The sequence below is a fragment of the Pantoea septica genome (assembly GCF_002095575.1).
GTDB lineage: Bacteria > Pseudomonadota > Gammaproteobacteria > Enterobacterales > Enterobacteriaceae > Pantoea > Pantoea septica.
The window spans coordinates 1-57671 of the sequence record NZ_MLJJ01000017.1 but is presented as its reverse complement, the minus strand read 5'-3'; the positions used below and the strand labels follow the sequence as shown (position 1 = coordinate 57671).

At 60.2% G+C, this 57671-nt stretch carries 50 protein-coding genes and 1 riboswitch (1 of these 51 running past the window's edge); of the genes, 23 read left to right on the top strand and 27 right to left on the bottom strand.

Annotation, left to right across the window (positions count from 1 at the left end; genetic code table 11):
* The 7 genes from HA46_RS11200 to HA46_RS11170 all read right to left on the bottom strand — a co-directional run.
* Positions 1-1201 carry the 5' portion of an MFS transporter gene (locus HA46_RS11200; RefSeq protein ID WP_084884291.1) on the bottom strand. 80 nt of this gene lie to the left of the window's left edge, so only the first 1201 of its 1281 coding nucleotides appear in the window; it begins with the start codon at positions 1199-1201; the stop codon falls past the left edge of the window.
* A gap of 35 nt (positions 1202-1236) precedes the next feature.
* Entirely contained in the window at positions 1237-2190 is a 954-nt protein-coding gene (locus HA46_RS11195; protein ID WP_084884289.1) for a sugar kinase, read from the bottom strand.
* Positions 2191-2199: 9 nt separating this feature from the next.
* Positions 2200-2949 (bottom strand): sugar phosphate isomerase/epimerase family protein, encoded by a 750-nt coding sequence (locus HA46_RS11190; protein WP_033793034.1) that lies wholly within the window; start codon positions 2947-2949, stop codon positions 2200-2202.
* A gap of 136 nt (positions 2950-3085) precedes the next feature.
* Positions 3086-4111 (bottom strand): LacI family DNA-binding transcriptional regulator, encoded by a 1026-nt coding sequence (locus HA46_RS11185; RefSeq protein WP_084884287.1) that lies wholly within the window; start codon positions 4109-4111, stop codon positions 3086-3088.
* Between the two features lie 67 nt (positions 4112-4178).
* Positions 4179-5165, bottom strand: coding sequence for a LacI family DNA-binding transcriptional regulator (locus HA46_RS11180; protein ID WP_084884285.1), 987 nt, complete (start codon positions 5163-5165; stop codon positions 4179-4181).
* 163 nt (positions 5166-5328) lie between these two features.
* A complete protein-coding gene (locus HA46_RS11175) occupies positions 5329-5991 on the bottom strand; it encodes an OmpA family lipoprotein (protein WP_033793031.1) in 663 nt (220 codons plus the stop codon).
* Between the two features lie 88 nt (positions 5992-6079).
* Positions 6080-6661, bottom strand: a complete 582-nt coding sequence (locus HA46_RS11170) for a DNA-3-methyladenine glycosylase I (RefSeq protein WP_084884283.1) — start codon at positions 6659-6661, stop codon at positions 6080-6082.
* 140 nt (positions 6662-6801) lie between these two features.
* On the opposite strand from HA46_RS11170, the gene HA46_RS11165 reads away from it, so the two are divergent.
* From HA46_RS11165 to HA46_RS11145, 5 genes are all read left to right on the top strand, one after another.
* Positions 6802-7491 (top strand): hypothetical protein, encoded by a 690-nt coding sequence (locus HA46_RS11165; protein WP_084884280.1) that lies wholly within the window; start codon positions 6802-6804, stop codon positions 7489-7491.
* 76 nt (positions 7492-7567) lie between these two features.
* Positions 7568-8245, top strand: a complete 678-nt coding sequence (locus HA46_RS11160) for a hypothetical protein (RefSeq protein WP_033793026.1) — start codon at positions 7568-7570, stop codon at positions 8243-8245.
* Between the two features lie 103 nt (positions 8246-8348).
* Positions 8349-8885 carry a primosomal protein DnaT gene (gene dnaT / locus HA46_RS11155; protein ID WP_084884278.1) on the top strand — a complete coding sequence of 179 codons (537 nt, stop codon included), beginning with the start codon at positions 8349-8351 and terminating at the stop codon, positions 8883-8885.
* Positions 8885-9625, top strand: a complete 741-nt coding sequence (dnaC, locus tag HA46_RS11150; protein ID WP_033793024.1) for a replicative helicase loader DnaC — start codon at positions 8885-8887, stop codon at positions 9623-9625. Before dnaT ends, dnaC begins: the two co-directional genes overlap by 1 nt.
* Positions 9626-9793: 168 nt before the next feature.
* The gene (locus tag HA46_RS11145; RefSeq protein WP_033793023.1) at positions 9794-10924 is read left to right on the top strand and encodes an ROK family protein; all 1131 of its coding nucleotides are present in this window, start codon (positions 9794-9796) and stop codon (positions 10922-10924) included.
* Between the two features lie 103 nt (positions 10925-11027).
* Here HA46_RS11145 and xylR read toward each other — a convergent pair whose 3' ends face one another.
* The 4 genes from xylR to xylF form a co-directional block, all read right to left on the bottom strand.
* On the bottom strand, positions 11028-12206 hold the full coding sequence (gene xylR / locus HA46_RS11140) for a D-xylose utilization transcriptional activator XylR (protein WP_033793021.1): 1179 nt from the start codon (positions 12204-12206) through the stop codon (positions 11028-11030).
* Positions 12207-12298: 92 nt separating this feature from the next.
* Positions 12299-13474 (bottom strand): xylose ABC transporter permease XylH, encoded by a 1176-nt coding sequence (gene xylH, locus HA46_RS11135; protein ID WP_084884275.1) that lies wholly within the window; start codon positions 13472-13474, stop codon positions 12299-12301.
* Positions 13467-14987, bottom strand: coding sequence for a xylose ABC transporter ATP-binding protein (locus tag HA46_RS11130; RefSeq protein WP_084884272.1), 1521 nt, complete (start codon positions 14985-14987; stop codon positions 13467-13469). Before HA46_RS11130 ends, xylH begins: the two co-directional genes overlap by 8 nt.
* A gap of 29 nt (positions 14988-15016) precedes the next feature.
* Positions 15017-16009 (bottom strand): D-xylose ABC transporter substrate-binding protein, encoded by a 993-nt coding sequence (gene xylF, locus HA46_RS11125; RefSeq protein ID WP_033755515.1) that lies wholly within the window; start codon positions 16007-16009, stop codon positions 15017-15019.
* A 341-nt stretch (positions 16010-16350) separates the two neighbouring features.
* On the opposite strand from xylF, the gene xylA reads away from it, so the two are divergent.
* The 4 genes from xylA to HA46_RS11105 all read left to right on the top strand — a co-directional run bounded on the left by xylA (position 16351) and on the right by HA46_RS11105 (position 20723).
* Positions 16351-17673, top strand: coding sequence for a xylose isomerase (gene xylA / locus HA46_RS11120; RefSeq protein ID WP_084884270.1), 1323 nt, complete (start codon positions 16351-16353; stop codon positions 17671-17673).
* Positions 17674-17691: 18 nt separating this feature from the next.
* Positions 17692-19134 (top strand): xylulokinase, encoded by a 1443-nt coding sequence (gene xylB / locus HA46_RS11115; RefSeq protein ID WP_084884267.1) that lies wholly within the window; start codon positions 17692-17694, stop codon positions 19132-19134.
* A 99-nt stretch (positions 19135-19233) separates the two neighbouring features.
* Positions 19234-19773 (top strand): isochorismatase family protein, encoded by a 540-nt coding sequence (locus HA46_RS11110; RefSeq protein WP_084884265.1) that lies wholly within the window; start codon positions 19234-19236, stop codon positions 19771-19773.
* A gap of 17 nt (positions 19774-19790) precedes the next feature.
* Positions 19791-20723: a GlxA family transcriptional regulator gene (locus HA46_RS11105; protein WP_084884263.1), complete on the top strand. Its 933-nt coding sequence runs from the start codon at positions 19791-19793 to the stop codon at positions 20721-20723.
* On the opposite strand, the gene HA46_RS11100 is transcribed toward HA46_RS11105, so the two are convergent.
* Positions 20708-21703, bottom strand: coding sequence for an acyltransferase (locus HA46_RS11100; RefSeq protein ID WP_033793011.1), 996 nt, complete (start codon positions 21701-21703; stop codon positions 20708-20710). The two genes, HA46_RS11105 and HA46_RS11100, sit on opposite strands and share 16 nt — an antisense overlap.
* 192 nt (positions 21704-21895) lie before the next feature.
* Between HA46_RS11100 and glyQ the strand changes: the two genes are divergently transcribed.
* Together glyQ and glyS are read left to right on the top strand one after the other, a co-directional pair.
* A complete protein-coding gene (gene glyQ, locus HA46_RS11095) occupies positions 21896-22807 on the top strand; it encodes a glycine--tRNA ligase subunit alpha (RefSeq protein WP_033793010.1) in 912 nt (303 codons plus the stop codon).
* A 9-nt stretch (positions 22808-22816) separates the two neighbouring features.
* Positions 22817-24886, top strand: coding sequence for a glycine--tRNA ligase subunit beta (gene glyS / locus HA46_RS11090; RefSeq protein WP_084884261.1), 2070 nt, complete (start codon positions 22817-22819; stop codon positions 24884-24886).
* A gap of 86 nt (positions 24887-24972) precedes the next feature.
* Here the strand turns inward: glyS and HA46_RS11085 are convergent, their stop codons facing one another.
* From HA46_RS11085 to fdnG, 5 genes are read right to left on the bottom strand one after another with little or no spacing between them, the layout of a single operon-like run.
* Entirely contained in the window at positions 24973-25584 is a 612-nt protein-coding gene (locus tag HA46_RS11085) for a glutathione S-transferase (RefSeq protein WP_033793007.1), read from the bottom strand.
* A gap of 28 nt (positions 25585-25612) precedes the next feature.
* Positions 25613-26539: a formate dehydrogenase accessory protein FdhE gene (gene fdhE, locus HA46_RS11080; protein WP_084884259.1), complete on the bottom strand. Its 927-nt coding sequence runs from the start codon at positions 26537-26539 to the stop codon at positions 25613-25615.
* Positions 26539-27180 carry a formate dehydrogenase cytochrome b556 subunit gene (gene fdoI / locus HA46_RS11075; protein ID WP_084884256.1) on the bottom strand — a complete coding sequence of 214 codons (642 nt, stop codon included), beginning with the start codon at positions 27178-27180 and terminating at the stop codon, positions 26539-26541. Before fdoI ends, fdhE begins: the two co-directional genes overlap by 1 nt.
* Positions 27177-28061 (bottom strand): formate dehydrogenase subunit beta, encoded by an 885-nt coding sequence (fdxH, locus tag HA46_RS11070; protein ID WP_084884254.1) that lies wholly within the window; start codon positions 28059-28061, stop codon positions 27177-27179. The genes fdoI and fdxH overlap by 4 nt, the downstream gene beginning before the upstream one ends.
* Before the next feature lie 12 nt (positions 28062-28073).
* A complete protein-coding gene (gene fdnG, locus HA46_RS11065; protein WP_084884252.1) occupies positions 28074-31124 on the bottom strand; it encodes a formate dehydrogenase-N subunit alpha in 3051 nt (1016 codons plus the stop codon).
* A gap of 455 nt (positions 31125-31579) precedes the next feature.
* Here fdnG and fdhD point away from each other — a divergent pair, with 455 nt between their 5' ends.
* The 3 genes from fdhD to HA46_RS11050 all read left to right on the top strand — a co-directional run bounded on the left by fdhD (position 31580) and on the right by HA46_RS11050 (position 34292).
* Complete coding sequence (gene fdhD, locus HA46_RS11060; RefSeq protein WP_143807627.1) at positions 31580-32344, top strand: formate dehydrogenase accessory sulfurtransferase FdhD; 765 nt, start codon at positions 31580-31582, stop codon at positions 32342-32344.
* Positions 32345-32528: 184 nt separating this feature from the next.
* Entirely contained in the window at positions 32529-33146 is a 618-nt protein-coding gene (sodA, locus tag HA46_RS11055) for a superoxide dismutase [Mn] (protein WP_033793002.1), read from the top strand.
* Positions 33147-33329: 183 nt separating this feature from the next.
* Positions 33330-34292 carry a VirK/YbjX family protein gene (locus HA46_RS11050; RefSeq protein WP_084884247.1) on the top strand — a complete coding sequence of 321 codons (963 nt, stop codon included), beginning with the start codon at positions 33330-33332 and terminating at the stop codon, positions 34290-34292.
* Between the two features lie 8 nt (positions 34293-34300).
* On the opposite strand, the gene HA46_RS11045 is transcribed toward HA46_RS11050, so the two are convergent.
* From HA46_RS11045 to argE, 7 genes are all read right to left on the bottom strand, one after another.
* Positions 34301-34663, bottom strand: a complete 363-nt coding sequence (locus tag HA46_RS11045) for a YibL family ribosome-associated protein (protein ID WP_033792999.1) — start codon at positions 34661-34663, stop codon at positions 34301-34303.
* Between the two features lie 87 nt (positions 34664-34750).
* Positions 34751-35284 carry an MltR family transcriptional regulator gene (locus HA46_RS11040; protein ID WP_033755552.1) on the bottom strand — a complete coding sequence of 178 codons (534 nt, stop codon included), beginning with the start codon at positions 35282-35284 and terminating at the stop codon, positions 34751-34753.
* Between the two features lie 82 nt (positions 35285-35366).
* Positions 35367-36515, bottom strand: coding sequence for a mannitol-1-phosphate 5-dehydrogenase (mtlD, locus tag HA46_RS11035; protein WP_084884245.1), 1149 nt, complete (start codon positions 36513-36515; stop codon positions 35367-35369).
* A 94-nt stretch (positions 36516-36609) separates the two neighbouring features.
* The gene (locus HA46_RS11030) at positions 36610-38544 is read right to left on the bottom strand and encodes a PTS mannitol transporter subunit IICBA (RefSeq protein ID WP_033792996.1); all 1935 of its coding nucleotides are present in this window, start codon (positions 38542-38544) and stop codon (positions 36610-36612) included.
* A gap of 446 nt (positions 38545-38990) precedes the next feature.
* Complete coding sequence (locus HA46_RS11025; RefSeq protein WP_033792995.1) at positions 38991-39707, bottom strand: DUF3053 domain-containing protein; 717 nt, start codon at positions 39705-39707, stop codon at positions 38991-38993.
* 152 nt (positions 39708-39859) lie between these two features.
* Positions 39860-42511 (bottom strand): phosphoenolpyruvate carboxylase, encoded by a 2652-nt coding sequence (gene ppc / locus HA46_RS11020; RefSeq protein WP_033792993.1) that lies wholly within the window; start codon positions 42509-42511, stop codon positions 39860-39862.
* Between the two features lie 285 nt (positions 42512-42796).
* Positions 42797-43945, bottom strand: coding sequence for an acetylornithine deacetylase (gene argE / locus HA46_RS11015; RefSeq protein ID WP_084884243.1), 1149 nt, complete (start codon positions 43943-43945; stop codon positions 42797-42799).
* A gap of 168 nt (positions 43946-44113) precedes the next feature.
* On the opposite strand from argE, the gene argC reads away from it, so the two are divergent.
* The 4 genes from argC to argH all read left to right on the top strand — a co-directional run bounded on the left by argC (position 44114) and on the right by argH (position 48615).
* A complete protein-coding gene (gene argC / locus HA46_RS11010) occupies positions 44114-45118 on the top strand; it encodes an N-acetyl-gamma-glutamyl-phosphate reductase (RefSeq protein WP_084884241.1) in 1005 nt (334 codons plus the stop codon).
* 15 nt (positions 45119-45133) lie between these two features.
* The gene (gene argB / locus HA46_RS11005) at positions 45134-45910 is read left to right on the top strand and encodes an acetylglutamate kinase (RefSeq protein WP_033792989.1); all 777 of its coding nucleotides are present in this window, start codon (positions 45134-45136) and stop codon (positions 45908-45910) included.
* Positions 45911-45933: 23 nt separating this feature from the next.
* Complete coding sequence (locus HA46_RS11000; protein ID WP_033792988.1) at positions 45934-47154, top strand: argininosuccinate synthase; 1221 nt, start codon at positions 45934-45936, stop codon at positions 47152-47154.
* 87 nt (positions 47155-47241) lie between these two features.
* The gene (argH, locus tag HA46_RS10995) at positions 47242-48615 is read left to right on the top strand and encodes an argininosuccinate lyase (protein WP_084884238.1); all 1374 of its coding nucleotides are present in this window, start codon (positions 47242-47244) and stop codon (positions 48613-48615) included.
* Between the two features lie 120 nt (positions 48616-48735).
* Here argH and HA46_RS10990 read toward each other — a convergent pair whose 3' ends face one another.
* Entirely contained in the window at positions 48736-49470 is a 735-nt protein-coding gene (locus HA46_RS10990; RefSeq protein WP_033792986.1) for a glutathione peroxidase, read from the bottom strand.
* Positions 49471-49596: 126 nt separating this feature from the next.
* Here HA46_RS10990 and oxyR point away from each other — a divergent pair, with 126 nt between their 5' ends.
* Positions 49597-50514, top strand: coding sequence for a DNA-binding transcriptional regulator OxyR (oxyR, locus tag HA46_RS10985; RefSeq protein ID WP_033792985.1), 918 nt, complete (start codon positions 49597-49599; stop codon positions 50512-50514).
* On the opposite strand, the gene sthA is transcribed toward oxyR, so the two are convergent.
* Positions 50497-51897: a Si-specific NAD(P)(+) transhydrogenase gene (sthA, locus tag HA46_RS10980; RefSeq protein WP_033755573.1), complete on the bottom strand. Its 1401-nt coding sequence runs from the start codon at positions 51895-51897 to the stop codon at positions 50497-50499. The genes oxyR and sthA overlap by 18 nt on opposite strands.
* Before the next feature lie 191 nt (positions 51898-52088).
* Between sthA and fabR the strand changes: the two genes are divergently transcribed.
* Together fabR and HA46_RS10970 are read left to right on the top strand one after the other, a co-directional pair.
* Complete coding sequence (gene fabR, locus HA46_RS10975) at positions 52089-52733, top strand: HTH-type transcriptional repressor FabR (RefSeq protein ID WP_033755575.1); 645 nt, start codon at positions 52089-52091, stop codon at positions 52731-52733.
* A gap of 17 nt (positions 52734-52750) precedes the next feature.
* A complete protein-coding gene (locus HA46_RS10970) occupies positions 52751-53107 on the top strand; it encodes a YijD family membrane protein (RefSeq protein WP_033792983.1) in 357 nt (118 codons plus the stop codon).
* 189 nt (positions 53108-53296) lie between these two features.
* Here HA46_RS10970 and trmA read toward each other — a convergent pair whose 3' ends face one another.
* The gene (gene trmA / locus HA46_RS10965; protein ID WP_033792982.1) at positions 53297-54403 is read right to left on the bottom strand and encodes a tRNA (uridine(54)-C5)-methyltransferase TrmA; all 1107 of its coding nucleotides are present in this window, start codon (positions 54401-54403) and stop codon (positions 53297-53299) included.
* 112 nt (positions 54404-54515) lie between these two features.
* Positions 54516-54695: riboswitch (cobalamin riboswitch) on the top strand.
* Between the two features lie 70 nt (positions 54696-54765).
* Here trmA and btuB point away from each other — a divergent pair.
* Together btuB and murI are read left to right on the top strand one after the other, a co-directional pair.
* Positions 54766-56643, top strand: coding sequence for a TonB-dependent vitamin B12 receptor BtuB (gene btuB / locus HA46_RS10960; protein WP_084884235.1), 1878 nt, complete (start codon positions 54766-54768; stop codon positions 56641-56643).
* Positions 56588-57439, top strand: a complete 852-nt coding sequence (gene murI / locus HA46_RS10955; RefSeq protein ID WP_033792978.1) for a glutamate racemase — start codon at positions 56588-56590, stop codon at positions 57437-57439. Before btuB ends, murI begins: the two co-directional genes overlap by 56 nt.
* Positions 57440-57671 lie beyond the last annotated feature (232 nt).

The window sequence follows — 57671 nt, the reverse complement described above, 5'->3', positions numbered from 1 at the left end:
GCAGCGCTGCGCCCATAAAGATATAGGAGGCCGCCGGACTACCCGTCGCTCCATTAAGATAGCCGACAATCCAGGAACCGACGAACGAACCCAGCGCGCCCATGCTGTTGATCAGCGCCATCGCGCCGCCTGAAACGTTGCGCGGCAGCATTTCCGGAATAATGGCGAAGAAGGGACCGTAAGGCGCATACATGGCGGCGCCCGCAATGACCAGCAGCGCGTAAGAGAGCCAGAAATTGTCGGAGCCGACCAGATAAGAGCCGAGGAACGCCAGTGCGCCGATCAGCAGCAGCGGCCAGACGAAGAGCTTGCGGTTCTGCATTTTGTCCGACGCCCAGGAGACGACGATCATCGCGATGGTCGCCGCCAGATAAGGCACCGCCGACAGCCAGCCCGCTTCCACCATGCCCATCTGCGTGCCGTTGCGCAGAATCGACGGCAGCCACAGCACGAAGCCGTAGACGCCGATGCTCCAGGCGAAATATTGCATGCAGAGCAGAATAACGTTGCGGTTGCGGAACGCTTCGCTGTAGTTGCGCACCGCTTTGATATTCTCCTGCTCTTTTTTCAGCTGGGCGGCCAGCGCGGCTTTCTCTTCTTCGCTCATCCAGCGCGACTGCTCGGGCTTATCCTGCACCATAAACCACCAGGCGACGGCCCAAATCACCGCCGGAATCCCTTCGAAGATAAACATTTCGCGCCAGCCGAACGCGTCGATCAGATAGCCGGAGACTACCGACATCCAGAGCACCGTTACCGGGTTGCCGAGGATCAAAAAGGTATTGGCGCGCGAGCGCTCCGACCTGGTGAACCAGTTGCTGATATAGATCAGCATCGCGGGCATCACCGCCGCTTCCACCACCCCGAGCGCGAAGCGGATCGCCGCCAGCATCGGGATGTTGCTGACCACGCCGGTTAGCGACGCGCAGACGCCCCACAGCACCAGGCACCAGAAAATCAGTTTTTTTACGCTGCGGCGTTCGGCATAGACCGCGCCGGGGATCTGAAAAAAGAAGTAGCCGAGAAAGAAGAGCGCGCCCAGCAGCGAGGACATGCCCTTGGTGATGCCCAGGTCGTCGTTAATGCCGGCGGCAGAGGCGAAGCTAAAGTTTGCGCGATCCAGGTAGGCCAGACTGTAGGTGATAAACACGATGGGCATGATATACCACCAGCGTTTTGGCGCGATTGTCTGCGTTTTCATGCGGTTCTCCTCTGATATTGCGGTTCGGATGCAGGCTAGAAATCGCCTAACTCGCTGCGCGTCGGCAGCCCTTCGCTGTCGCCGATCACCTGAATCGCCAGCGAACCGATTCTGTTGCCGCGCTTAATCGCCTGCGGCAGCGTTTTACCTTCCAGCAGCGCGCTGATCACGCCGACGGCGAAACCGTCGCCCGCGCCAACGGTGTCCACCACGTTCTCGACGCGAATCGCCTCGACCTGGCCCTGCTCGCCCTGGGCGGTTTTATACCAGGCGCCGTCGCAGCCGGTTTTAATCACCACCGCTTTCACCCCTTTATCGAGGTAGAAATCGGCGATCGCTTCCGGCTGGCGGTAGCCGGTCAGGATATAGCCCTCTTTTTCGCCCGGCAGCACCCAGTCGGCGTACTCCGCCAGGTGGTTGAGCTGCTGGCGCATCTCCTCTTCGCTGCGCCACAGCACCGGCCGCAAGTTAGGATCGAAAGAGATGGTTTTGCCGCGCGCGCGCATCTCTTTCGCGCTGTGCTTCAGCAGCGCCAGCGAGCTGGCGGAGAGCGCGGCCGCGACGCCGCTCAAATGGAGATGGCGTGCGGCGCCGAAGTAGTCGCTGTTGAAATCCTCGACGGAGAGATGGCTGGCGGCGGAGCCTTTACGGAAATATTCCACCAGCGGATCGGAGCCGTCGTCGACTTTGGATTTCAACTGAAAACCGGTGGGGTAGCGCGCATCTTTCGTCACCTGGCGGCGATCGACGCCTTCGCTCTCCAGCACCTGGCAGATAAAGCGGCCGAAACTGTCGTCGCCGACGCGGCTTACCCAGCCGACCTTCAGACCGAGACGCGCCAGACCGATGGCGACGTTAAGCTCCGCGCCCGCCGCGCGCTTGATAAAGGTTTCAGCGGCGGCGAGATCGCCGGTTTCACGCGCCACGAACATCGCCATCGCTTCGCCGATGGTGACGACGTCCAGCGCGCCGTTATGCAAAGTAGTCATCTTCTCTCCTTACAGCGTGCGCAGCAGCGACACGTAGCGGCGGGTTACCGCCAGCAGATCCTCGCCTTCCAGCGGGAATTCGATGCCGCGCGGCGCATTGTCCGGCAGCTGGCGCAGCAGATCGCGCCAGTCCGCTTTCGCCTCGTCCAGCGCCACCGCGCGATAGCTGTCGCCGTGCGGTTCGGCCGCCTTGACGTGAATGTAACGCACGAAGCGCCCAAGCTGCGTCGCCGCCGCCTGCGCGTTCTCCTGCGTCCAGAGCCAGTTGCCCATATCGAATGTCATTGTCACCGGCAGGTCCGCCTGCTCCGCCGCCTGGAAAAAACGCAGCGAAGGCGCGAGCTTGCCGTTATCGGTTTGATCGTTTTCTACCGCCAGCTCCACCGGATAGCGCTCCGCAAGCGCGCGCAAATCCGCGCCGTGCAGCTCGCCGTTAAATCCGCCTAGCGCCAGCTTGAGGCGCTGCGCGTTCAGCTGCTGAGCTTCTTTAAGGTAGTTCTCCAGCTGGGGATTTAACGCGCCGTCGTCACAAAACAGCGTGTCGGGTACCGAGTAGCTGGCGCGCAGCTGATGGTGCTGAATGGCCTGAGCCAGCGCGGGCAGAGTGGCGAGCGTAGCGGCGTCGAAGAGTTCGCGGCGGATTTCGACGCCGTCGGCGCCGGCCTGCTGGATTAGCGGCAGCAGCGCCTGCTGACCGCCCAGCGCGGCGACCTGTTGCTGTCCGTAGGCGGCGGTCACCACAATAATTTCAGCGTTCATCGTTACCCCTGGAATGCGCGTTAAGCAAAAGTTACAGAGAAAACGTTAATTGGAACCGGTTCCAAAGCAAAGGAGCAGAGGCTGAAACTATGATCGTGCTCACGAAGCGAGCACGAGAGAGGGGAAAGAAAAGGGATCAGGCGAGGGGCTGGCTGGAGCCGCGTACCACCAGCTCGCCGGAAAAAACCTGTTCGGCGGCGGGCCCGGCGCTGCCGTCGATGCGGACGAGCAGCCGCTCCAGCGCCGCATAGCCGATTTGCCAGGTGGGCTGCCGCAGCGTGGTGATGCCGACGCCGGCCAGCGCGGCCCACTCCAGCTCGTCGAAGCCGAGCAGGCCGATATTTTCGCCCCAGCGCAGGCCGACGCGCTGCATCGCGCGCGCCACCTGCAGCGTCATGGCGCCGTTCGCCACCATGACCGCCGCGCGTTTTCCGCGCTGACGCCGCGTATAGTCCAGCAGCAGCGCATCCAGCTCCGCAGGCTGATGCAGCGGCACCTCGGCGTTCTCATGCGCAATCTGCGGCCAGGCGGCGAGCCGCTGACGGAACGCCTGCAGGCGTTCGCGGCGCGTGTTGACGCTGCCCAGCGGCTCGCTCAAAAACAGCAGCGCTTCATAGCCGTTATCAAGCAGATGCTGCGTAGCGATCTCCGTGGCTTCAGCGTTGTTCAGGCCGACTACATCGCAGGCGAAATCGGGAATTTTTCGGTCGATCAGCACCATCGGCAGCAGCGACTGCTGCAGGCGGCTCAGCGCCTCTTCGCGCATGCCGACGGCATTCACCACCACGCCTTCCACCTGATAGCTGCTTAGCAGCTGGAGATAGTGCTGCTCCAGATCCACCTCATTGTTGGTGTTGCACATCAGCAGCGTAAAGCCGCGCTCGCGGCAGGCGGCTTCGATGCCGCACATCACGTCGACGGAATAGGGATTGGTGATGTCTGCGATAATCAGTCCGATCAGCCGCGTGCGGCCGCGCTTCAGCCCGCGCGCCATCTGGCTGGGACGGTAGTCGAGCTCGGCGATCGCCTGTTCGATGCGGGCTTTTAAATCGGCGGAAAGAAGATGCTGCTCGCCATTGAGATAGCGAGACACGCTGGTTTTACCGGTTCGCGCGCTGCGAGCGACATCGCTAATGGTGGCGCGAGGCGGTCTGTTCTTCATGTCGGTACCTGTAAAAAGAGAAACAGGCAGAGACTAGCACAGGCGCGGTCCGTCGCAAAAAGCACGATTAACGCGGCTTACTATCCAGCCAGGGCTGACGCAACAGCTGAAGCGCTTCCAGCGGCGCGCCGTCAAGCATCTGCACCACCAGATCGGCAAGCTGATCGCCGGTTTCGCGATCCGAGGCCTGACGGATGGCGATCGCCGGCGCCTCGACGATCGCTTCGCGCGGCAAGCCTTCCCAGGCATAGAGGCGGATCGCCTCGCTGCCGTGAAGCCGGTTCGCCTGCTGCACCGCCAGCGCCGCGCCCTCCGCCAGCGCGCTGCTGTCGGCGATGATCGCCTGCAGCGACGCATCCTGCGCCAGCCAGGCGGCGGTTTGCTGATAGCCGACGCGACGCGACGGCGGCACGGCGACGATATCGAACGGCGCGACGGCGCCCATCGCGTCAAGGAAACCCTGACGGCGATCGCGTACGAAGGTGGTGCCTTCGTCGCTGCCCAGCCAGGCGATGCGCGTCAGCCCCTGCTGCAGACAGGCTTCTACCGCCAGGCGCGAGCCGTGGTGGTGATCGACGTCGAGCCAGGCGTAGGGCTGCGGCAGGTCGCTGCGGCCGAGCGTGATAAAGCGAAAGTTTTTTTGCTGCAGGCTCAGCAGGCGCTCATCCTGCGGCAGGGTGTGGGTAACGATCAGCGCATCCAGCACGCGGCTGCGCAGCAGGCGGGTCAGGGTGCGCGGCCCGTCGTGGGGCTTGTCCACCAGCAGCATCAGGTCGATCTCTCTCTGCGCCAGGCGTTGATCGAGCGTCAGCAGCATCTCGCTGAAGCGGCAGTCGCTGATGGGCGAAGTGCTGACGGGGAAAACCAAACCTACCGCATTGGCGCGGCCGGTTTTCAGACGGCGCGCGGCGGCGTTGGGGCGATAGCCGCGACGCTGCGCTTCTGCTTCGACGCGTTTACGGGTCTCCTCCGCCACATCTTCATAGCCGTTTAACGCCCGGCTAACCGTGGTAACGGACAACCCTAATTCGCTGGCAATGGCTTTTAGTGACATGCTGGACGACTCGCTGAACACCTTTTTTTCACGCTAACATAAAGTCTGTTTTGGCACTACAGGTTGCATGCCATCCGCCTTGTTTTGTCGAAAAAAGCGCGTAAAAATGCCAAAAAAAACCACATTATGGCGAAAAACGCCCCGCTCAGGGGGCGTTTTCACATCAGCCGATCGGGCTAAGGGTGATTTCCACGCGGCGGTTTTGCGCCTTGCCTGCTTCGGTGCTGTTGGTGGCGACCGGATTGTCTGGACCCAGGCCCTGGGTGCGCAGACGATCCGCCGCGACGCCCTGGGTAATCAGCGCAGCGGCGACGCTCTCGGCACGCTGCTGCGACAGACGCATATTCAGCGCGCGCGAGCCGGTGCTGTCGGTGTAGCCCACCACGTTTACCGCGGTTTTCGGATACTCTTTCAGCACCATGGCCACGCCGGTCAGGGTATTGGCGCCCGCCGCTTTCAGGCTGCTGCTGCTGGAGTCGAAGGTGACGTTATTCGGCATATTCAGCACGATGTTGTCGCCCTGACGGGTTACGCTGACGCCGGTGCCGCGCATTTTTTCGCGCAGTTTGGCTTCCTGCACATCCATGTAGTAGCCGATGCCGCCGCCAAGCGCCGCGCCGGATGCCGCGCCAATCAGCGCGCCTTTGCCGCGATCTTTCTTCGAGGAGGAGAGTACGCCCACCCCGGCGCCCATCAGTGCGCCAAGACCCGCGCCGATGCCGGATTTTCCGGCCTGGGATTCATTGGTGTATGGGTTAACGGTACAACCCGACAGTACCAGACTGCCGCTCAGTAACAGGCAAAGCGAAAACGATTTTTTATACATGCTCATTCCCTAAATCAAACAAAGACATTACGTCTTTAAAGCGGCGAGATTATGCCGCTTAAAAAGAGAGAAGGAGTGAGGGAAACTCTTATTTTGTCTGGTTTGCGCGTAAAAGGTTGTCAGGATGGCAAAAACAGTCTGTCTGATGATCGCTAATCAGCCCGCAGGCCTGCATAAAGGAGTGGCAAATTGTCGGGCCGACGAATTTAAAACCACGCTGCTTTAAGGCCTTCGACAGCGCGACAGCCTGCTCTGAGGTGGTCGGCGCCTCGCTGTAGTGGGCAAAGCGATGCACAACCGGCTGGTTATCGACAAAACCCCACACGAAGCGCGCAAAATCTTCGCCTTTCGCCTCCATCGACAGGTAAGCGCGCGCGTTGCCGATAATAGCGGCGAGTTTGCCGCGATGGCGTATCAGGCCGCTGTCTTGCATCAGGCGCGCCAGATCCTCTTCATCCATTAAGCCGACCGCCTGAGGGTCGAAGGCGTGGAAGGCGCGCCGGTAATTTTCTCGCTTCTTCAGTACGGTGATCCAGGAGAGCCCCGCCTGCTGACCTTCCAGACAGAGCATCTCAAACAGCGCCTGCTTATCGTTTTGCGCAATGCCCCATTCCCGATCGTGGTAGGCCAGGTAAAGCGGGTCCTGAGTGACCCAGCCGCATCGTTGCATGTTCTTTATCCTGATAAAGAGAAAATTTTGTGACGTCGCTTGATCTTACGTTTAGTCGGTTAATAGTTAAACAGCAGGCGTGATAAAACAGTTTCTTAAATAGCGCCGATCGTTCTCTTCAGCGTCGTCTGGAGTTTTTCATGTTGCAGAAAAGTCAGTGTGCCAGCCAGCGCCTTGCGACGCTGGGGCTGAGTAGTGCGTTGCTTTTTTGTTCTGCGGCGCCCCTGTTTGCCTGGAGCGGCGAGACCCTGTCATCGCCGGCCGATCGCGTGCGCGATCGGCCCGATTACGACACTATCCTTGCGGAAAAGATTTCCCGAAATCATCTGATTGTCGGCAGCGACGCGCGGATGAACTTTCTGGACGCGGCGCTCAATTCGCCCCAGTCCGCCTTCGCGCTGCGCGCCGAGCCGGTACCGACCGGCACTCGCTACAGCGCAGGCTGGGAGCTGCCGCTGGGCGCGTCGCTGACGACCGGGCCGGTGGCGCAGTATGCGCCCGCGACCGCGCCGCTCAGCTGTCCGCAGTGCGATTTCAGCCGCGACGGCGTCGCGACCTTAGGCTGGCGGGTCGATACCCGGCTGGGCGGGATCGCGCCTTACGCGCAGTTTAGCTATAGCTATCAGCCCGGCGATAGCCTGACCGGCGAGTCGCGCGAGCGTTCGTCGGACGATCCGGCCGCGCGGGAAGCGGGCTGGGTCGACGTCAGCGTCGGTGCGCACATTCCCCTGAATCATAACGTTGCGGCATTCGCGGCATTTTCGCAAAACGACGCGCTAAACAGCGGCGAGCAGTTTATTTACAGCCTCGGCGTTAGCGCCAGTTTTTAACATGGGGCATAAAATGAGAAAGGGCGAGTGAGTAACGCCATATAATAAGCGCGCTAATCATAATAGTGGTAATAATATGCGCGAACAAATTTCAATCCTCTGCCGTGAAGGCGCGGCTTTTTTATTTGCAACACTGTTTCTTATGCTGATGATGTCGAGCATCTATATCGACGTAAACTGGATGAACGACGCCATGCATGAAACGTCGATCACGGAGACGCTGCAGGAAGTGATGCTCGCCTCCGTGGCGGCGATGTTCTTCTGGTCGGCGCATCGGCGGCCCGATCAGCGCGGCGCGCTGATCCTGATCGGCGGCTTCTACAGCTGCATGCTGATCCGCGAGCTGGATTTTGTATTCGACGTTGTCGAGCACGGCAGCTGGGTGTGGTTCGCGCTGGCGACCGCCGCGGCCTGTCTGGCGATGGCGCTGCGGTCGCCGCGCAGCACGCTGGATGGGCTGGTCGCCTTCGTGACGGATCGCTGCTGGCTGATGACCGCCAGCGGCATGTTAATCGTGCTGGTGTTCTCCCGTCTGTTCGGCATGCATCAGCTGTGGCAGCACCTGATGCTGGACGGCTACAACCGCGTCGTGAAAAACATCGCCGAAGAGGGCACCGAACTGCTGGGCTACAGCATCTGCTGGCTCGCCTCGACGCGCTATCTGTGGCAAACCCGCCCGGCGCGCGTCAGGGCAGCAGCAGCCGAACCGGTTCAGACGGCTCTTTCCGCGGAGTCCGCTTCCTGGTCCTCCTGACAGGCGCCTTTTTTGGCGATCCAGGACGCTAAAAAAGGTACAATAAAGACTTGTGCGCCGACGCTCTGTCGGCGCAGCGTGCAGGTCAACGTCAGGTTTCATCATGTCAGTCAAAATTCTTACTTCTACGCTTATTGGTCTGGACGCCTTCCGCCAGGATCCGCGTCAGGCGCTGCAGCAGGCGGAAAACGGCACGCTGGCGGTGCTGGATAATTACGCGCCGGCGTTTTACGCCGTAACGCCCGAGCGGCTGGCGCATCTGCTGGCGCTGGAGGCGGCGGCTGCGCATCCCAGCGACGTAACGCTGGACGATAGCTTATATGACGACCTGCCAGCCTCTCTGCCGACGCCGGCGGGCAAGTTCGCGATGTATACCGGCTGGCAGCCCGACGCCGATTTTCAGCGCCAGGCCGCTATCTGGGGCGTGGCGCTGAGCGAGCCGGTAACGCCTGCCGAGCTGGCCGCTTTCGTCGCCTACTGGCAGGCGGAAGGCCGCCTGTTCCACCATGTGCAGTGGCAGCAAAAGCTGGCGCGCAGCGTGCAGATGAACCGCGCCGCCAGCGGCGGCCAGCCCAAACGCGATATCACGCAAATCAGCAATACTGATTACCACATTCCCGATGGGTTTCGAGGTGAGTAATGAAAACGCCGACCGATCTGTTCAGCCGTTTGAAAAAAATGATGCCCGCCAACGTCCAGCCGAAGTTCACCAGCGGCGAAGAGCTGCTGGCCTGGAACCAGGAGCAGGGTCGCCTGCGTTCGGAGTCCATCGTGCGTGAGAACCGCGCCATGAAAATGCAGCGCGTGATGGGACGCTCCGGCATTCGCGAGCTGCATATGAACTGCTCGTTCGATAACTATCGCGTCGAGAATGAAGGGCAGCGCAGAGCGCTGACGATGGCGCGCCAGTATGCGGACGATTTTGAGGGCAGCATCGCCAGCTTCGTCTTTTCCGGCCGTCCCGGCACCGGCAAAAACCATCTGGCGGCGGCTATCGGCAACGATCTGATCCTGCGCGGCAAAAGCGTGCTGATCGTCACCGTCGCGGATCTGATGTCGAGCATGAAAGGCACGTTCAGCGGCGGCAGCGACATCACCGAAGAGCGACTGCTGCAGGATCTCAGCAGCGTCGATCTGCTGGTGATCGACGAGATCGGCATGCAGAGCGAGTCGCGCTACGAAAAGGTGATTATCAACCAGATCGTCGATCGACGCTCCTCTTCGAAGCGTCCGACCGGGATGCTCTCCAACCTCGATCCCGCCGGTATGAATACCCTGCTGGGCGAGCGCGTGATGGACCGCATGCGTCTCGGCAACAGCATGTGGGTGCGCTTCGACTGGGAAAGCTACCGCAGCCGCGTGCGCGGCGACGAATATTAATTTTCTCTTCCCTGCAAGAAACCGGGCGCGACCCGGTTTTTTTACGTCGCTTTCCTCTGCGCTATCCTCTGCTGCGACTTGTGTGAAACAGCGCGCAAAAGTGTCAGATAAGAGGCCGCCTGGCGCTGTTACACTGAAAGATACGTTGCCCGTCACATGAGCGCTGTAATGATTATGGGTAAAGGCCCCGCACTACTCAGACTTAACAACCATAAACGCGTGATGACGCAGCTTCGCCGGTTGCGCGTAACGTCGCGTCAGGATTTAGCCCACATCCTGTCGCTCAGCAAAAATACGGTGTCGCTGATCGTAGACGAACTGCTGGAAAAGTCGCTGCTTCAGGAGCTGGGGCCGATCAGCGTGGCCGCCGCCGGACGCCCGAAAATTGAGATCGCCCTGCGCCCGGAACAGTTGAAAAGCGCGGGCGTGATGGTGGAGCGCAACGCCATTTACTGGCGCGTCTGCGACTACTTTTCGCAGGTGATGGTGGAGCAGACGCGTCGCGTTGATACCGCTAACCCTAAAAAGCTGCTGGATGAGGTGGCGAGCCTGTGCGGCGAACTGGCGGAGAAGCATCCGCAGCTGCTGGGCATCGGGCTGGGTTTTCCCGGCATCGTCGATCCCGAACGCGGCTGGATGCACCTGTCAACCCATCTCGGCTGGCAGGATGTCGATCTGCTGACGCCGATCAGGCAAAAAGTGGATGTGCCGTTGCGCGTGATGAATAACGTCAAGGCCTCGGCGCTGCTGGCGGTACAGCAGCTTGGGCTGAGAGCGGCGGGCAGCCACTTTTACCTGCGAATAGCCGAAGGCATGGGCGGCGCGCTGGTGCAGCAGGGCGAAGTGGTGACCGGCAACAGCTGGACCGCGGGCGAAGCAGGTCACCTTAGCGTGCAGCCGGACGGCCCGCGCTGTCGCTGCGGACGTCAGGGATGCGCCGAAACGCTGCTCAGCAAACCGGCGATAGAGCAGCAGCTGGCCCAGCGCCGCCCCGGTTTAAGCTGGCAGACGCGCGACGAGGCGCCGAAAGTGGTGGATGAGGTGATGCAGCAGGCAGGCGGTTTTCTCGCTAAGGCGATGAGCCAGATTATCCTGCTGCTCAATCCGGCCACGATCATTATCGACGCGCCCTGGAATGCGCACCCGATGTTTTGCGACACGGTGCGCAAAAGGATCGCATCCAGTACGCCAGCCTTCACCTTCCAGAACACCACGCTGCATTTTTTACAGACGCGTCTCGATCCGGCGGTAGGGCTGTCGCTGGCGGTGATTGAGCAGTATGAACAGCGTCTGGGGTGAAGAGAGGAGGAGAGGACGCGGGTGACGGGGAGCGATGGCGAAATCGCTCAGGCATCCTTGCTCGGTCGGCCCGCCGCTTCGCCTTTATCACGCCGCCGCCATTCTACATCAGGCTTTCGCCGTGATGCTGTCGGTACTCTTTTGGCGTGCTGGCATAGCTTTTCTTAAATACTGAATAAAAATATTGCAGCGAAGGGTAGCCGCACATCTGGGAAATTTCGTTGATGTTCAGCGAGGAAGAGGCCAGCAGTTCGCGCGCTTTTTCCAGTTTCTCGCGGTGGATCATGGCGTGGATCGTATCGCCGGTTTCATCGCGAAAGCGTTTCTCCAGATTAGAGCGCGACAGGCCGATCGCATCCAGCACCTGTTCTACTTTGATGCCTTTACAGGCGTTGAAGCGAATATAGTGCATGGCCTGGATCACCGCCGGATCGCGCAGCGAGCGGAAATCGGTCGAGCGGCGGGCGATCACTTTCATCGGCGGCACCAGAATGCGCTGCAGCGGCAGCGGCTGTTTATCCAGCAGGCGATGCAGCAGTTTAGCGGCCTGATACCCCATCTGCCGCGTGCCTTGCGCCACCGACGAGAGCGCGACGCGCGACAGATAGCGCGTCAGCTCTTCGTTGTCGATGCCGATCACGCTCAGCTTTTCCGGCACCGGAATTTTAAGATATTCGCAGGCCTGTAGCAGATGACGCGCGCGGGCGTCGGTGACCGCGATAATGCCGGTCTGCTGCGGCAGGGTTTGCAGCCAGTCGGCCAGCCGGTTCTGCGCGTGCTGCCAGTTTTCCGGCGCGGTATTCATGCCCTGATAGACCACGCCCTGATAGCGTTCGCGCTGCACCAGCTGACGAAAAGCGTGTTCGCGCTCCTGCGCCCAGCGCTTACCGCTGGAGGCGGGCAGCCCGTAAAAGGCGAAGCGGTTAATGCCCTTCTCTTTGAGATGAAGAAAGGCGCTCTCCACCAGCGCCGCGTTGTCGGTGGCGATATAGTGCACCGGCGGATAATCCTGCTGGCGATGGTAAGAACCGCCGACGCCGACAATCGGCACCTCGACGTTCGCCAGCAGCTGCTCGATCGAGCTATCGTCATAGTCGGCGATCACGCCATCGCCCAGCCATTCGCGGATATTGTCGATGCGGCAGCGGAAATCCTCCTCGATAAAAATATCCCAGTCGGTCTGCGACGCTTGTAAATATTCGCCGACGCCCTCTACCACCTGACGGTCGTAGACCTTATTGGCATTGAACAGCAACGTAATGCGATAGCGTTTTTCATGCATAGTGGCGCGCTCTCCTGAATCCCAGCGCAATGCATAGCACGGCCGGATGAACAGCAGAAATTGTTTGCGCCAGGTTGTGATCCCCGACGCGATTAGACCCGGCGGCGCGTGGCGGTATCCATCCACACCGCCAGCAGCAGAATTGCCCCTTTGACGATGTACTGCCAGAAGGTGGGCACGTCCATCATGCTCATGCCGTTATCCAGCGAGGCCATAATAAAAGCGCCCATCACCGCGCCCGCGACCGATCCCACGCCGCCCGCCAGGCTGGTGCCGCCGATGACGCAGGCGGCGATGGCGTCCAGCTCGGCGATATTGCCTGCCGACGGCGAGCCGGCGCCGAGGCGCGAGCTGAGTATCAGCCCGGCGATGGCCACCATCACGCCGTTGATGGCGAATACCGCCAGTTTGGTGCGCGCCACGTTAATGCCCGACAGCCGCGCGGCATCCAGATTGCCGCCGATGGCGTAGATGCGGCGGCCAAAGGCGGTGCGCGTCGCCATAAACATGCCGCCCAGCAGCAGCAACGCCAGCAGCAGCACCGGCGTCGGCACGCCGCGGTAGTCATTCAATAGCCAGATCGCGCCCAGCACCAGCACCGCGGTAAGCGCCTGACGCGCCATAGTGCCGCCGGCGGCGGACTGCGTCAGTCCGAGCTGCTGACGGCGCAGCCGCAGCCGCCACTGCCACAGCATAAACAACGCCAGACCGGCGATGCCGAAACCGAAGCCGACGCCGTCTGAAAGATAGCTCTGCCCGATCTGCGACATGGCAGGGGTGGTCGGCGCGACCGTGGTACCGTTGGTGATCCCCACCAGAATGCCGCGGAACGCCAGCATGCCGGCCAGCGTAACGATAAACGACGGCACTTTGCGGTAGGCGACCCACCAGCCGTTCCAGGTTCCCAGCAGCAGCCCCATCAGCAGCGTCACCGCTATCGTCAGCGGCAGCGGCCAGCCGAGCCAGACGTCGAAAATCGCCGCCGCGCCGCCCAGCAGGCCCATCATCGAGCCTACCGACAGATCGATCTCCGCCGAAATAATGACGAACACCATGCCGACCGCCAGAATGCCGGTGATCGCGGTCTGCCGCAGCAGGTTAGAGACGTTGCGCGGGCTAAGCCAGGCGCCGTCGGTGGTCCAGGTGAAAAACAGGGCGATGACCAGAATGGCGCCCAGCATCACCAGCACCTGCAGGTTGGGCAGCGAGAATTTTCCCGGCGACGGCGCGCCCGGCAGCGCGCCCTGACGACTTTCGGTTTTAAGCATAATGTTCACTCCGCAGGGCCGCTTCCATTACTTGCTCCTGAGTCAGGTTGTTGTTTATCAGATCGGCTTTGATCCGCCCTTCGTGCATCACCAGAACGCGATCGCTCAGGCCCAGCACTTCAGGAAGTTCGGACGAGATAACGATCACGGCGATCCCCTGCTGCACCAGGCTGTTGATCAGCTGATAGATCTCCTGACGCGCGCCGACGTCGATGCCGCGCGTCGGCTCGTCGAGGATCAGGATCTGCGGGTTCAGCAGCAGACATTTGGCGATAATCGCCTTCTGCTGGTTGCCGCCGCTCAGTCGGCCGATCGGCAGCTCCGGCGATGAGGTTTTGACCCGCAGCCGCGCGATAGCGTCATTAATGACGTGCTGCTCGCGCGTCTCGTCGAGCGGCGCGAAGCGGCGGCTGAACTGATCCAGCGCCGCGAGGGTGATGTTTTTGCCGACGCCCATCAGCGGCACGATGCCATCTTTTTTGCGGTCCTCCGGCACCATGGCGATGCCCTGGGCTATCGCCTGCTGACAGTCGCGAATCTGTACTTTCTTATCATTAATCCAGATATCGCCCTGCCAGCGCCCCGGCCAGACGCCGAACAGGCACTGAACCGTTTCGGTGCGGCCGGCGCCGACCAGCCCGGCGATGCCGAGGATCTCGCCGCGCTTCAGGGTGAAGGAAACGTCGTTGACGCGGCGCACGTGCCGGTTAACCGGATGCCAGGCGGTAAGGTGTTCAACGCGCAGCACCGCGTCGCCGATGGCGTGCCGCTGATGCGGATAGAGCGCGGTCAGCTCTCGTCCCACCATCATGGTAATAATGTCATCCTCGCTGAGTCCGGCGGCTGGCCGGGTGGCGATGGGCTTGCCGTCGCGGATGACGCAGATGGTATCGGAGATCGCTTTCACCTCGTTGAGCTTGTGGGAGATGTAGATGCAGGCGATGCCATGATCGCGCAGGTTGTTGATAATGCTCAGCAGCACCTCGGTTTCACGCTCGGTCAGCGACGAGGTCGGCTCATCGAGGATCAGGAGCCGCACCTGCTTATTCAGCGCGCGGGCGATCTCGACCAGCTGCTGCTGTCCCAGGCCCAAATCGCCGACCCGGGCGTCGGGCGAGACGTCGAGCCTGACCCGCGCCAGCAGCTGCTGGCAGCGTAGCGTCATGGTTTCGTCGTCGACGATGCCGAAGCGGCCCAGCTCCGCGCCGAGAAAGATGTTCTCCATGACCGTCAGCTGCCGCACCAGCGCCAGCTCCTGATGGATAATCACAATTCCCCTGCGTTCGGTGTCGCGGATGGTCTGCGCCTGGATTTGGTCTCCGGCGAAAGTGATCTCGCCCTCGAACTCGCCGTGCGGGTAGAGCCCGCACAGGATTTTCATCAGCGTGGATTTGCCCGAGCCGTTTTCGCCGCACAGCGACATCACTTCGCCGCTGTCCAGCCGCAGGCTGACGTTATCCAGCGCCTTCATCGCGCCGAAACGCTTGGTGATATTGTTCATTTCCAGCAGCATCGATCTCTCCTCTTCGCGGCCGTGCGCGCTCAGAGCTCGCTCTTTTTATGGAAACCGTCTTTCACCACGGTGCTGTCGATGTTCTCTTTATTGACCGGGATCGGCGTCAGCAGGCGCGAAGGCACCTCTTTCAGACCGTTATTCAGCTTGCCGTTGCTGGCGGGCGTTTTGTCGTTGCCGAGTTCGATGGCGATGTTGGCGGCTTCGGTCGCGAGCTGGGTAATAGGCTTATACACCGTCATGGTTTGCGTGCCGTTGATGATGCGCTTGATGGCGGCGAGATCGGCGTCCTGGCCGGAGATGGCGACTTTGCCCGCCAGCCCCTGCGCGCTGAGCGCCTGGATTGCGCCGCCCGCGGTGGCGTCGTTGGAGGCGACGACGGCGTCAATGTGATTGCTGTTGGCGGTCAGGGCGTTTTCCATGATTTTCAGCGCATTTTCCGGCAGCCAGGCGTCGACCCACTGGTCGCCGACAACTTTAATGCTGCCGTTGTCGATATAGGGTTTTAACACCTTCATCTGACCGGCGCGGAACAGATGGGCGTTATTATCCACCGGCGATCCGCCCATCAGAAAATAGTTTCCTTTTGGCACCTGCTTAACAATACTTTCCGCCTGCAGCTCGCCGACTTTTTCATTATCGAACGAAATATAAAAATCGATATCCGCGTTATTTATCATACGGTCATAGGCCAGCACTTTAATGCCTTCTCGTTTCGCTTCGGCGACGACGTTGCTTAATACCTGGCCGTTATAGGGAATGATCACCAGCACATCGACGCCGCGATTGATCATATTTTCTATTTGCGACATTTGCGTTTCTTCATTGCCGTTGGCCGACTGCACGAACACTTTCGCGCCCTGCGATTCCGCCTGCTTAACGAAGATGTCGCGATCTTTTTGCCAGCGCTCGAGGCGCAGGTCATCAATCGCCATGCCGATCTTCACTTCTTTCGCTGCGCCGGCGTGGCTGAAAAGCGCCAGCGCGGCGCAGGCGGCTAACAGCGTAAGTTTCATTTTCATGATGTTCATCCTGTCTGTAGGTTGAGGCTGTTGTCGTTATCGCATGAGTCCAGGCGGTTGAATTGTTGACCTGGCTCTCCGGCAACATCAATTACTGATTTTTATCCGGCGATTACGTTTTTTGGTTTATTTCCGTTTTTATGAGCGGGATCGAGATTTAACGCTTTTAAGAGCGGCGGAGGGCGAATATGCGCGGCTTGATTATTAATTTGCGAACGGGCGCACAAATATTAATTATCTCAAGTGTGGTGTGAAATATCGTAATTGAGCCAGCGGAAAAGGCGCAAGCAATATAAAGGCTCACGGCCGACTGTCCGGGTTTTCACGCTGAGGAGCGAAACATGCACGCCTATTTCGACCAGATCGAACGCGTTCGTTTTGAAGGGGTAAAGAGCACTAATCCACTGGCTTTCCGCCATTACAATCCTGACGAGGTCATCCTCGGCAAAACCATGGCCGAACACCTGCGTTTCGCCGCCTGCTACTGGCATACCTTCTGCTGGAACGGCGCGGATATGTTCGGCGTCGGCGCATTCGACCGCCCGTGGCAAAAGCACGGCGACGCGCTGCAGCTGGCGAAGCTGAAAGCGGACGTGGCGTTTGAGTTTTTTCACAAGCTGAACGTGCCTTACTACTGCTTCCACGACGTCGACGTCGCGCCGGAAGGGGATTCGCTGCGCAGCTATCAGGAAAACTTCGCGGTGATGACCGACAAACTGCTGGAAAAACAGCAGGAGAGCGGCGTGAAGCTGCTGTGGGGCACCGCCAACTGCTTTACCCATCCGCGCTACGGCGCCGGCGCGGCGACCAGCCCCGATCCGGAAATCTTCGCCTGGGCGGCGAGCCAGGTGTGCAGCGCCATGCAGGCGACGCAGACGCTGGGCGGCGAAAATTACGTGCTGTGGGGCGGCCGCGAGGGCTATGAAACCCTGCTGAATACCGATCTGCGTCAGGAGCGCGAGCAGATTGGCCGCTTTATGCAGATGGTGGTGGAGCATAAGCATAAAATCGGCTTCCAGGGCATGCTGCTGATCGAGCCGAAGCCTCAGGAACCGACCAAACATCAGTATGATTATGACGTGGCGACGGTGTACGGCTTCCTGAAGCAGTTCGGGCTGGAGAAAGAGATCAAGGTTAACGTCGAGGCGAACCACGCCACGCTGGCGGGCCACTCTTTTCATCATGAGATCGCCACCGCCATCGCGCTGGGCATTTTCGGCTCGGTGGACGCCAACCGCGGCGACGTCCAGTGCGGCTGGGATACCGACCAGTTCCCGATTAGCGTCGAGGAGAACGCGCTGGTGCTCTATGAGATTATCAAAGCGGGTGGCTTCACCACCGGCGGCCTGAACTTCGACGCCAAAGTGCGTCGCCAGAGCACCGACAAATATGACCTCTTTTACGGCCATATTGGCGCGATGGATACCATGGCGCTGGCGCTGAAAGCGGCGGCGCGCATGGTGGAAGCGGGCGAGCTCGATAAGCGCGTGGCGCAGCGCTACAGCGGCTGGAATGGCGAGTTCGGCCAGCAGATTCTGAAAGGGGAGTTTTCCCTCGCCTCGCTGGCGGCGCATGCGCAGCAGCAGCAGTTCAACCCGCAGCATCACAGCGGCCGCCAGGAGCTGCTGGAGAACCTGGTGAACCACTATCTTTATGATTTCTGAGATAACCGGGAGCAAGACATGTATATCGGGATCGATTTAGGCACGTCCGGGGTTAAGGTGGCGCTGCTGAATGCGCAGGGCGAAGTGGCGGCGATCGGCAGCGCGCCGCTGCAGGTGTCGCGTCCGCACGCGCTCTGGAGCGAGCAGGATCCCGAAAGCTGGTGGCTGGCGACCGACCAGGCGATGCAGGCGCTGGCGCAGCAGCATGCGCTTAGCGAGGTGAAGGCCATCGGCCTGAGCGGTCAGATGCACGGCGCGACGCTGCTGGACAGCGCGCATCGCGTGCTGCGTCCGGCCATTTTATGGAACGACGGGCGCAGCGGCGAACAGTGCCGCGAGCTGGAGCAGCGCGTGCCCGCATCGCGCCAGATCACCGGCAACCTGATGATGCCCGGCTTTACCGCGCCCAAACTGCTGTGGGTGCGGCAGCATGAGCCCGACATTTTTCAGCGGGTGGCGAAGGTGCTGCTGCCGAAAGACTACCTGCGCTGGCGGCTGAGCGGCGACTTCGCCAGCGACATGTCCGATGCGGCAGGTACCCTGTGGCTGGACGTGGCGCGCCGCGACTGGAGCGACCTGATGCTCGACGCCTGCGGCCTGACGCGCGACCAGATGCCGCGGCTGTTCGAAGGCAATAGCGTGACCGGTTCGCTGAGCAGCGAGATTGCGGCGCGCTGGGGCATGCCGGCGGTGCCGCTGGTCGCGGGCGGCGGCGACAACGCCGCGGGCGCGGTGGGCGTCGGCATGACCGAGCCGGGGCAGGGCATGCTGTCGCTCGGCACCTCCGGCGTCTATTTCGTGGTCAGCGACGGCTACCTCAGCAATCCGCAGCGTGCGGTACATAGCTTCTGCCATGCGCTGCCTCAGCGCTGGCATCTGATGTCGGTTATTCTCAGCGCCGCCGCCTGCCTTGACTGGGCGGCGGCGCTGACCGGCTGCGCCGACGTGCCGCAGCTGCTGGCCGAAGCGGAACGCGCCGATGAAAACGTGGCGCCGCTGTGGTTTCTGCCCTATCTCTCCGGCGAGCGCACGCCGCATAACAACCCGCAGGCGACTGGCGTCTTTTTCGGCCTGACGCACCAGCACGGTCGGCCGGAGCTGGCGCGCGCGGTGCTGGAAGGCGTCGGCTACGCGCTGGCGCAGGGCATCGACGCGGTGCACGAGTGCGGCGTCGCGCCCTCCAGCATTATGCTGATCGGCGGCGGCGCGCGCAGCGCGCTGTGGCGGCAGATGCTGGCGGATATCAGCGGCCAGACGCTCGATTACTGTCAGGGCGGCGAGGTCGGTCCGGCGCTGGGCGCGGCGCGCCTGGCGCAGCTGGCGCTCGAACCGCAGACGGCGCTGCCCGCGCTGACGCGGGTGCAGCGCCATGAGCCCGATGCGGCGCGCCATCAGCGCTATCAGCCGCTGCGCGACACCTTTGCCCGGCTTTACGCGCAGCTGGGGCCGCTGATGCGGTAAGCTTGTCCCGCACTGTCGCCATCTTGTCCCGATTTGGCCTTCTTCCTGCGCGTCAGGCCCGTCATGATGGGCCTGAATTCATTTCTCAGGAGGCCGAAAATGGCACAGGCAGCGCTGTTGGTAATAGACGTTCAGCACTCTTTTTTACACCGCGAATTCTGGCAGGAAGCCGATGTTCCGGCGTTTCAGCGCAATATCAGCGCGCTGATTGAAGGCTGTCAGGCGAAAGGGATGCCGGTGGTGGACGTGTTTCACGTCGCGCCGCAGGGGCCTTTCTCGCTGGCGTCCGGTTGGGTAAAGCGAATGGACTTTTTACGGCACGAGGCGACGTTCAGCGTGCAGAAGCGGGTACATAACGCCCTGACCGAATCGGGATTGCTGCCCTGGCTGCAGGAACGCTCGATCGATACCCTGATTATTAGCGGTATCCGCACCGAACAGTGCTGCGAAACCACCGCGCGCGTGGCGTCCGATCTCGGATTTAAGGTACTGTTTGTCTCTGAGGCGACGCTGACCTTCCCGATGACGCACAACGGCGTCACCCTCAGCAGCGCCGAACTGATTCACCGTACCGAAACCGTACTGGCTAACCGCTTTGCCGAGGTGGTGAGCGTGGAAGCGTGCCTCGCGCGCGTTTAATCACAAGGAGTAGCGCGATGCCGCAAACCGTCCTGTTTCTTATTTTGCCTGGCGTGATGGCGCTCGATCTGACCGGACCGGCGGAGACGCTGCGGCTGGCGGGAGATCGCTTCGCGCTGCGCTATATCGGTCCGCAGGAGTCGGTTGTAAGCTCCACGCAGATGACCATCGCCGGCATCGAGCCGCTGCCGGAAGCTCTGCCGCCCGACTGCCTGCTGGTGGTGCCGGGCGTCTGCGACTCTGCCATCTGGTTCGCCACGCCGCAGGCGGAAACGGCTCGCCGCTGGCTGCATCGCCAGCAGCCGCTGCTGCGCGCGCGGCAGCTCTCCTTGATCTGCGTCTGTTCCGGCGCGCTGCTGGCGGCGCAGGCCGGGTTGCTCGACGGCGTGCAGTGCACGACCCATCATGAGGTGCTCTCAAGGCTGAAAGCCGCTGCGCCCGCCGCGCTGGTGAAGGAGAACCGCGTTTTCGTCGACGACGACAATATCTGGACCAGCGCCGGCATCACCGCCGGCATCGACCTCTCGCTGCACCTGATTAACCGGCTATGCGGCGCGCAGACTGCGCTGGAGGTCGCGCGCGAAATGGTGGTGTGGTTCCGCCGCTCCGGCGACGATCCGCAGCTGTCGCCCTGGCTGCGCTACCGCAATCATCTGCATCCGGCGATACATCGCGCGCAGGACGCGATGATCGCCCATCCCGAGCACGGCTGGTCGCTGGAGGATCTCGCCGCGCGCGTCCACGTCAGCGGCCGCCATCTGGCGCGGCTGTTTCGTCAGCATCTGGGCATCAGCGTACGCGACTACCACGAGCAGCTGCGGCTGGGCATCGCGCGCCAGCGCCAGCAGCAGGGCGAAGGCGCGGAAAAAGCGGCGCTGGCGGCGGGATTCTCTTCGGCGCGCCAGCTGCGGCGCGCCCGCGATCGCTGGCGCGATCAGCTGACCCAATGACGCCTGTCGAGGCGCTGCAGGCCGATTGCCAGCAGCAGGCTACCTGCCAGCGTGACGCCGAACACCCAGGGCATATCGAGCAGCGGCCGCGACATATCGTCATAGTGGCGGGTACGCAGGAAGTGAATAAAGAGCGCGTGAAAGCCGTAGATCGGCAGCGAGTAGCGTGAAAGCGTGCCGAGCACCGGCAGCGTGCGGGCGTTCAGGGCGTTCTTGAACAGCACCAGCAGGCTGATGGCGGCGATAAACACCAGCGGGCCGCAGTAGAGATACCAGCGGTCGTTGAAGGCACCGTTGGCAATCAGCGCCTGTTTCGTGCCGAAGGTAATGCCGATAACGCAGGCGGCGAATAGCCCCGCCGCCAGCGGCGTCACGCCGCGCTTTGCCGTCTCCATGGTGCCGATGGCGCGCCCCAGCAGGGCATAGAGCAGATAATAGATACTGTCGCCGCTGACGTAGAGATTCACCGGCAGCCAGTGAAACGGCCCCACCGCCTGATCTACCGTATTCGGGTTCGCCAGCACCGCCAGCACAATCACCAGCAGCGCCACATAGCGCGCCTGCACCGTTTTCACCTGAATCAGCGGCGACAGCAGATAGATGCCGATCAGCGCAAAGAAAAACCACAGATGATAAAACACCGGCTTCTGCAGCATCTTCAGCAGCGAGCGCCCTTCGCTAATGGGCGTCAGCCAGGTGATATAGGCCAGCGCGACCGCGCTGTAAAACAGCAGGCAGAGCACCAGCCGGAGCAGATGGCGCGGCTGCGCGCTGCGTTCGCCGAAGAACAGGTAGCCGGAGATCATAAAAAAGAGCGGCACGCAGACGCGCGACGCGGAATTAAGCAGGTTGGCGATATCCCACCAGTGTCCGGTCACCGCCATCGGGCCGGTGATATACCAGGTGGTGGTATGGATCACGATCACCATCAAACAGGCGACCGCGCGTAAATTGTCGATCCAGCAAATCTTGTGCGACATCGGGTCCTCTTGCACATCACGATAGTGCGAAGAAGGGTAGACAGTCGCGATGCGCGCGACAACTTTTCGCGGCAGGATTCGGAGCCGTCTGGCACGCCCGCGCCCGGCAGGATTTCCGGCTGCACATCGCGCGGTCAAAGGGTATACTGGCGCACTCTTTTTTCATCTACCCGAATCGCGTGCGAAATCATCATGCAAAAGTTTGATACCAAAACCTTTCAGGGCCTGATCCTGACATTGCAGGATTACTGGGCGCGTCAGGGCTGCACCATCGTTCAGCCGCTGGACATGGAAGTGGGCGCTGGCACTTCACACCCTATGACCTGCCTGCGCGCACTCGGACCTGAGCCGATTGCCGCAGCCTACGTGCAGCCGTCGCGCCGTCCGACCGACGGGCGCTACGGCGAAAACCCGAACCGCTTACAGCACTACTACCAGTTCCAGGTGATCATCAAGCCGTCGCCGGACAACATTCAGGAGCTGTATCTCGGATCGCTGAAAGAGTTGGGCATCGATCCCACCGTGCATGATATCCGCTTCGTGGAAGATAACTGGGAAAACCCGACGCTCGGCGCGTGGGGCCTCGGCTGGGAAGTGTGGCTCAACGGTATGGAAGTGACGCAGTTCACCTACTTCCAGCAGGTGGGCGGTCTGGAGTGCAAGCCGGTGACCGGCGAGATTACCTACGGCCTTGAGCGCCTGGCGATGTATATCCAGGGCGTCGACAGCGTTTACGATCTGGTCTGGAGCGACGGCCCGCTGGGTAAAACCACCTATGGCGACGTCTTCCATCAGAACGAAGTCGAGCAGTCTACCTACAACTTCGAATACGCCGACGTCGACTTCCTGTTTACCTGCTTCGAGCAGTACGAGAAAGAGGCGCAGCAGCTGCTGGCGCTGGAAAAACCGCTGCCGCTGCCGGCCTATGAGCGCATCCTGAAAGCCGCGCACAGCTTTAACCTGCTGGATGCGCGCAAGGCGATCTCCGTGACCGAGCGCCAGCGCTATATTCTGCGCATTCGCACCCTGACCAAAGCCGTGGCTGAAGCCTACTACGCCTCCCGCGAGGCGCTGGGCTTCCCAATGTGCAATAACAACAAGTAAGAGGCAGCCATGACTGAAAAAACGTTTCTGGTGGAAATCGGCACCGAAGAGCTGCCGCCGAAAGCATTGCGCAGCCTGGCCGAAGCCTTTGCTGCGCAGGTTACCGCCGAGCTGGACAGCGCCGGCCTGGCGCACGGCGAAGTGCGCTGGTACGCCGCGCCGCGCCGTCTGGCGCTGAAAGTCGCAAGCTTAAGCGCCGCGCAGCCCGATCGCGAAGTCGAAAAACGCGGCCCGGCGGTCTCCGCCGCTTTTGACGCCGACGGCAATCCGACCAAAGCGGCGGAAGGCTGGGCGCGCGGCAACGGCATCACCGTCGATCAGGCCGAGCGCCTGAGCACCGACAAAGGCGAATGGCTGGTTTACCGCGCGCAGGTGAAAGGCGAATCCGCCCAGTCGCTGCTGCCCGGCATGATCGCCACCGCGCTCGGCAAGCTGCCGATCCCGAAACTGATGCGCTGGGGCGCGAGCGACGTGCAGTTCGTCCGTCCGGTGCACACCGTGACGCTGCTGCTGGGCGACGAGCTGATCCCGACGACCATCCTCGGCATTGCGTCAGGACGTACGATTCGCGGCCACCGCTTTATGGGCGAGGCTGAGTTCACTATCGACCATGCCGACCAGTATCCGGAGATTCTGGAAACGCGCGGCAAAGTTATCGCCGACTATGCCGTGCGCAAGGCGCAGATCAAAGCTGATGCCGAAGCGGCGGCGCGCCAGCTGGGCGGCAACGCTGACCTGAGCGACAGCCTGCTGGAAGAGGTCACCTCGCTGGTGGAGTGGCCGGTAGTACTGACGGCCACCTTTGAAGAGAAATTCCTCAAGGTGCCGGCGGAAGCGCTGGTCTACACCATGAAGGGCGATCAGAAATATTTCCCGGTCTATGACGACGCGGGCAAGCTGCTGCCGAACTTTATCTTCGTCACCAATATCGCCTCAAGCGATCCGCAGCAGATCATCGCCGGCAATGAGAAGGTGGTGCGTCCGCGTCTGGCGGATGCTGAATTCTTCTTTAATACCGACCGCAAAAAACGCCTGGAAGATCATCTGCCGCGCCTTGAAACCGTGCTGTTCCAGAAAGAGCTCGGCACGCTGCGCGACAAAACCGATCGCATTCAGGCGCTGGCGGGCTGGATCGCCGCGCAGACTGGCGCGGACGTGAATCACGCGACGCGCGCCGGCCTGCTCTCCAAGTGCGACCTGATGACCAATATGGTGTTTGAGTTTACCGACACCCAGGGCGTGATGGGCATGCATTATGCGCGTCACGACGGCGAAGCCGAAGATGTGGCGGTCGCGCTCAACGAGCAGTATCAGCCGCGCTACGCCGGCGACGATCTGCCTTCTAACCCAGTGGCCTGCGCGCTGGCGATCGCCGACAAGATGGACACCCTCGCGGGCATCTTCGGCATCGGTCAGCATCCGAAGGGCGACAAAGATCCGTTTGCGCTGCGCCGTGCGGCGCTGGGCGTGCTGCGCATCATCGTTGAGAAGAACCTGCCGCTCGATCTGCAGACCCTGACGGAAGAAGCGGTGCGCCTGTACGGCAGCAAGCTGAGCAACGACAACGTGGTCGATGACGTTATCGACTTTATGCTGGGCCGCTTCCGCAGCTGGTATCAGGAAGAGGGCCACAGCGTCGATACGCTGCAGGCGGTGCTGGCGCGTCGTCCGACCCGTCCGGCTGATTTCGACGCGCGTATGAAGGCGGTATCGCACTTCCGCACGCTCGACGAAGCGGCGGCGCTGGCGGCAGCGAACAAGCGCGTCTCCAATATCCTGGCGAAATCGACCGAAACGCTGAACGACAGCGTGCAGGCGTCGCTGCTGAAAGAGAACGAAGAGATCCAGCTGGCGACCTTCGTGACCGCGCTCGGCGATAAACTGCAGCCGTACTTCGCAGAAGGCCGCTATCAGGATGCGCTGATCGAACTGGCGCAGCTGCGCGAGGCGGTCGACAACTTCTTCGACAAGGTGATGGTCAACGCCGACGACGCTGAAGTGCGCGTTAACCGCCTGACGCTGCTGGCGAAGCTGCGCGAGCTGTTCCTGCAGGTTGCGGATATTTCGCTGTTGCAGTAATGGTCAAAGATTAAAACGGCAAAGGGCGACGTGATGTCGCCCTTTTTTACAGGCAGGCTGCGCAAACGCGCTAGCCCTGACGTGCGCTACGCAGCCGGCGGCGCGGTGCGCGCAAAGCTTTCGCGTTGAAACAGCTGCTCCGCCAGCTTCACCAGCGCCGGGCGATCCACACACCAGTTCGGCACCACGTGACGAAAGTTGATATAGCCGATAGTGCAGCCCACCGCGATATCGGCAAGATTCAGCGAGCCGTTATTCAGTAAGCGGCCTTCCGCCGCAATCGCTTCCAGCTTATCCAGCCCCCGCAGAATCTTCTCCCGATGGCGCGTCAGCACCTCGGCGGACTGCTGCTCCGGCGCGCGCAGCTTCTCGCGCACGATAATGCTGGCGCAGTCGCTGACGCCGTCCGCCAGCCGCTCAACCTGGCGTATATGCAGCGCCAGCCAGGCGTCCTCCGGCAACAGCGCGGGCGCGTCGCCGCGCAATTCCAGGTACTGCGCGATAATCGAGGAGTCGAACCAGGCCTGCTGGCTATCGTCAATCAGCGTCGGCACCTTGCCCAGCGGATTGTGGAGCGCGACGTGGCTGTCTGGACTGTAGGGCGCATCGTTAACAAATTCGAACACGATGCCTTTTTCCAGCAGGATGACAGATATTTTCCGTACAAAAGGGCTGGTATAGCTGCCGATCAGTTTCATCGCACTCCTCCGCCGTTAAAGGGGTTGTTTAGCTCTCATCCGGGAAAAGAAAAGGGTTCAGGCTGCTGCGTGAGAAGCCTTCCTGCTCCATGCGCGCATCCAGCACCAGCGAGGCGAGATCGTCCGCCACAGGGTCTAGCGCCGGATCTTTTTCCTGATAGAGCATCTTCAGATAGGTGCCGCAGTCGCCGCAGCTCTCCGCTTTGACCGCCGCCTGCTCGCTGTCCAGCGACCAGTAGTGCAGATCGCGCGTCTGATCGCAGTTGCTGCACTTGCTGCGCGGCACATACCATTCGCTTTCGCACAGGTTGCAGTGCAAATAGCGCAGGCCCTGCTGCGTGCCGAGGTGCACCACGCTCGCGACTGGCATGCTGGCGCACACCGGGCAGAACTGGCGCTGCTCGCCATATTCGGCGCGCGCTTTGCCGGGGATCAGCGCCGCCATCTGTGCCCAGTAAACCGACAGCGCCGCCCAGATAAAGGGCGCTTTGTCGCTGCTGACCAGCGCGAACTCGCTCGCCAGCAGCGCGCTGGCCAGGGTTTCCAGTTCGCCTGCGGCGGTTTTTTCCAGGTTTTCCAGCACCGCCAGCGCCTGGCCAGTCATCTCCGGCTTCAGCTCGGCAATCAGCGAGTGCAGCAGACGCTGCCAGTGCGCGTCGCGCGGCAGGCTGTGAATATCGAGCGGCGGTTTGCCCTCGGCGGCGCTTTGCACCAGGCGATCGTAGAGATCGCGGTGCAGCGGATGGTCGTACAGGACGATCTCCTGCGCCTGCGCGATCTTGGCGGCGAAACGCAGATAGTCGCCCAGCGGATTTTTAGCCGCCAGTTCGCGCAGCCGCGCGGCGCGGCGGCTATAGAGGTTCTTCAGCCGTGGAAAAAGTAACGGCGGAATGGTATCCGCCGTGTGTTTTTCGCTCTTCTCCAGCTGGTCTTGCGGGATGATGCGAATACTCATCAGGGGCGTTTTTCCTGTTGTGTTGAGCGGTTACGCTGCTCGCGATACCAGCGAGGATGGTGCTTTTTCGCCCATGCGGGGCTTACCCAGCCTTCGACCATCGCCGTAATGGTGCCTTTGACCCACAGCGCCGCATAAATGTGCACCATAATCACGACGATCAGGCCCACGGCGGAAAGAGAATGCACCAGCAGCGCCGCGCGGATCAGCGGAATGCTGAAGGCGTCGGCGAACCAGGGCCGCCAGATCGCTACGCCGCTGATCAGAAGCAGCACTAAGCTGATGATAGCAGCCCAGAACACACACTTCTGGCCAAAATTATAGCGGCCCGTATCGCCGACCTCTTCATTAAGGGCAATTTTGTGAATATTGCGCGCCCACAGCAAATCCTCTCTGTTCACCAGATTATGATGCCAGTAGCGGAAAAACATCAGCATAAAGGCAGCGAACATGGTCACGCCGATAAAGGGATGCAGAATACGCGCCAGCTGCGGCGTGCCCAGCACATTCATCAGCCAGTTGAACGAGGGGAACAGAAAGCCCAGCCCGCTCAGCGCCAGCAGCATGAAACAGATGGCGACAATCCAGTGATTGATACGCTCCGCCGCGCGGTAGCGTATGATGCGCTCGCTTTTTTTCATTCTTCCTCCTCCTTATGCTGCTCCTCGTCGACCCGGTTCGGGCCCACGCCGACATAGTGGAACACCGATGCGGCGAAGGTGGCGGCGAAGCCTATCGCCGCCAGCGGCTTCCAGACGCCTTTCCAGAAGGTCACGGTCGGGCTGATGCCTGGGTTCTCCGGCAGCCCGTGGTAGAGCTGCGGCTTATTGGCGTGATGGAGCACATACATCACATGGGTGCCGCCAACGCCTGCCGGATCGTACAGGCCGGCCTTTTCGAAGCCGCGCGATTTAAGATCGGCGACGCGCTCCGCCGCCAGTTGCTGCATCTCCTCTTTGCTGCCGAAGTGAATCGCGCCGGTCGGACAGGTTTTGACGCAGGCAGGTTCCTGCCCGACATTGACGCGATCGACGCAGAGCGTGCACTTATAGGCGCGGTTGTCCTCCTGGCTGATGCGCGGCACGTTGAACGGGCATCCCGCGATGCAGTAGCCGCAGCCGATGCAGTGGTCAGACTGAAAGTCGACGATACCGTTGGCGTACTGCACGATGGCGCCCGCCGACGGGCAGGCTTTCAAACAGCCGGGATCGGCACAGTGCATACAGCCATCCTTGCGGATCAGCCATTCCAGTCGGCCATTCTCCTCAACCTCCGAGAAACGCATCACCGTCCAGGCTTTGGCGTCGAGATCGGTTGGATTGTCGTACACGCCGATATTGTGCCCAACCTCGGCGCGAATATCGTTCCACTCCGAGCAGGCGACCTGACAGCCTTTACAGCCGATACAGGTGGTGACGTCGATCAGCTTGGCGACCTGCTGCCGGTGATCGCGTGCCTGCGGCGCGGGCGTGAGCGAGCTGGTCGCGGAGCGACGAATAATGTCCTGTGTGGGGTAAGCCATGTTCGTTCTCCGTTACGCCTTTTCCACTTTCACTAAAAACCCTTTATATTCCGGCGTTTGCGAATTAGCGTCGCCCACTGACGGCGTCAGCGTGTTGGCAAGGAAGCCTTTGCGCGTCGCGCCTTCGAAACCCCAGTGGCAGGGAATGCCGACGGTATCGACCGGCTTGCCGTCAATATGCAGGCGCTGCAGGCGCCGCGTCACCACCGCTTTGGCTTTGATATAGCCGCGGTGGGAAGAGACCTTAACGCTGTCGCCCGCCTTGATGCCTTTCTCCGCCGCCAGCTCCGCGCCGATTTCCACAAACTGCTCCGGCTGCGCGATGGCGTTCAGCAGAGCGTGTTTCGTCCAGTGGCGGAACAGCTCGGTAATGGAGTAGGTGGTGGCGACGCAGGGATACTCGGCCGCTTCGCCCAGCTGGGCGGCGTCGCGCGCAAAGAGGCGCGCCACCGGGCTGTGGCTCTGCTGCGGATGCAGCGGATTGGCCTTCAGCGGGCTCTCCATCGGCTCGTAGTGCTCGGGGAACGGACCGTCGGCCATTTTGTCGAGCGCGAAGAGATGGCCCAGACCGTCCGGCTGCATGATAAAGGGGCCCGCCTGCTGCTGCGGCGCCAGCGTCAGCGGATAGTCCGGCACGTCAATGCCCTGCCAGCGCTGGCCGTCCCACTCGATCAGTCGCCGATTCGGGTCCCAGGCTTTGCCCTGTTCGTCGGCGGAGGCGCGGTTATAGAGAATGCGGCGGTTTGCCGGCCACGCCCAGGCCCAGCCGGAAACGGCGCCCAGCCCGGAGGGATCGGCGTTGTCGCGACGCGCCATCTGGTTACCCTGCGGCGTCCAGCTGCCCGCATAAATCCAGCAGCCGCTGGCAGTGCTGCCGTCGTTGCGCAGTTCGGCGAAGGAGTTAAGCTGCTGGCCTTTTTTCAGCAGCAGCTTGCCGCTGGCGTCGTAAACGTCCTGCAGCGCGCGGCCGTTGCTCTCCTGCGCCACCTCTTCCGGCGACGGATCGGCGGGATTGCTGTAGTCCCAGCGCATCGCCATCAGCGGTTCCGGCGCGACGCCGCCTTCCTGGCGGTAGAGTTCGCGCAGACGCAAAAAGAGATTGCCTAGGATTTTTCCGTCGTGCAGCGCCTCGCCCGGCGGCTCGGCCGCCGCCCAGTGCCACTGCAGCCAGCGCGACGAGTTGGCGACCGAGCCGTCCTCTTCGGCGAAGCAGGAAGAGGGCAGGCGGAACACTTCCGTCGCGATCTGCGCGGGATCGACGTCGTTGAATTCGCCATGAGGCTGCCAGAAGCTGGCGGTTTCGGTGCTGAGCGGATCGATCACCACCATATACTTCAGGCGCGAAAGCGCGCGGCAGGCTTTGTTCTTGTCGGGGAAGGCGGCAAGCAGGTTAAAGCCCTGAATAAGCGCGCCGTTTATTTCGCCTTGCTCCATCATCTCCGCCTGCGCCATGCAGTCGTAGCTTTTATCCCACTTGGGCAGCCAGTCATAGCCCCACTGGTTGTCCGCCGTGGCAGCGTCGCCATAGAAGCTCTTCATCAGGCTGACAAAGAACTTATCGGTGTTTTGCCAGTAGTTGACCTGGCCCGGCAGCGACGCGGCAGGCGTCGCTTTTTGCAGGTAGTCCGCCAGCGTCGCCATCTTTTCCGACGGCAGCGGCAGATAGCCCGGCAAACTTTGCGACAGCAGGCCGAGATCGGTATAGCCCTGCACGTTGGAGTGGCCGCGCAGCGCGTTGATGCCGCCGCCCGGCATGCCGATATTGCCCAGCAGCAGCTGGATCATCGCCGCGGTGCGGATAATCTGCGAGCCGTTGGTGTGGTGCGTCCAGCCCAGCGCATAGAGAACAGTGGCGGTGCGATCAGGCGCGCTGGTGGTCGCCAGCTGCCGACAGATAGCGAGGAAGGCCTCACGAGGCGTGCCGCACAGGCGCGTCACCATCTCCGGGGTGTAGCGGCTGGCGTGCGCTTTCAGCAGATTCAGCACGCAGCGCGGATGGCTAAAGCTGTCGTCGCGGCGCGCATGGCCGTTTTCATCCAGCTCATAGCGCCAGCTGGCGCGGTCGTACTGGCGCGTCTCCGCGTCGTATCCGCTGAACAGTCCCTCTTCGAAGCCATAGCCCTCGCTGACGATCAGCGCGGCGTTGGTGAAGGCGCGCACGTACGGCTGCTGAATCTGATTGTGCTGCAGCAGATAGTTGATGACGCCCATCAGAAACACCACGTCGCTGCCCGCGCGCACCGGCGCATAGAGATCCGCCACCGACGCCGAGCGGTTGAAGCGCGGATCCACGACGATGACCTGCGCGTTGTTGCGCGTCTTCGCCTCGATCACCCACTTAAAGCCGACCGGATGCGCTTCCGCCGGGTTGCCGCCCATGATCAGCACTACGTTGGCGTTTTTGATGTCGTTCCAGTTATTGGTCATCGCGCCGCGGCCGAAGCTGGGCGCCAGCGCGGCGACCGTCGGGCCGTGGCACAGCCGTGCCTGATTCTCTAGCGCGACGATGCCGAGCGCGCGCGCGAATTTATGGTCGAGCAGGCCGGTTTCATTGCTGGCGGCCGACGAACAGAACATGGTGGTAGTCGGCCAGCGGTTGACCGTGACGCCGGCAGCGTTGGTTTGCTGGAAGTGGGCGTCGCGATCCTGCTTCATCAGCCGGGCGATGCGCTCAAAGGCCTCCTGCCAGCTGATGCGCTGCCACTTGTCGCTGCCCGGCGCGCGATACGCCGGATATTTCAGCCGCTGGTCGCTGTGAATATAGTCGAGCACGCCCGCGCCTTTCGGGCAGAGCGAGCCGCGGCTGACCGGGTGATCGGGATCGCCTTCGATATGGTAGATAGCGGCGCTGGCGTTTTTGGCACCGTCGCCGAGGCTGTAGATCAGCATGCCGCAGCCGACGGAACAGTAGGTGCAGTTATTGCGCGTTTCTCTGGCGCGTACGAGCTTATATTCCCTGACGCCAGCTAGCGCGGATTCCGGGGCGAAGCCCAGCAGCGCCGCGCTGGTTCCCGCCATTCCGCCAGCGCAGATTTTGAAAAAACTCCGTCTGGTAATTTGCATTTATCTTTCTTCTTTATTGGCTCCATTGCGAAGCTATGCAAAATAACAAGCTTGTCTGCGTCTTTTTTGATGCAGGTCAATAAGTTAGCCTTTAGTAATGCTTTTTTTAAATTCTGTTTAAATTGGTTTAGAGTGCGGTCAGCGGAGCGCGCCTTTTTTCAGTGGCCAATAAAAATAGCATTCCTTTATTAAAATGGATGTTAAAGCCTAATGGGAAATTATTCTTGTTTGCCTCGCAAAGGCGCGCCGTAGCGCTATTGGCTATCTTTTCACCGCATAATTTGTATAGCGGTTTTTTTGCGCTGCCGGTGATAACAGGGCAAACTTAACCGCGCGGCTGGTCGCCTTTGCGCCCATGCAAAATTTAATTTCTTGTTAAAAACAGGTTGTCCTCCTTGAACGTTATCCCGCAAACTCCCGGCGAAAATTTAACAACTCAGCGCGGTGCCAGCGAAATGCCGGTGTGGCAGCGTGCCGATCTGACCGTGGCACAGCCCGACTGGCTGGCGGACGAAGTGCCGGTCGCCCTGGTCTATAACGGCATCTCCCACGTGGTGATGATGACCACGCCGAAAGATCTGGAGGCGTTTGCCATCGGCTTTTCCCTTTCAGAGGGCATCATCGACGCGCCGGGCGATATTTTTGGTCTGGACGTGGTGCCGGGCTGTAACGGCATTGAGGTGCAGATCGAACTTTCCAGCCGTCGTTTTATGGCGCTGAAAGAACAGCGCCGCGCGCTGGCGGGACGCACCGGCTGCGGCATATGCGGCGTCGAGCAGCTGGATCAGATCGGCAAGCCGGTGCAGCCGCTGCCTTTTACGCAGACCTTCGATCTGGCGCAGCTGGATCGCGGCCTGAGCCAGCTGAAAAGTGTTCAGCCGGTCGGCCAGCAAACCGGCTGCACCCATGCGGCGGCCTGGCTGCGTCCAGACGGCGAGCTGGCAGGCGGCTGCGAGGATGTGGGGCGCCACGTTGCGCTGGATAAGCTGCTCGGCTACCGCAGCCGCGCGGCATGGGGCGACGGCGCAGTGCTGGTCTCCAGCCGCGCCAGCTATGAGATGGTGCAGAAATCCGCGATGTGCGGCGTCGAAATCCTGTTCGCCGTCTCGGCGGCCACGCGCCTGGCGGTCGAGGTGGCGGAGCGCTGCAACTTGACGCTGGTCGGCTTTAGCAAGCCGGGACGCGCCACGGTCTATACCCATCCGCAGCGCCTGCGTTAAAGGGCATTCAGCGGCGGCAGGCTGTAAAAACAACAGTTTGTTTATAACAGATTTGTAAATTCCTTATGTTTAATGGGGCATTGATTACCCTTTTCCGGATCATGAATTTAACTATAATGGTTCGACTGCTTACGCGGCACGCCATCAGGCGGCGCCGCTCAAATATGAAATGGAGAGGAAGAACATGAGTTATTCACTGCCATCCCTGCCTTACGCATACGACGCACTGGAACCGCACTTCGACAAGCAGACGATGGAAATCCATCACACCAAACACCACCAGACCTACGTTAACAACGCTAACGCAGCGCTGGAAGGAACCGAATTCGCTGACCTGCCGGTTGACGAGCTGATCACCAAACTGGATCAGGTTCCGGCAGACAAAAAAACCGTGCTGCGCAACAACGCTGGCGGCCACGCTAACCACAGCCTGTTCTGGAAAGGCCTGAAAATCGGCACCACGCTGCAGGGCGACCTGAAAGCGGCGATCGAAAAAGATTTCGGCAGCGTTGAAAAATTCCAGGAAGAGTTTGAGAAAGCCGCCGCTACCCGCTTTGGTTCAGGCTGGGCATGGCTGGTGAAAAAAGGCGACAAACTGGCCGTGGTTTCCACCGCTAACCAGGACAACCCGCTGATGGGCGAAGCGATCGCCGGCGCATCAGGCTACCCGATTCTGGGCCTGGATGTCTGGGAGCACGCCTACTACCTGAAGTATCAGAACAAACGTCCTGACTACATCAAGGCGTTCTGGAACGTGGTGAACTGGGACGAAGCCGCAGCGCGTTTCGCCTCTGCAAAATAAGTTCGTCCGTTAAAAAAGCCAAAACCGGCGAAGCGATTCGCCGGTTTTTTTATGGCTAAAACAGCGGTAATTAAACCGCAGCTAAACATGCGCACAGTAGGCTTTTAACCTTTCAGGACATTAACCTTCCGTTGACTTTCACACCGGTAGGCTAAATAACATTCCACCAGAGAATGTAACATCATGTCCATTATAACTACGCCTGCGCCGACCACCGATTCGTCGGCTTCGCTGTTTTTTCAGTTAATCAGCGGAAAATATATTCCGAATAAACTGTGGTTGAGTAAACAATTCCGCCTGAAGTTCGCACTGCGAACGGTGGCGTTTCCCGTAACGACGCTGCGCTATTTACAGCAGCTGTCGCGTCTGCCCGATTTGCATCAGGTGATGAGCGTGCAGGGGCTGTTGCCCGCGAAGCCGCATCGCCCCTATTTGCGCGCGGGGTTTAGCGTGGCGGCGCGCGCTCAGGCGATTCTTGATCATTATCAGCTGGTCGCCGCATTGCAAAACGGCCGGCTGCGCCAGCTGTTGCAAAGCCCTGGCGATAATTTACTGGCGACGCTAAGCGGGAAAAACGGCGAGACGTTCGAGCTCTTCTCCTGCCCGGGGCGTTTCGATCGCGAAGGGGAAATAACGCTGGTGCTGCGCTATCAGAATGAAGCTATCGCATCGCTCTCGTTTTCGCTGATCAAGGAAGCGGGGCTGCGCACTCTGCTGATTGGCGGCCTGCAGGGGCCGCGCAAACATGTCTCCAACGAAGTGATCCGCGAGGCGACGAAAGCGGCGCACGGGCTGTTTCCTAAACGCATTGTGATGGAGGTGGTTTGTATGCTGGCGCAGCGCTGCGCGGCGGAGAAGATTATCGCCGTCGGCGATACGACGCATGTGTTCCGCAGCCTGCGCTATCGTCACAGCAAAAGCGATTACTTTTTTGCCAGCTACAGCGAGTTCTGGACTTCGCTGGGCGGCGAGGCGCGCAAAGACGGGCTCTATCAACTGCCGCTCAGCCTGCCGCGTAAAGCGCTGGAGGAGATCGCCAGTAAGAAGCGCGCAGAGTATCGTCGACGTTATGAAATGCTGGATGCGCTGGCGCAGCAGGTGTCAGCTGCCGCCGGCCAGCGCGGAGAGGATCAGGCGGCCGCCTGATCCCGAACTCAGAACGGCTTCTTCGAGAAGCCGGTCATGACCTTCAGGCCCATTTCGCGGCCCAGCGCGGTCATTGGATGCACGACCACCAGACCGCGCACGCTTTTCTTCAGCGTACCCATATCGGCCTGTTCTTTCTTAGTGATCTCGCGGCTGAACGGCAAATCCATCAGCTTTTGCGCTTCTTTGCTCAGCTTGTCGTCGCGCTTGTCGCGCAGACGTTCTATCTCGGTAACCAGCTTCTCTTTTTCTTTCAGCAGCGCGCCCAGCTTCTCGGCGTCGCCCGCTTCCAGCAGCTGCGGCTCTTTGCGATTCAGGGCGTCCAGCTGATCGCTCAGACGTTTAATCTCGGCTTTTTCTTGCTCTTTCATGGCGAAAACTCGTTGTGGAAAACAGGCAAAGGATACACGAAAAGCGGCGCAAATTCGCGCGCGGCGAGAGACCAGGGCGCCTGAACTTCAGGCGCCGGGACGTTTGAACGCCTGTTTCAGGCTGATACGCGAGATCAGTTCGGTCAGGGAGAGCACCATGGTCGAGCGCACCATTTGCAGATAGCGCTGCTGCTGCATGGCGCGCAGCTCGGCGTCATCGGGATGAAAGTCCGGTTTCGGCGGCCAGGCGGCCACGCAGTGCAGCTCGCCGAAGGGGCCGAGGATCTCATCGTCGGTAAAACGGTAATCGTTTCGATCGTGGTTCAGCTCTTCGCGCAGCGCCAGCAGCAGCTCGCAGTCTTCATACTCGTGGCGGCTGATCACCCCCAGCCCGTAGATAAGCTTAAGGCGCACCGGCAGCTCGCCGAGCGGGCCGTCGCCCAGCAGCAGCGGCTCAACCGCATACTTTACCGCGTAATCGTCCTTGCGAAACACCTGCAGCACCAGCAGATTGACTGCTTCGGCCAACAGCTCGACGGCGGCGATCAGAAAGCTTCTCACCGAGCGTCCGGCGTTCAGGCGCTCAAGCACCCGGTTTTCAAAAGCTTGCTTCTCTTCCATTTTCGCCTGCAGAATTCTGATACCGTCAACGGGCGCCGCATCGCCGCGCCCGTACCGCTTGTGCGTGACTGACACGCGCCTGTCAGGCCATCGCGTTGTAGGCGCTGACCGCCGCCGCCACCACTTCGCTGTCGGCATCCAGACCGGATACCTGCGCCAGCGTCGCCTGCGGGCCTTTCTCGTTAATCAGCGCTTCCAGCTCCTGCGCCTGCGGATCCTGCGCGCTGCGGTAGTGCATCGCGGCGGCAATGCCCTGCACCAGATGCGCGTTCGGCAGCTGATACTCCAGCGTGCCCAGCGTCGGTTTAATCAGGCGATCGCCCGCGCTCAGCTTACGCAGCGGCTGACGGCCTACGCGCTCTACGTCATCTTTCAGGTAAGGGTTCTCGAAACGGCCGAGAATTTTTTCGATATAGGCGGCGTGCTTGCCGGCGTCGAAACCGTAGCGCTTGATCAGCACCGCGCCGCTCTCTTCCATCGCCCCTTTGACCACCGCGCGGATTTTATCATCCAGGATGGCGTCACGAATGGTCTGATGCCCGGCGAGCTGGCCGAGATAGGCGGTGATGGCGTGGCCGGTGTTAAGGGTAAACAGTTTGCGCTCGACGAACGCCATCAGATTGTCGGTAAGCTCCATGCCCGCAATGGCAGGCAGCTCGCCTTTGAACTGGGTTTTGTCGACAATCCACTCGCTAAAGGTTTCCACGGTGACTTCCAGCGGATCGTTGCTGCCCGCTTCGGACGGCGGCACGATGCGGTCCACGGCGGAGTCGACAAAACCGACGTGCTGTTCGACCCAGGCGTGATGCTGCTCCGGCAGCGCTTTCAGCACGTGCTGCTTCAGCTGGCTGGTGCCGCGCACCATGTTTTCGCAGGCGATAATATTCAGCGGGCGATCGTTGCCTTCGTCATGGCGTTTCGCCAGGCCCTTCGCCACGCTGCCCGCGATGCGCTCCAGGATTTGCGGGCCGACGGCGGTGGTCACCAGATCGACCTCCGCCACCAGCGCGATAATGTCGTCGCTGGTGCTGTTAACGGCGCTGACGCCCTTCACGATTTCCACTTTCGCCTGCTCGCCAACCACATGTACTGGATATTCATGACGCGCGTTCAGTGCATCCAGCACCACCTGGTTAACATCGGCGAACACCAGTTCAATGCCTGCATCTGCCAGCAGCTTGCCAATAAAGCCGCGACCGATATTACCTGCTCCAAAATGTAACGCTTTCATAATATTGACCCATATCAAATGACGATGGGGCGGGCACGCCCGCCCCGGAAATCGGGACGGGCTTACCCGCCCCAGGGAAATTCACGCAGGACGTTTAGGCGGTCGCCGGGCTGCCCGACAGCAGATCCAGCACTTCCTGCACGCTGGTGGTGTGCGCCAGCTTCTCAATCACGCTTTCGTCGTCCAGCGCGTTGGTCAGGCTGGTGATCACCTGAATATGCTCGTTGTTGCGCGCCGCGATGCCGATCACCAGGCGAGCCACGTCGTCCGCATCGTCGCCGAACAGCACGCCCTGCGGATACTGACAGAACACCACGCCGGTTTTCAATACGCGATCTTTCGCTTCAACCGTGCCGTGCGGCACTGCGATCGACTCGCCGAGATAGGTCGGGGTGAGTTTTTCACGCGCCAGCATCGCTTCAACATATTCCGGCTGAACGTAGCCGCCTTTCACCAGCTGCTCGCCGGCAAAGCGGATCGCCTGCTCTTTGTTGCTGGCGCTCAGGCCGAGGAAGACGTTGTCCGCGCCCAGCTTAAACAGATGCGGGTTGCTGGTGTCGTAGCTGTCCGCCAGCGCGGTCTGTACTACTTCGCGGTGCGCTTCGCTGCGGTTCGCCGCCACCAGACGATCGGTCAGGTTGGCGTAGAGCGCGCTGTCGAGGAAGTTGTTCAGCGAGATATGCTGCGCCTGCGGCGCCTGGCGCATCGCGCGCTCGGTGAGATCGCGGTGGGTAATCACCAGATCGACGTCGCCCGGCAGCGAGTTAATCGCGCTGTTGGTGACGGACACGTTTGTGAGTCCCGCATCCTGCACTTTCTTACGCAGCACGCCTGCGCCCATCGCGCTGGAACCCATGCCGGCGTCGCAGGCGACGATGATTTTACGCACGTGGCTTACGTCAACGCTGCTGGCGTCGGCGACAACCGGCGCGCCCGCCACGGCCTGGCCTTTCGACTGCGCTTTCATGTCATGCATGCGTTTGGTTGCCGCTTCGATATCGTCTTCCTCTTTAACTTTGCTGGTTTTCAGCAAGATAGAGGAGACCACGAAGGAGACCGCAAAGGCCGCGATAATCGCCGCGATATTGGCGAAGTAGGCCCCTTTCGGCGTCATCGCCAGCACCGCCAGGATAGAGCCCGGAGAGGCCGGAGAAACCAGTCCGCCATTGAGCAGCGTCAGGGTGAAGACGCCGGTCATGCCGCCCAGAATTACCGCGAGCAGCAGACGGGGCGCCATCAGCACGTACGGGAAGTAGATTTCGTGAATGCCGCCCAGGAAGTGGATGATCGCTGCGCCGCCCGCAGACTGCTTAGCGCTGCCGCGGCCAAAAATCATATAGGCCACCAGCACGCCCATGCCCGGGCCCGGGTTCGCCTCGATCAGGAAGAAGATCGACTTGCCTGCTTCGCTTGCCTGCTGGATGCCCAGCGGCGAGAAGATGCCGTGGTTAATAGCGTTGTTGAGGAACAGGATTTTCGCCGGCTCAACAAAAATCGAGGTCAGCGGCAGCAGGTTGTTCTGCACCATCAGGTTGACGCCTGCGGCGAGGATATGCGACAGACCTTCCACCAGCGGACCGATAGCCAGAAACGCCAGCAGCGCCAGCAACATGCCGATAATGCCGGCGGAGAAGTTGTTGACCAGCATTTCGAAGCCGCTTTTGATTTTACCGTCAACGGCGCGGTCGAAAGATTTGATCGCCCAGCCGCCCAGCGGACCGGCAATCATCGAGCCAAGGAACATCGGCATATCGGCGCCGACGATGACGCCCATGGTCGTGATCGCGCCGACCACGCCGCCGCGATCGCCGCCAACCAGACGTCCGCCGGTGAAACCGATCAGCAGCGGCAGCAGGTAGGTGATCATCGGGCCGACCAGCTTCGCCAGCGTCTCGTTAGGAATCCATCCGGTCGGGATGAACAGTGCGGTGATGATACCCCAGGCGATAAACGCACCGATGTTAGGCATCACCATATTACTCAGAAAGCGACCAAAGCTTTGAACCTTGACCTTGACTGATGAGGACATAAAGCCACCCCTTATCGAGACGCGCTGCAATAAGAGAGCGCGTTTGTTTTTGTTGAGCCAGCACGGCGTCGAGCCGTTGCTATTACTGTATGCAGGCGGACTCTAGCACGCGAATATGACGCTGCGTAGCGGGCGGCTTAAGTGTGATACAGATCACTGAAATAAGGTGGGGGCAGGGGATGTTTTAGTGAGACAGATCACATAATAACGGTGTAAAAAAACAACAAAGGTTATTTTTCCGCCACAAAACAGGGGTAAATGTGACAGATGTCGCATTTCTATTTGTTCTGTTTGTTTCATATATGTGACTAAGATCACAAACTATTTTTGGGCGAAAATGCGCCAGATCACACTCCTGACGGCGCGTTTCTCCGGCTGGCGATAATCTGAAAGGAAGGAACGACAGAAAGGCCGAGACAAGCGCGGGGCTTGTCTCGGAAGAGAGATTACTGCAAGCCGTTTTGAACGGCGGTCTGCGCCTGGGTCAACGCCTGCGCGTTGGCGGAGATAGTGCTCATCAGCGCGTTATATTGCGTGACCTGATCGGGGGTCGGGAACTGAACGGCGTTATTGTTGAAGCTCACGCGCGCTCCCTGCTGCTGCAGGAAATCGCCCGCCTGCGCCGCGCCCTGGCTCAGCGCCTGTAGCTTCGGCAGCAGCGGCACCAGCTGAGTGGCCGGCTGCGTGACGACTTTGTCGTAAGCGGCGTCGTAGACCTTTTTCAAATCCTCTTCCTGCTTAAGCGCGGCTTTGCTGCTGTCCGCCTGCATTTTGGCGCTCTCCAGCTGCTGCGTGACAATCACCAGCGCGCCGTTCGCCTGGCGCAGCGCGTCGCGGCGCGTCAGATAGTCCTGCGGCACGCGGATCGTCGACAGCTCATCGACCACCGGACGCATGCCCTGATCGATCGCCTTATTCACCTGCTGGGAAAAGCCGTAAAGAATGGCGTAGTCGCCCGCATATTTACCAAAATTCTGCTTCTGGCTTTCGCTCAGGCTCGGCAGATGTTCGCCGCTGCGCATGACGGTGTTTTGCAGAAAATCGATAAAGGCCTTGCGCTGATCGCCCTCTTTGTCGCCGCACGCGGTGAGGTTAAGCACCAGCAACGCGGCGCCGAGCAACATGCCGGTACGCATCCAGATGCGAGAAATTCCTGATGCCATAAGGGCAACTCCTGTAAATGAGAATGTAGATAACCGGGGAATGGTCCTAAAGAATAGAGCAAAGTAGCGCTCAGGCACAACGCCGGCAAGCGCGAAACGCGCAGCGGCAGAGAGGTATCCGGGCAGTCACCTGCCCGGAAGGGACGGAAGGATTAACCGGTATTACGCATGCCTGCCGCGACGCCCGCGATGGTCACCATCAGCGCCTGCTCCACGCGCGGATCGGCCTCTTCGCCGCGCGCTTCCTGCGCGCGCGAACGCTGCAGCAGCTCCGCCTGCAGCACGTTGAGCGGATCGGTGTAGACGTTACGCAGCGCGATCGACTCGGCTATCCACGGCTGATCCGCCATCAGATGCGCGTCGTTGGCGATGGTCAGCACCGCTTTGATGTCGGCGTCAAGCTGGTCGCGCAGCTGTTTGCCCAGCGGCCACAGCGTGGTGTCTACCAGACGCTGATCGTAATATTCCGCCAGCCACAGGTCGGCTTTGGCGAAGACCATCTCCAGCATGCCGAGCCGCGTCGAGAAGAACGGCCAGTCGCGGCACATCGCTTCGAGCTGATCCTGATGACCCTCGTCCATGGCCTTTTGCAGCGCCGCGCCCGCGCCGAGCCAGGCGGGCAGCATCAGACGGTTCTGCGTCCAGGCGAAAATCCAGGGAATGGCGCGCAGCGACTCGACGCCACCGGTCGGGCGACGTTTCGCCGGACGCGAGCCGAGCGGCAGCTTGCCCAGCTCCTGTTCCGGCGTGGCGGAGCGGAAGTAGGGCACGAAGTCCGGATTTTCACGCACGTAGCCGCGATACATGGCGCAGGAGTGCTGTGAAAGCTGATCCATAATGCTGTGCCACTCTTTTTTCGGTTCCGGCGGCGGCAGCAGGTTCGCTTCCAGAATCGCGCCGGTGTAGAGCGACAGGCTGGCGATGGTGACTTCCGGCAGGCCATATTTAAAACGGATCATCTCGCCCTGTTCGGTCACCCGCAGGCCGCCCTTAAGGCTGCCGGGCGGCTGAGAGAGCAGCGCCGCGTGCGCGGGCGCGCCGCCGCGACCGATGCTGCCGCCGCGTCCGTGGAACAGCGTCAGGGCAATGCCGGCTTTCTCGCAGGTTTTGATCAGCGCGTCCTGCGCCTGATACTGCGCCCAGCTGGCGGCCATCACGCCGGCGTCTTTCGCCGAGTCGGAGTAGCCGATCATCACCATCTGCTTGCCCTGAATAAAGCCGCGATACCAGTCGATATTCAGCAGCTGGCTCATTACGTCGTTAGCGTTGTTGAGGTCGTCAAGGGTTTCAAACAGCGGCGCCACCGGCATCGCGAAGGTGATGCCCGCCTCTTTCAGCAGCAGATGCACCGCCAGCACGTCGGACGGCGTCTTCGCCATTGAAATAACGTAGGCGGCGATGGAGCCCTGCGGCGCTTCAGCGGCGACGCGGCAGGTTTCCAGCACTTCGCGCGTTTCGTCGCTCGGCTCCCAGTGGCGCGGCAGCAGCGGACGCTTGGAGTTAAGCTCGCGCACCAGGAAGGCCTGCTTATCCGCTTCCGACCAGCTTTCATAGTCGCCGAGGCCGAGATAGCGGGTCACTTCGGCGATCGCTTCGGTATGGCGCGTGCTCTCCTGACGCAGATCGATGCGCACCAGCGGCACGCCGAAGCACTTCACGCGGCGCAGCGTATCCAGCAGCTGACCGTTGGCGATAATGCCCATGTCACACTGCTGCAGCGACTGATAGATAGCGTAAAGCGGCGTCCAGAGCTGATCGTTGGAGACCAGCAGATCGGCGGGACGCGGCAGACGCTCGCCCTTCAGGCGGCGCTCAAGGTAAGCCTGCGTATTTAGCAGCTGGCTGCGCATACGCTTCAGGATGACGCGGTAAGGCTCAATGGCTTCCGGATCGCCGCACAGCTCGCGCACCTCTTCGCTGCATTCGGACATTGAGAGCTCGGAGATCAGCACGCCGATATCGCGCAGGAAGAGGTCGGCGGCTTTCCAGCGGCTGAGCTGCATGGCGTGGCGCGTCACCGTAGCGGTCACGTTCGGGTTGCCGTCGCGGTCGCCGCCCATCCAGGAGGTAAATTTCACCGGCACGAAGTCCACCGGCAGCTTCACGCCGAACGCCTCTTCAACCTGTTCGTTCAACTCGCGCAGAAAGGCGGGCACGCCTTCCCACAGGCTATTCTCCACCACGGCGAAACCCCATTTCGCCTCGTCGATCGGCGTCGGGCGATATTTGCGGATCTCGTCGGTGTGCCACGCCTGCGCCACCAGCTGACGCAGGCGACGCATAATCTGGTTGCGCTCGTAGTCGGAGATATCGCTGTGATCGAGCTGTTTCAGGCAGCTATTCACCTCGACCAGCTTATGGATTAGCGTGCGGCGGGTGATCTCGGTCGGGTGCGCCGTTAGCACCAGCTCCAGCGACAGCGATTCGATGGCTTCACGGATCGCGCTTTCGCTAACGTCGGGCTGCTGTTTAAGACGATCGAAGGTGGTTTTCAGCAGTTCGGGATGATTTGCGCCGTCGCCGCTGCGTGAAATGGTTTGATACTGTTCGGCGACGTTGGTCAGGTTAAGAAACTGGCTAAAAGCGCGCGCCACCGGCAGCAGCTCGTCGTTCGACAGGTTTTGCAGCGTATTAAGCAGTTCCTTGCGATGAGTGTCATTTCCTGCGCGGGATGACTTTGAGAGTTTGCGGATGGTCTCCACCCGGTCGAGGATGTTCTCTCCTAGTGCATCCTTGATCGTATCCCCGAGCAGTTTGCCGAGCATACTGACATTACTTCGCATTGCGGAATATTGTTCGTTCATGTGACCCTGACACCCTTATCGTCTTTGTAAACTTCTACACCCACAGTTGGCGGCAAGGCCGAAACTGCATGAGTAATCACCCACCGGGTATAACATCGTCTTTTATCTAGCCACGTAAACCCTGCGGCGTCAATGTGCATAAGCGCCCGGTAACATGCGCCTAACTGCTGGAAATTCAAAGATTTTAACTGGAGAGGAGCGGGATAATTTATTCTTATCAACAAATCCCGCGCAGAGATCAGGAAATTTACTTTCTTAACAGTGAATTGCCCTGTTTATTGCTTATCAGCGACAAAAGTGCTGCACAACCTGCGCGATCAGGGCGCGAGTCGGCTTAATAAATGCGGTATCGATAAATTCATCCGGCTGATGCGCCTGGTTGATCGAACCTGGCCCCAGCACCAGCGTCGGGCACAGCTCCTGAATAAACGGCGCTTCGGTGCAGTAGTTCACCACCTCGGTCGGCGTGCCGAGCAGTTTTTCCACCACGGCGACCAGTTCGTGGTTAGCCGGACATTCGTAGCCCGGGATCGGCGGATGCAGCTCGCCGACCGTAAGTCGGCCCGGCCAGCGCGCGCTGACCGGCGCCAGCGAGTCGTTCAGCAGCCCTTCCAGGTCGTTTAGCGACAGGCCCGGCAGCGGGCGAATATCCATATGCAGCTCGCAGCAGGCGCAGATACGGTTCGCCGCGTCGCCGCCGTGAATATGGCCGAAGTTCATAGTCGGATAGGGAATGGCGAAGCCGTCGTGGTGATAGCGCTCTTTCAGGGTGTTGCGCAGCTGCATCAGATGACCGATCGCGTCGTGCATCAGTTCGATAGCGTTGACGCCGCGAGCCGGATCGCTGGAGTGGCCAGACTGGCCCTGCACGCGAATCACATGGGAGAGATGGCCTTTGTGCGCGCGCACCGGCTTCAGCGAGGTCGGCTCGCCGATAATGGCGCAGTCCGGACGGATGCTCGCCGTTTCAGAGAAGTACTTAGCGCCCGCCATGGTGGTTTCTTCATCGGCGGTGGCGAGAATATAGAGCGGCTTGCTCAGCGTGCTGACATCGACGTCGCGCAGCGCGTCGAGAATAAAGGCGAAAAAACCTTTCATGTCGGCAGTGCCCAGGCCGTAGAGCTTGTTGTCATGCTCCGTCAGGGTAAAGGGATCGCGCGTCCAGCGCCCGTCGTCGAACGGCACCGTATCGGTGTGACCCGCCAACAGCAGGCCGCCAGCGCCGCTGCCGCTGCGCGCCAGCATATTGAATTTATGGCGCGTACCGGGCACCGGCTGCACTTCGACGCTGAAGCCCAGATCGCGAAACCAGCCTGCCAGCAAATTGATTAAAGTTTCATTGCTCTGATCGAGCGCCGCATCGGTCGCGCTGATGGTCGGAGTCGCAATCAGCTGGCGGTAGAGTTCGATAAAAGGCGGTAATTTTGTCTTCACTGTTGACGGTCCTTGAGTTAGGATGTATCAATATTCATGCATTAATAGTGAATAAAAATACATTAACGCCGCTTGGCTGGGAAGCAGAAATCCTTCGCAAACGGCATCGTGGGCCACGGGGCAAAGCCGCGACCCGGAACGTGTGACTGTAAAAAGGGTTACAGCCTGATGTTGAATACGCTGATCGTTGGTGCCAGTGGTTACGCTGGCGTAGAGCTCGCCACCTTCATTCATCGCCATCCACATATGAACATAACCGCTTTGGCGGTTTCAGCGCAAAGCCCGGATGCCGGAAAGCCTCTGTCGGATCTGCATCCGCAGCTGAAAGGCGTGGTGGACCTGCCGCTGCAGCCGCTAAGCAGCGCGGCCGAGTGGGCGGATAAGGTGGACGTGGTGTTTCTGGCGACGGCGCACGAAGTCAGTCACGATCTGGCGCCGGAATTCCTGAAAGCCGGCTGCGTGGTGTTTGATCTCTCCGGCGCGTTCCGCGTTAACGACGGCGAATTTTATCAGCGCTATTACGGCTTTACCCATCAGCACGGCGACTGGATCGATAAAGCGGTCTACGGGCTGGCGGAGTGGAACCATGCGCAGATCAAAGAGGCGCAGCTGGTGGCGGTGCCAGGTTGCTATCCTACCGCGGCGCAGCTGGCGCTGAAGCCGCTGGTCGCAGGCGATCTGCTTAACGCCGACCAGTGGCCGGTGATCAACGCCACCAGCGGCGTGAGCGGCGCGGGACGGAAAGCGAGCGTCGCCACCAGCTTCTGCGAAGTGAGCCTGTCGGCGTATGGGCTCTTCAATCATCGCCACCATCCGGAGATTGTCGCACACCTCGGCGTGCCGGTGATTTTCACGCCGCACCTCGGCAACTTCCCGCGCGGTATTCTGGCGACCATCACCTGCCGCCTGAAGCCGGGCGTTACGCACGACGACGTGGCGACGGCGTTCCATAACGCTTACCACGACAAGCCGCTGGTGCGGATCTACGAGCAGGGCGTACCGGCGCTGAAGGCGGTTATCGGCCAGCCGTTCTGCGACATCGGCTTCGCGGTGCAGGGCGAGCATCTGATCGTCGTCGCGGCGGAAGACAACCTGCTGAAAGGCGCCGCGTCGCAGGCGGTGCAGTGTATGAATATTCGCTTCGGTTTCCCTGAAACGCAGTCGCTGATTTAACGGACAAGGATGCACATGACAACGCCATTAATTATCAAACTGGGCGGCGTGCTGCTCGACAGCGAAGAGGCGCTGGCGCGCCTGTTCGACGCGCTGCTGGCCTATCGCAGCGCCCATCAGCGTCCGCTGCTGATCGTTCACGGCGGCGGGTGCGTGGTCGACGAGCTGATGAAAAAGCTGTCGCTGCCGGTGAAAAAGAAGAACGGCCTGCGCGTGACGCCTGCCGATCAGATCGACATTATTACCGGCGCGTTGGCGGGCACCGCCAACAAAACCCTGCTCGCCTGGGCGAAAAAGCACGGTATCAAGGCGGTCGGGCTGAGCCTGGGCGACGCCGATCTGGTGAAGGTGGCGCAGTTCGATGAAGAGCTGGGACACGTTGGCCACGCCGAGCCGGGCGATCCGGCGCTGGTTAACACGCTGCTGGCCGCGGGCTATATGCCGATCGTCAGCTCTATCGGCATCACCGACGGCGGCGCGCTGATGAACGTCAACGCCGATCAGGCGGCGACCGCGCTGGCGGCTACGCTGGGCGCCGATCTGGTGTTGCTCTCCGACGTGAGCGGCATCCTCGACGGCAAAGGCCAGCGCATCGAAGAGATGACGGCCGCCAAAGCCGAGCAGCTGATCGCGCAAGGCATCATTACCGATGGCATGATTGTAAAAGTGCACGCGGCGCTCGACGCGGCGCGCACGCTGGGCCGCCCGGTGGATATCGCCAGCTGGCGCCACGCGGAGCAACTGCCCGACCTGTTTAACGGCGTGTCGATCGGCACCCGGATCCTCGCTTAACGACTTAGATTTAGGATGACGACATGAGCACGCAAAATATCAAAAAAATCGTACTGGCCTATTCCGGCGGCCTGGATACCTCGGCCATCATTCCGTGGCTGAAAGAGAACTACGGCGGCTGCGAAGTCGTGGCATTTGTGGCGGATATCGGCCAGGAGCGTAGCGATCTGGAAGGCGTGGAGAAGAAGGCGCTGCAGTCCGGCGCTTCTGAGTGCCACGTAGTCGATTTGCGTGAAGAGTTTATCAGCGACTACGTTTATCCGGTGCTGCAGACCGGCGCGCTTTATGAAGGCACCTATCTGCTGGGTACCTCGATGGCGCGTCCGATTATCGCCAAGGCGCAGGTCGAACTGGCGCTGAAAGTCGGCGCGGATGCGCTGTGCCACGGCGCGACCGGCAAAGGCAACGATCAGGTACGTTTCGAAACGACCTACACCGCGCTGGCGCCGCAGCTGAAAGTGGTGGCGCCGTGGCGCGAATGGAACCTGCGTTCGCGCGAAGCGCTGCTGGACTACCTGAAAGAGCGCAACATCCCGACCACCGCGTCGCTGGAAAAAATCTACAGCCGTGACGAGAACGCCTGGCACATCTCGACCGAAGGCGGCGTGCTGGAAAGTCCGGCTAACGCGCCGAACAAAGATTGCTGGGTGTGGACCGTGGATCCGCTGGAAGCGCCCGATCAGCCGGAAAACGTTACCGTTACCGTAGAAAAAGGCCGCGTTGTCGCCGTCAACGGCGAAAGGCTGAGCCCGTTCCAGTGTCTGGAAGCGCTTAACGCCATCGGCGCGAAGCACGGCGTAGGTCGTATCGACATCGTGGAAAACCGTCTGGTGGGCATTAAATCGCGCGGCTGCTACGAAACCCCTGGCGGCACCATTATGGTGAACGCGCTGCGCGCGGTCGAGCAGCTGGTGCTGGATCGCGACAGCTTCAAATGGCGCGAGCAGCTGGGCCATGAGATGTCTTACGTGGTTTACGACGGCCGCTGGTTCGCGCCGCTGCGTAAGTCAATCCAGGCCGCCGCCGAGTCGCTGGCCGAAGAGGTAAACGGCGAAGTGGTGCTGCAGCTTTATAAAGGCCAGGCGACGGCGATTCAGAAGCGCTCCTCCAACAGCCTCTACTCGGAAGAGTTCGCCACCTTCGGCGAGGACGAGGTTTACGATCACCGTCACGCAGGCGGATTTATCCGTCTGTTCTCGCTCTCCTCGCGCATTCGCGCCCTGAACGAGCAGAAGAAGAAGTAATAACCGGCGAGGCGTACGCCTCGCCCAACCAGATTTCGCAGAGGCGGCTTCGGGCCGCCTCTGCTTTAAGGATTGAAGGAGTTTCACATGGCACTTTGGGGCGGACGTTTCACCCAGGCAGCAGACCAACGTTTCAAACAGTTCAACGATTCGCTGCGCTTCGACTATCGTCTGGCGGAGCAGGATATTATCGGCTCCATCGCCTGGTCCAAAGCGCTGGTGACGGTCAACGTACTGAGCGCCGACGAGCAGCAGCAGCTGGAGCAGGCGCTGAATGCGCTGCTGGCTGAGGTGCAGGCGGATCCGGAACAGATTCTGCAAAGCGACGCCGAAGATATTCACAGCTGGGTTGAAGGCCAGCTGATCGAGAAAGTCGGCGCGCTGGGCAAAAAACTGCATACCGGCCGCAGCCGCAACGATCAGGTTGCGACCGATCTGAAACTCTGGTGCAAAGCGCAGGTCGAGGCGCTGCTGGGCGCGACGCGCGAACTGCAGCAGGCGCTGACGGCGACCGCCGAAGCGAATCAGGATGCGGTGATGCCGGGCTATACCCATCTGCAGCGCGCGCAGCCGGTAACCTTCGCCCACTGGTGTCTGGCCTATGTGGAAATGCTGGCGCGCGATGAAAGCCGTCTGCAGGATACGCTTAAGCGTCTCGACGTCAGCCCGCTCGGCTGCGGCGCGCTGGCGGGCACCGCCTACGCCATCGATCGCGACCAGCTGGCCGGCTGGCTGGGCTTCGCCTCCGCCACGCGCAACAGTCTCGACACCGTGTCCGATCGCGATCACGTGCTGGAGCTGCTGGCCGACGCCTCTATCGGCATGGTGCATCTGTCGCGCTTCGCCGAAGACTTAATCTTTTTCAATACCGGCGAAGCGGGCTTCGTCGAGCTGTCCGACAAAGTGACGTCCGGCTCGTCGCTGATGCCGCAAAAGAAAAACCCGGACGCGCTGGAGCTGATCCGCGGCAAGTGCGGCCGCGTGCAGGGCGCGCTGACCGGCATGATGATGACGCTGAAAGGGCTGCCGCTCGCCTACAACAAAGATATGCAGGAAGACAAAGAGGGGCTGTTCGACGCGCTCGATACCTGGCTGGACTGTCTGCATATGTCGGCGCTGGTGCTGGACGGCATTCAGGTGAAACGCCCGCGCTGCCAGGAAGCGGCGGAGCAGGGCTACGCCAACTCGACCGAGCTGGCTGACTATCTGGTGGCGAAGGGCGTGCCGTTCCGCGAAGCGCACCATATCGTCGGCGAAGCGGTAGTGGAAGCGATCAGGCAGGGCGTGGCGCTGGAAGCGCTGTCGCTGACGCAGCTAAAGCAGTTCAGCGCGGCGATTGAAGAGGACGTTTACGCTATCCTGGCGCTGCAGTCCTGTCTGGAAAAACGTAACGCCAAAGGCGGCGTTGCGCCGCAGCAGGTGGCGTTTGCCATCGCCGAGGCGAAAAAGCGTCTCGGCTGATCGACAGGCAAAAAAAAGGCGGGCAATAATTGCCCGCTAACCTCTAGCTTCGGAATCTAATTACTATTTTTATAGGCACATCATCAGAGGGCCAGCGCTCCGGCTGACACAGTGATTCTTTTACGCTGACAGCAGGTACTGCTCCAGATCGTCGCTGCCGCCGATATGACGGCCGCCGATAAAGACCTGCGGGACCGTGGCGCGGCCCGATACGGCGCGCAGGCTGACGGTGGTGGCATCCTGACCCAGCACAATCTCTTCAAACTGCATGTTGTTGTCGATCAGCATCTGTTTCGCTTTGGTGCAGAACGGACAGCCAGGCTTGGTGAAGAGCGAGACGGACTCCTGTACTTTGAACTCAGGCGCCAGATAGCGCAGCAGGGTATCGGCGTCGGAAACCTCAAAAGGATCGCCCGGCTTGTTCGGCTCAACGAACATCTTCTCGATTACGCCGTTGCGCACCAGCATCGAATAACGCCACGAGCGCGCGCCGAAACCGACGTCCGATTTCTCGACCAGCATCTCCATCCCGCGTGTGAATTCGCCGTTGCCGTCCGGAATAAAGGTAATGTTTTCCGCACGCTGCTCCGCTTTCCAGGCGTTCATCACAAAGGTATCGTTGACCGATACGCAAAGAATAGCGTCAACGCCATGCTGCGCGAACACGCTATAAAGCTCGTTGTAGCGCGGCAGATGGCTCGATGAGCAGGTAGGCGTAAAGGCGCCCGGCAGCGAAAAGACGATAACCGTCTTGTCTTTAAACAGTTCATCTGTGGTGACGTCTACCCAGCGATCGCCCTGGCGGGTGTGAAATATAACCTGCGGAACCGGCTTACCTTCCTGAGTTGCAAACATATTTTCTCCTTGAGAGCAGATCGCCTGAATTTGATGCGTGCATTATTCTGATCATTGCTTGATAGGGCTAATCGTTCATTGCTATCCTATCTATCGCCACGGGCTATCGTGGTCTGGAGGATAACAATGAACATTCGCGATCTTGAATACCTGGTTTCGCTTGCCGAGCATCGCCACTTCCGCCGGGCGGCGGACGCGTGCCACGTCAGCCAGCCGACGCTTAGCGGACAGATCCGCAAGCTGGAGGATGAGCTAGGCGTGATGCTGCTGGAGCGAACCAGCCGTAAAGTGTTGTTCACCCAGGCGGGCATGCTGCTGGTCGATCAGGCGCGCACCGTGCTGCGGGAAGTTAAAGTATTAAAGGAGATGGCGAGCCAGCAGGGCGAAGCGATGTCCGGCCCGCTGCATATCGGGCTGATCCCCACCACCGGCCCCTACCTGCTGCCGCAAATTATTCCTATGCTGCATCGCACCTTTCCCAAGCTTGAGATGTATCTGCACGAAGCGCAGACGCAGCAGCTGCTGGCGCAGCTCGACAGCGGCAAACTCGACTGTGCGATTCTGGCGCTGGTGAAAGAGAGCGAAGCCTTTATTGAGGTGCCGCTGTTTGACGAGCCGATGAAGCTAGCGGTCTATCAGGATCACCCGTGGCGCGATCGCGATCGCGTGCCGATGTCCGATCTGGCGGGCGAAAAGCTGCTGATGCTGGAAGACGGCCACTGCCTGCGCGATCAGGCGATGGGCTTCTGCTTTGAAGCGGGCGCTGACGAAGATACCCATTTCCGCGCCACCAGTCTGGAGACGCTGCGCAATATGGTCGCGGCCGGAAGCGGCATCACGCTGCTGCCTGCGCTGGCGGTGCCGCAAGAGCGGGTGCGCGACGGCGTCTGCTATCTGCCGTGCTATAAGCCTGTGCCGCAGCGCACCATCGCGCTGGTCTATCGTCCCGGTTCGCCTCTGCGCAGCCGCTATGAGCAACTGGCAGAAGCGATTCGCACGCACATGCAGGGCTATCTCGACACCACGTTAAAACAGGCGGTTTAAGCCGTTTAGCGCGGCCACGCGATAGGCTTCGGCCATGGTGGGGTAGTTAAAGGTGGTATTAACGAAGTACTCGATGGTATTGCCGCCGTTTTTCTGCTCCATAATCGCCTGGCCGATATGAATGATTTCCGCCGCGCGCTCGCCAAAGCAATGAATGCCGAGGATCTCTTTGGTTTCGCGGTGGAACAGAATTTTCAGGCTGCCCACGTTCATGCCGACAATCTGCGCGCGCGCCAGATGCTTAAACTGCGCGCGGCCCACCTCATAAGGCACTTTCATCGCCGTCAGCTGCTGCTCGGTTTTGCCCACCGAGCTGATTTCCGGAATGGTATAGATACCGGTCGGGATATCTTCCACCAGATGCGCGCTGGCTTCGCCTTTGATAATCGCCTGCGCGGCGATGCGGCCCTGATCGTAGGCGGCTGACGCCAGACTCGGATAGCCGATAACGTCGCCCACTGCATAGATGTGGGGCTGCGCGGTCTGATACATGCTGTTTACCTTCAGCAAGCCGCGTCCGTCCGCCTCAAGCCCGACATTTTCCAGCGCCAGCGAATCGGTGTTGCCGGTTCGGCCATTGGCGTAGAGCAGGCAGTCGGCTTTCACCTTTTTGCCCGACTTCAGGTGCATAATCACGCCGTCTTCAACGCCTTCGATTTTCTCGAACTCTTCGTTGTGGCGAATCACGACGCCGCTGTTCCAGAAGTGATAGGAGAGCGAATCGGACATCTCCTGATCGAGAAACGCCAGCAAACGGTCGCGGGTGTTGATCAAATCGACCTTGACGTTCAGCCCGCGGAAAATCGACGCATACTCGCAGCCGATGACGCCTGCGCCATAGATAATGACGTGGCCGGGTTCGTGATGCAGGTTGAGGATGGAGTCGGAGTCGTAAATGCGCGGGTGGGTAAAATCGACATCCGCCGGATGGTAAGGACGAGAGCCGCAGGCGATAACGAATTTTTCCGCCGTCAGGCGCTCGCGCGTGCCGTCATAATGCTCGACTTCGATGGTGTTGGCATCGATAAAATGGGCGTTGCCCTGAAACAACTCGCAGCGGTTGCGCTCGTAAAAGCCCTGACGCATCGCGGTCTGTTGGCTGATGACGTTCTCCGTGTGGTTAAGGATGTCGGCGAACGAGGAGCGCAGCAGGCGAGTGTGATCGCTGTAAAGCGGGTTTTGGTTAAATTCGATAATGCGACTGACTGCATGGCGAAGCGCTTTGGAGGGAATGGTGCCCCAGTGGGTACAACCGCCGCCGATGTTATGGTAGCGTTCGATCACTGCGATGCGCGCTCCCTGCTTCACCAGGCCCATGGCTGCACCTTCACCTCCAGGACCGGAGCCAATCACGATGGCATCGTAATCGTAAGACTTTTGCATACCAGTACGTCCTATTTTCTATACATTTTTACAACGAGATTCTAACATCTCGCCGCGCACATCTGAATTCTAACAGCGAAATTCCCCTCGGTTTGACAAAGCGTGAGGTTCACAGGCGGTCACAAACTTTGACCTATGTACGCTGAAAATTTTGTTATAGTGCCCTCTTAACTCGTCACAAGGCAGAGAGAATGGGCGTCAGAGCGCAACAAAAAGAACGTACAAGACGTACGCTGATAGAGGCGGCTTTCAGCCAGCTCAGCGCCGAGCGCAGCTTCGCCAGTTTGAGTTTGCGCGAGGTCGCCAGGGAGGCCGGTATCGCGCCCACCTCTTTTTATCGTCATTTTAAAGATGTTGATGAGCTTGGTTTGACCATGGTCGACGAGAGCGGCCTGATGCTGCGTCAGCTGATGCGTCAGGCGCGTCAGCGCATCGCCAAAGGCGGCAGCATCATCAAAACGTCGGTCTCCACCTTTATGGAGTTCATCGGCAACAATCCTAACGCGTTTCGGCTGCTGCTGCGCGAACGTTCCGGCACCTCCGCCGCGTTTCGCGCCGCCGTGGCGCGTGAAATCCAGCATTTTATCGCCGAGCTGGCGGACTACCTTGAAGTCGAAAATCGCATGCCGCGCAGCTTTACCGAGGCGCAGGCGGAAGCGATGGTGACGATTGTCTTTAGCGCAGGCGCGGAAGCGCTGGATGTGGATATCGAGCAGCGTCGCAAGCTTGAAGATCGCCTGGTGCTGCAGCTGCGCATGATCGCCAAAGGCGCCTATTACTGGTATCGCCGCGAGCAGGAGCGTCTGGCGGTCACCCTGGAAAAACCCGAAGAGTAAACGATAAGGATAATGCCATGACACAACCGACTTCCCGCGATAGAGGCACGCTGCTGCTGGCTTTTATTACCGGTTTAGCGATTAACGGCTCGTTTTCCGTGCTGTTCAGCGCCTTTGTACCCTTTTCTATCTTCCCGATTATCGCGTTGGGGCTTGCGGTCTGGAGCCTGCATCAGCGTTATCTGAACCGCAATATGCCGGATGGCATGCCGGGTCTGGCGGCGGCGTTTTTCCTGCTGGGCATTCTGGTGTATAGCGCGCTGGTGCGCGCCGAGTATCCGGATATCGGCTCCAATTTTATTCCGACCCTGCTGATGGTGGCGCTGGTGTTCTGGATCGGCGTGAAGATGAAGCGTCGTAAGAACAACGACTGATAAACAAAAACGGGAACCTCAGGTTCCCGTTTTTGTCAGGTGCCGACGCAGGCGGTATAGAGGGATCGCAAAGTCGCTTAGCGCATCCATGCTCGCTCGGCCCGCGCAGTACGCGCCTCATCCCCGGCGCGGGACGCTTTGCTCTTCTGTCCTCTTCCCCTGCGTACTGCGTTAATCCGCGATCTGTTTTTATGCTTCTTTACGCGTCAGCCACACGCCGCACTCCATATGGTGCGTATAGGGGAACTGATCGAACAGCGCCAGACGGGAAACGTTATGGGTTTGCGCCAGCGTTTGCAGGTTGTCGCACAGCGTCTCGGGGTTGCAGGAGATATAGAGGATGCGCGGATAGGCCTGCACCATCTTAACCGTCTCGTCATCCAGCCCGCTGCGCGGCGGATCGACAAAAATGGTTTCGCATTCATAGCTCTTCAGGTCGATGCCCTGTAAGCGATTGAAGCTGCGCACGCCGTTCATCGCCTGGGTAAACTCTTCCGCTGCCATACGAATAATCTGCACGTTATCGATCTGGTTGGCCTCGATATTGAACTGCGCCGCCGCCACCGAGGGCTTGGCGATTTCTGTCGCCAGCACGCGGCGGAAATTGCGCGCCAGCGCCAGGGAAAAGTTGCCGTTGCCGCAGTAGAGTTCCAGCAGGTCGCCGCGCGATCCGCTGGTGACGTCCAGCGCCCACTCCAGCATTTGAATGTTCATCGCCGCGTTGGGCTGCGTAAAGCTGTTCTCTACCTGACGGTAGATCATCTCGGAGCCCGCCACCGGCAGGCGCTCGTCGATAAAGTCGCGATCGAGGCAAATTTTGGTTTTCGTGGCGCGACCAATCAGCTGCGCCTTATAGCCTTTGGCGCGCAGCGCGTCGCGCAGGGCGCTCGCCGCTTCCACCCAGTCCGCCTCCAGCTTGCGGTGGTAGAGCAGCGAGATAACAATCTCATTGCTCATCGTCGAGAGATAATCGATCTGAAACAGCTTATGGCGCAGCACGCGGTTATCGCGGATCGCCGCGATCATTTCCGGCATTACCGCATTGATCAGCTCGCTGGCGGCGGGAAAGCGATCGACGCGAATACGCTCGCGCGTCGCCTGATCGAAAATGATGTGGTAGAGATCGTCGCCATCGTGCCAGAGACGAAACTCCGCGCGCATCCGGTAGTGGCTGACCGGCGAACGAAACACCTCCGCTTCAGGCGCGGCGAACGGCGTCATCATCGTTTGTAAACGGCTGACTTTCTCGGCCAGTTGCGCGTCGTACTGTTCAGTCGGGAGATGTTCGGGTGTCATGTTCGATCCTGGTTAATAGCAAACTTGCCGGGCGATTGTAGGCATTCACCTGGCATTGTCCAGTCCTGCGCGCGTGAGGCGGTCTGGCTGTCTGGACTTCCATTATGACTCCTGTAGACTGCCTGCGCCGGCCTCAGCCTGAGTTAATAGGGAATCCAGTGTGAATCTGGAGCTGACGCGCAGCGGTAAGGAACGTCGTGGCGATCGCCTTGCAGACACTGTCCAGCTGGATGGGAAGTCTTTGCCACTTATGGTTCCCAGCCCGAAGACCTGCCGGCGTGACGTCGCAACTCGTACGGTCATCGCGTGCTATCGATCGTATACCTGCGGCATCCTGTTTCGTCTTTTGGATGCTCATAACAATGAAAAAACACTCCGCTTCGCTGTTTGCGTTTAGCGCAACGGCGCTTGCTCTCTGGGCGCAACCTGGTTTCGCTCAGGATAATGATGATACGCAGGTTGTTACCGCCAACCGTTTCGCCCAGCCGGCCTCCTCGGTGCTGGCGCCCACCACGGTGGTGACGCGCGCCGAGATTGACCGCTGGCAGGCAAAAAGCCTGACCGATGTGATGCGTCGTCTGCCAGGCGTCGATGTGGCGCAGAACGGCGGCCTGGGGCAAACCAGCTCGCTGTTTATTCGCGGCACCAATTCCAGCCACGTGCTGATCCTGATTGACGGCATTCGCCTCAACCAGGCGGGTATCTCTGGATCGTCCGACCTCAGCCAGATCCCGCTTTCGCTGGTGCAGCGCATCGAATATATCCGCGGCGCGCGCTCGGCGGTTTATGGGTCGGACGCTATCGGCGGCGTGGTGAATATCATTACCGGCCGTGCGCAGCTTGGCACCACGCTCACCGCAGGCGTTGGTTCGCAAGGCTATCAGTCCTACGACGGTGCTACGCAGCAGATGCTGGGCGACGCCACAAAACTGACGCTGGCCGGCAACTACACCTATACTCGCGGCTTCGACGTCGGCGCAGGCTATCCTAACGACTATGGTCCGGCGCAGGGCGATAGAGACGGGTTTATGAGTAAGACCCTTTATGGCAACCTCGAGCACCAGTTCAGCGATGAGCTGAGCGGATTTGTGCGCGGCTACGGTTTCGACAACCGCACCGCCTATGATGGGTCCTTGACCTACGACAAGGATTTTAACGTCGTCGGCCTGGCGGATACGCGTCAGCTCTATAGCCAGACCTGGGATACCGGCCTGCGCTACAACCGCGACATCTATTCGACGCAGCTGATCGCCAGTTACAGCCGCACTAAAGATATCAACTACGATCCGCGCAACGGGCGCTACGGCGCCGCCTCCACCTTCGATGACGTTACCCAGTACAACCTGCAGTGGGGCAATACCGTGCAGGTCGGCCAGGGCGCGATGAGCGGCGGCATCGACTGGCAGAAAGAGACCACCGAACCGGGCACTAACTATCTGGCGGAAGGATATGAGCAGCGCAACACCGGCCTCTATCTCACCGGGCAGCAGCAGTTCGGCAGCGTGACGCTGGAAGGCGCGCTGCGCGGCGACGACAATAACCAGTTCGGCTGGCACAACACCTGGCAAACCGCCGCGTCCTGGGAGTTTATTTCAGGCTATCGCGTCTTCGCCTCGTATGGCACCGCCTTTAAGGCGCCGAACCTGTCTCAGGTTTATAGTCCGGGCTATGGCAATCCCGACCTTGAGCCCGAAAAGAGCAAGCAGTGGGAAGGGGGCTTTGAAGGGCTAACCGGACCGGTTAACTGGCGGGTATCGGGTTATCGCAACGACATTGATAACCTGATTGACAGCGATCCCGCCACCTATCGCTACTACAACATCAGCAAGGCGCGTATTAAAGGCGTCGAGGCAACCGCGTCATTCGATACCGGCCCGCTGGGTCATCAGATCTCCTATGACTACGTCGACGCGCGCGACGGCGAAACGGATCAACCGCTGGTGCGCCGCGCTAAACAGCAGGTGAAGTATCAGCTCGACTGGACGATTTATAACCTCGACTGGTCGGTGACTTATCACTATCTCGGCGATCGCTTTGATAACGACTACAACAGCTATCCTGCCCGTCGCGTTAAACTGGGCGGCGTCAGTTTGTGGGATCTCGCAGCGTCGTATCCGGTCACATCTCAGCTGACGGTTCGTGGTAGAATTGCCAACCTGTTTGATAAAGACTACGAGACAGCGTATGGCTATCGAACTCCAGGAACGGAGTATTACCTCAGCGCCAGCTACAGCTTCTGATCTGCGCCCCACCGTGCTGGTGTTTGACTCCGGCGTAGGTGGGCTCTCTGTCTATGATGAGGTCCGACAGCTCCTGCCGGACCTGCACTATCTTTATGCGTTCGACAACGCCGGTTTTCCTTATGGGGAGAAGAGCGAAGAGTATATTGTCGAGCGCGTTGTCGATATCGTCGGGGCGATTGCCAGCCGTCATCCGCTTTCGCTTTGCATCATCGCCTGTAATACCGCCAGCACGGTCTCCTTGCCGGCGCTGCGCGCGCGCTTCGGCTTCCCCGTCGTGGGCGTTGTGCCGGCGATTAAGCCTGCGGCGCGCCTGACGCGCAATGGCGTGGTGGGGCTGCTGGCGACGCGCGCAACGGTGCGACGTCCTTATACGCACGATCTGGTAGCGCAATTTGCCACCTCATGCCGGATTGCCATGCTGGGCTCGGCGGAGCTGGTGGAGCTGGCTGAACGGAAGCTGCATGGTCAGACTATCGCGCTGGAGGATGTGCGACGCACGGTCCAGCCCTGGCTGCGTATGGCCGAACCGCCTGATACGGTGGTGCTGGGCTGCACGCACTTTCCTTTACTGCGTGAAGAGCTGCAGCAGGTCTTGCCCGAAGGCACCCGATTAATTGATTCGGGCGCGGCAATAGCGCGCCGCACCGCCTGGCTGCTGGAGCATGAATCGCCTGGTGCGCACTCTTCTCAGGCGAACTGCGCATTTTGCACCGATCTCAACGGCGAGGCGCTGCAATTGTCGCCGGTTTTACAGCGTTATGGCTTTCCGTCGCTGGAAAAAGTGGCAGTTTAGGGCGGTTTTGCTGAAAAAATCGGCACTCGGAAATTAATTTGAAATTAGCGCTTGTCAGCCCGGAAGAACTCCCTATAATGCGCCTCCACTGACACGGCACAACGGCTTACGGAATGCGGTGTTAAGTAAGGTTCGACAAGGTTCGAATCATCAGGAAAGCAAAAATAAATGCTTGACTGGTAAAGCGGAAAGCGTAATATACGCAGCCCGCGCCGCTGAATAATCGCGGCAT

Coding starts and splice junctions, on each gene's coding strand:
- HA46_RS11195 (WP_084884289.1), bottom strand. CDS start 2,190: ATGACTACTTTGCATAACGGCGCGCTGGACGTCGTCACCATCGGCGAA.
- HA46_RS11190 (WP_033793034.1), bottom strand. CDS start 2,949: ATGAACGCTGAAATTATTGTGGTGACCGCCGCCTACGGACAGCAACAG.
- HA46_RS11185 (WP_084884287.1), bottom strand. CDS start 4,111: ATGAAGAACAGACCGCCTCGCGCCACCATTAGCGATGTCGCTCGCAGC.
- HA46_RS11180 (WP_084884285.1), bottom strand. CDS start 5,165: ATGTCACTAAAAGCCATTGCCAGCGAATTAGGGTTGTCCGTTACCACG.
- HA46_RS11175 (WP_033793031.1), bottom strand. CDS start 5,991: ATGTATAAAAAATCGTTTTCGCTTTGCCTGTTACTGAGCGGCAGTCTG.
- HA46_RS11170 (WP_084884283.1), bottom strand. CDS start 6,661: ATGCAACGATGCGGCTGGGTCACTCAGGACCCGCTTTACCTGGCCTAC.
- HA46_RS11165 (WP_084884280.1), top strand. CDS start 6,802: ATGTTGCAGAAAAGTCAGTGTGCCAGCCAGCGCCTTGCGACGCTGGGG.
- HA46_RS11160 (WP_033793026.1), top strand. CDS start 7,568: ATGCGCGAACAAATTTCAATCCTCTGCCGTGAAGGCGCGGCTTTTTTA.
- dnaT (WP_084884278.1), top strand. CDS start 8,349: ATGTCAGTCAAAATTCTTACTTCTACGCTTATTGGTCTGGACGCCTTC.
- dnaC (WP_033793024.1), top strand. CDS start 8,885: ATGAAAACGCCGACCGATCTGTTCAGCCGTTTGAAAAAAATGATGCCC.
- HA46_RS11145 (WP_033793023.1), top strand. CDS start 9,794: ATGATTATGGGTAAAGGCCCCGCACTACTCAGACTTAACAACCATAAA.
- xylR (WP_033793021.1), bottom strand. CDS start 12,206: ATGCATGAAAAACGCTATCGCATTACGTTGCTGTTCAATGCCAATAAG.
- xylH (WP_084884275.1), bottom strand. CDS start 13,474: ATGCTTAAAACCGAAAGTCGTCAGGGCGCGCTGCCGGGCGCGCCGTCG.
- HA46_RS11130 (WP_084884272.1), bottom strand. CDS start 14,987: ATGCTGCTGGAAATGAACAATATCACCAAGCGTTTCGGCGCGATGAAG.
- xylF (WP_033755515.1), bottom strand. CDS start 16,009: ATGAAAATGAAACTTACGCTGTTAGCCGCCTGCGCCGCGCTGGCGCTT.
- xylA (WP_084884270.1), top strand. CDS start 16,351: ATGCACGCCTATTTCGACCAGATCGAACGCGTTCGTTTTGAAGGGGTA.
- xylB (WP_084884267.1), top strand. CDS start 17,692: ATGTATATCGGGATCGATTTAGGCACGTCCGGGGTTAAGGTGGCGCTG.
- HA46_RS11110 (WP_084884265.1), top strand. CDS start 19,234: ATGGCACAGGCAGCGCTGTTGGTAATAGACGTTCAGCACTCTTTTTTA.
- HA46_RS11105 (WP_084884263.1), top strand. CDS start 19,791: ATGCCGCAAACCGTCCTGTTTCTTATTTTGCCTGGCGTGATGGCGCTC.
- HA46_RS11100 (WP_033793011.1), bottom strand. CDS start 21,703: ATGTCGCACAAGATTTGCTGGATCGACAATTTACGCGCGGTCGCCTGT.
- glyQ (WP_033793010.1), top strand. CDS start 21,896: ATGCAAAAGTTTGATACCAAAACCTTTCAGGGCCTGATCCTGACATTG.
- glyS (WP_084884261.1), top strand. CDS start 22,817: ATGACTGAAAAAACGTTTCTGGTGGAAATCGGCACCGAAGAGCTGCCG.
- HA46_RS11085 (WP_033793007.1), bottom strand. CDS start 25,584: ATGAAACTGATCGGCAGCTATACCAGCCCTTTTGTACGGAAAATATCT.
- fdhE (WP_084884259.1), bottom strand. CDS start 26,539: ATGAGTATTCGCATCATCCCGCAAGACCAGCTGGAGAAGAGCGAAAAA.
- fdoI (WP_084884256.1), bottom strand. CDS start 27,180: ATGAAAAAAAGCGAGCGCATCATACGCTACCGCGCGGCGGAGCGTATC.
- fdxH (WP_084884254.1), bottom strand. CDS start 28,061: ATGGCTTACCCCACACAGGACATTATTCGTCGCTCCGCGACCAGCTCG.
- fdnG (WP_084884252.1), bottom strand. CDS start 31,124: ATGCAAATTACCAGACGGAGTTTTTTCAAAATCTGCGCTGGCGGAATG.
- fdhD (WP_143807627.1), top strand. CDS start 31,580: ATGCCGGTGTGGCAGCGTGCCGATCTGACCGTGGCACAGCCCGACTGG.
- sodA (WP_033793002.1), top strand. CDS start 32,529: ATGAGTTATTCACTGCCATCCCTGCCTTACGCATACGACGCACTGGAA.
- HA46_RS11050 (WP_084884247.1), top strand. CDS start 33,330: ATGTCCATTATAACTACGCCTGCGCCGACCACCGATTCGTCGGCTTCG.
- HA46_RS11045 (WP_033792999.1), bottom strand. CDS start 34,663: ATGAAAGAGCAAGAAAAAGCCGAGATTAAACGTCTGAGCGATCAGCTG.
- HA46_RS11040 (WP_033755552.1), bottom strand. CDS start 35,284: ATGGAAGAGAAGCAAGCTTTTGAAAACCGGGTGCTTGAGCGCCTGAAC.
- mtlD (WP_084884245.1), bottom strand. CDS start 36,515: ATGAAAGCGTTACATTTTGGAGCAGGTAATATCGGTCGCGGCTTTATT.
- HA46_RS11030 (WP_033792996.1), bottom strand. CDS start 38,544: ATGTCCTCATCAGTCAAGGTCAAGGTTCAAAGCTTTGGTCGCTTTCTG.
- HA46_RS11025 (WP_033792995.1), bottom strand. CDS start 39,707: ATGGCATCAGGAATTTCTCGCATCTGGATGCGTACCGGCATGTTGCTC.
- ppc (WP_033792993.1), bottom strand. CDS start 42,511: ATGAACGAACAATATTCCGCAATGCGAAGTAATGTCAGTATGCTCGGC.
- argC (WP_084884241.1), top strand. CDS start 44,114: ATGTTGAATACGCTGATCGTTGGTGCCAGTGGTTACGCTGGCGTAGAG.
- argB (WP_033792989.1), top strand. CDS start 45,134: ATGACAACGCCATTAATTATCAAACTGGGCGGCGTGCTGCTCGACAGC.
- HA46_RS11000 (WP_033792988.1), top strand. CDS start 45,934: ATGAGCACGCAAAATATCAAAAAAATCGTACTGGCCTATTCCGGCGGC.
- argH (WP_084884238.1), top strand. CDS start 47,242: ATGGCACTTTGGGGCGGACGTTTCACCCAGGCAGCAGACCAACGTTTC.
- HA46_RS10990 (WP_033792986.1), bottom strand. CDS start 49,470: ATGTTTGCAACTCAGGAAGGTAAGCCGGTTCCGCAGGTTATATTTCAC.
- oxyR (WP_033792985.1), top strand. CDS start 49,597: ATGAACATTCGCGATCTTGAATACCTGGTTTCGCTTGCCGAGCATCGC.
- sthA (WP_033755573.1), bottom strand. CDS start 51,897: ATGCAAAAGTCTTACGATTACGATGCCATCGTGATTGGCTCCGGTCCT.
- fabR (WP_033755575.1), top strand. CDS start 52,089: ATGGGCGTCAGAGCGCAACAAAAAGAACGTACAAGACGTACGCTGATA.
- HA46_RS10970 (WP_033792983.1), top strand. CDS start 52,751: ATGACACAACCGACTTCCCGCGATAGAGGCACGCTGCTGCTGGCTTTT.
- trmA (WP_033792982.1), bottom strand. CDS start 54,403: ATGACACCCGAACATCTCCCGACTGAACAGTACGACGCGCAACTGGCC.
- btuB (WP_084884235.1), top strand. CDS start 54,766: ATGAAAAAACACTCCGCTTCGCTGTTTGCGTTTAGCGCAACGGCGCTT.
- murI (WP_033792978.1), top strand. CDS start 56,588: ATGGCTATCGAACTCCAGGAACGGAGTATTACCTCAGCGCCAGCTACA.